This window comes from Bacteroides sp. HPS0048 (genome assembly GCF_964240755.1).
Taxonomy (GTDB): Bacteria; Bacteroidota; Bacteroidia; order Bacteroidales; family Bacteroidaceae; genus Bacteroides; species Bacteroides nordii.
Genome location: NZ_CAXSVC010000007.1, coordinates 57,672 through 115,342, shown reverse-complemented (window position 1 = coordinate 115,342; position 57,671 = coordinate 57,672). Strand labels below are relative to the sequence as shown.

Annotated in this window: 31 protein-coding genes (2 of these 31 cut by a window edge); 17 read left to right on the top strand and 14 right to left on the bottom strand. The window is 42.0% G+C overall.

Features of this window, described 5'->3' with window-relative positions; genetic code table 11:
• The 3 genes in view from ACESQI_RS07965 to ACESQI_RS07955 are tightly spaced (at most 16 nt apart) and all read left to right on the top strand, a layout consistent with a single transcriptional unit that may run on beyond the window.
• A protein-coding gene (locus ACESQI_RS07965) for a T9SS type A sorting domain-containing protein (RefSeq protein ID WP_320935287.1) crosses the window boundary here: on the top strand, positions 1–895 show its 3' portion. The gene continues 1,268 nt to the left of window position 1, outside the view; 895 of the gene's 2,163 nt are visible here — the last part of the coding sequence; its start codon lies beyond the left edge, outside the window; it ends in the stop codon at positions 893–895.
• A gap of 16 nt (positions 896–911) precedes the next feature.
• A complete protein-coding gene (locus tag ACESQI_RS07960) occupies positions 912–2,117 on the top strand; it encodes a glycoside hydrolase family 105 protein (protein ID WP_007487004.1) in 1,206 nt (401 codons plus the stop codon).
• Positions 2,118–2,122: 5 nt separating this feature from the next.
• The gene (locus tag ACESQI_RS07955; RefSeq protein WP_373125708.1) at positions 2,123–6,127 is read left to right on the top strand and encodes a hypothetical protein; all 4,005 of its coding nucleotides are present in this window, start codon (positions 2,123–2,125) and stop codon (positions 6,125–6,127) included.
• Positions 6,128–6,264: 137 nt separating this feature from the next.
• On the opposite strand, the gene ACESQI_RS07950 is transcribed toward ACESQI_RS07955, so the two are convergent.
• Entirely contained in the window at positions 6,265–8,514 is a 2,250-nt protein-coding gene (locus tag ACESQI_RS07950) for an inorganic phosphate transporter (RefSeq protein WP_234130281.1), read from the bottom strand.
• A gap of 63 nt (positions 8,515–8,577) precedes the next feature.
• Positions 8,578–10,656: an RNA degradosome polyphosphate kinase gene (locus ACESQI_RS07945; protein ID WP_373125706.1), complete on the bottom strand. Its 2,079-nt coding sequence runs from the start codon at positions 10,654–10,656 to the stop codon at positions 8,578–8,580.
• A gap of 54 nt (positions 10,657–10,710) precedes the next feature.
• Between ACESQI_RS07945 and ACESQI_RS07940 the strand changes: the two genes are divergently transcribed.
• Complete coding sequence (locus ACESQI_RS07940; RefSeq protein ID WP_002562483.1) at positions 10,711–11,202, top strand: metallophosphoesterase; 492 nt, start codon at positions 10,711–10,713, stop codon at positions 11,200–11,202.
• Between the two features lie 169 nt (positions 11,203–11,371).
• Here the strand turns inward: ACESQI_RS07940 and ACESQI_RS07935 are convergent, their stop codons facing one another.
• The 6 genes from ACESQI_RS07935 to ACESQI_RS07910 all read right to left on the bottom strand — a co-directional run bounded on the left by ACESQI_RS07935 (position 11,372) and on the right by ACESQI_RS07910 (position 28,965).
• Complete coding sequence (locus ACESQI_RS07935) at positions 11,372–13,711, bottom strand: GH92 family glycosyl hydrolase (RefSeq protein WP_373125704.1); 2,340 nt, start codon at positions 13,709–13,711, stop codon at positions 11,372–11,374.
• Positions 13,712–13,974: 263 nt separating this feature from the next.
• Entirely contained in the window at positions 13,975–19,311 is a 5,337-nt protein-coding gene (locus ACESQI_RS07930) for an FG-GAP-like repeat-containing protein (RefSeq protein WP_373125702.1), read from the bottom strand.
• 12 nt (positions 19,312–19,323) lie between these two features.
• Positions 19,324–21,315: an alpha-galactosidase gene (locus ACESQI_RS07925; RefSeq protein WP_373125700.1), complete on the bottom strand. Its 1,992-nt coding sequence runs from the start codon at positions 21,313–21,315 to the stop codon at positions 19,324–19,326.
• Between the two features lie 47 nt (positions 21,316–21,362).
• The gene (locus tag ACESQI_RS07920) at positions 21,363–21,860 is read right to left on the bottom strand and encodes a hypothetical protein (RefSeq protein WP_002562479.1); all 498 of its coding nucleotides are present in this window, start codon (positions 21,858–21,860) and stop codon (positions 21,363–21,365) included.
• Positions 21,861–21,961: 101 nt separating this feature from the next.
• Entirely contained in the window at positions 21,962–23,995 is a 2,034-nt protein-coding gene (locus ACESQI_RS07915; RefSeq protein ID WP_373125698.1) for an FG-GAP-like repeat-containing protein, read from the bottom strand.
• Between the two features lie 920 nt (positions 23,996–24,915).
• Entirely contained in the window at positions 24,916–28,965 is a 4,050-nt protein-coding gene (locus ACESQI_RS07910; RefSeq protein WP_195660246.1) for a hybrid sensor histidine kinase/response regulator transcription factor, read from the bottom strand.
• Between the two features lie 589 nt (positions 28,966–29,554).
• Here ACESQI_RS07910 and ACESQI_RS07905 point away from each other — a divergent pair.
• The 9 genes from ACESQI_RS07905 to rfbB all read left to right on the top strand — a co-directional run bounded on the left by ACESQI_RS07905 (position 29,555) and on the right by rfbB (position 47,657).
• Positions 29,555–32,104 carry a fasciclin domain-containing protein gene (locus ACESQI_RS07905; RefSeq protein WP_234130287.1) on the top strand — a complete coding sequence of 850 codons (2,550 nt, stop codon included), beginning with the start codon at positions 29,555–29,557 and terminating at the stop codon, positions 32,102–32,104.
• A gap of 24 nt (positions 32,105–32,128) precedes the next feature.
• Positions 32,129–35,443 (top strand): TonB-dependent receptor, encoded by a 3,315-nt coding sequence (locus ACESQI_RS07900; RefSeq protein WP_195349989.1) that lies wholly within the window; start codon positions 32,129–32,131, stop codon positions 35,441–35,443.
• 44 nt (positions 35,444–35,487) lie between these two features.
• The gene (locus ACESQI_RS07895) at positions 35,488–37,044 is read left to right on the top strand and encodes a RagB/SusD family nutrient uptake outer membrane protein (RefSeq protein WP_122201838.1); all 1,557 of its coding nucleotides are present in this window, start codon (positions 35,488–35,490) and stop codon (positions 37,042–37,044) included.
• Between the two features lie 12 nt (positions 37,045–37,056).
• Positions 37,057–38,874: a fasciclin domain-containing protein gene (locus tag ACESQI_RS07890; protein WP_002562471.1), complete on the top strand. Its 1,818-nt coding sequence runs from the start codon at positions 37,057–37,059 to the stop codon at positions 38,872–38,874.
• Positions 38,875–38,909: 35 nt separating this feature from the next.
• Complete coding sequence (locus ACESQI_RS07885; RefSeq protein WP_234130288.1) at positions 38,910–40,469, top strand: fasciclin domain-containing protein; 1,560 nt, start codon at positions 38,910–38,912, stop codon at positions 40,467–40,469.
• Between the two features lie 42 nt (positions 40,470–40,511).
• Positions 40,512–43,673: a SusC/RagA family TonB-linked outer membrane protein gene (locus ACESQI_RS07880; protein ID WP_195660250.1), complete on the top strand. Its 3,162-nt coding sequence runs from the start codon at positions 40,512–40,514 to the stop codon at positions 43,671–43,673.
• Positions 43,674–43,705: 32 nt separating this feature from the next.
• Positions 43,706–45,412, top strand: coding sequence for a RagB/SusD family nutrient uptake outer membrane protein (locus ACESQI_RS07875; RefSeq protein WP_373125694.1), 1,707 nt, complete (start codon positions 43,706–43,708; stop codon positions 45,410–45,412).
• A 223-nt stretch (positions 45,413–45,635) separates the two neighbouring features.
• Positions 45,636–46,502: a glucose-1-phosphate thymidylyltransferase RfbA gene (gene rfbA, locus ACESQI_RS07870; RefSeq protein WP_002562467.1), complete on the top strand. Its 867-nt coding sequence runs from the start codon at positions 45,636–45,638 to the stop codon at positions 46,500–46,502.
• A gap of 21 nt (positions 46,503–46,523) precedes the next feature.
• Entirely contained in the window at positions 46,524–47,657 is a 1,134-nt protein-coding gene (gene rfbB / locus ACESQI_RS07865; protein ID WP_002562466.1) for a dTDP-glucose 4,6-dehydratase, read from the top strand.
• Between the two features lie 61 nt (positions 47,658–47,718).
• Here rfbB and ACESQI_RS07860 read toward each other — a convergent pair whose 3' ends face one another.
• Positions 47,719–48,609 (bottom strand): 1,4-dihydroxy-2-naphthoate polyprenyltransferase, encoded by an 891-nt coding sequence (locus ACESQI_RS07860; RefSeq protein ID WP_234130290.1) that lies wholly within the window; start codon positions 48,607–48,609, stop codon positions 47,719–47,721.
• Between the two features lie 121 nt (positions 48,610–48,730).
• Between ACESQI_RS07860 and ACESQI_RS07855 the strand changes: the two genes are divergently transcribed.
• Complete coding sequence (locus ACESQI_RS07855; protein ID WP_373125692.1) at positions 48,731–49,777, top strand: metallophosphoesterase; 1,047 nt, start codon at positions 48,731–48,733, stop codon at positions 49,775–49,777.
• Between the two features lie 191 nt (positions 49,778–49,968).
• Here ACESQI_RS07855 and nadD read toward each other — a convergent pair whose 3' ends face one another.
• The 5 genes from nadD to ACESQI_RS07830 form a co-directional block, all read right to left on the bottom strand.
• On the bottom strand, positions 49,969–50,541 hold the full coding sequence (nadD, locus tag ACESQI_RS07850) for a nicotinate (nicotinamide) nucleotide adenylyltransferase (protein ID WP_025866733.1): 573 nt from the start codon (positions 50,539–50,541) through the stop codon (positions 49,969–49,971).
• Positions 50,538–51,104, bottom strand: coding sequence for a guanylate kinase (gmk, locus tag ACESQI_RS07845; protein ID WP_007487037.1), 567 nt, complete (start codon positions 51,102–51,104; stop codon positions 50,538–50,540). The genes nadD and gmk overlap by 4 nt, the downstream gene beginning before the upstream one ends.
• A gap of 54 nt (positions 51,105–51,158) precedes the next feature.
• Positions 51,159–52,037: a YicC/YloC family endoribonuclease gene (locus tag ACESQI_RS07840; protein ID WP_007487038.1), complete on the bottom strand. Its 879-nt coding sequence runs from the start codon at positions 52,035–52,037 to the stop codon at positions 51,159–51,161.
• Positions 52,038–52,159: 122 nt separating this feature from the next.
• Positions 52,160–53,758, bottom strand: coding sequence for a histidine kinase (locus tag ACESQI_RS07835; RefSeq protein ID WP_373125689.1), 1,599 nt, complete (start codon positions 53,756–53,758; stop codon positions 52,160–52,162).
• A complete protein-coding gene (locus ACESQI_RS07830; RefSeq protein ID WP_373125687.1) occupies positions 53,755–55,884 on the bottom strand; it encodes a sensor histidine kinase in 2,130 nt (709 codons plus the stop codon). Before ACESQI_RS07830 ends, ACESQI_RS07835 begins: the two co-directional genes overlap by 4 nt.
• 172 nt (positions 55,885–56,056) lie before the next feature.
• On the opposite strand from ACESQI_RS07830, the gene tsaB reads away from it, so the two are divergent.
• The 3 genes from tsaB to murA form a co-directional block, all read left to right on the top strand.
• On the top strand, positions 56,057–56,746 hold the full coding sequence (gene tsaB / locus ACESQI_RS07825; RefSeq protein WP_007487044.1) for a tRNA (adenosine(37)-N6)-threonylcarbamoyltransferase complex dimerization subunit type 1 TsaB: 690 nt from the start codon (positions 56,057–56,059) through the stop codon (positions 56,744–56,746).
• Positions 56,747–56,794: 48 nt separating this feature from the next.
• Complete coding sequence (locus ACESQI_RS07820; protein WP_002562456.1) at positions 56,795–57,409, top strand: DUF4290 domain-containing protein; 615 nt, start codon at positions 56,795–56,797, stop codon at positions 57,407–57,409.
• A gap of 150 nt (positions 57,410–57,559) precedes the next feature.
• Positions 57,560–57,671 carry the start of a UDP-N-acetylglucosamine 1-carboxyvinyltransferase gene (murA, locus tag ACESQI_RS07815; protein WP_373125685.1) on the top strand. 1,193 nt of this gene lie beyond the right edge of the window, so 112 of the gene's 1,305 nt are visible here — the first part of the coding sequence; it begins with the start codon at positions 57,560–57,562; its stop codon lies off the right edge, out of view.

Below are 57,671 nucleotides of genomic sequence, written 5' to 3'. Positions count from 1 at the left end.
TCACAGGGTGATGCAATATGAAAAAGCAGCGGTTGGGGTGTATAATGTACCGACTACTTATATTCAGGGAAAGCGTTACCGTATCTATGTTCCTTTCACCAAAAGAGGTATTAAAGAACGTATCGAAGCAGATGGCTGGATCTTTTGTCATACCGGAACGATGCTTTTCGCCTTTAAAACATTGGAACCTTATACGTGGACGAATACAGATTTTGTAGTCAGCAATCACGATGTTCTTACTTTGGAAGATACCTCTTGCCGAAAAGGAGCCTGGGTACTGGAAACCTCAGAAATAGAGCCGGAATATAAAGCGGCTACCCGTAGTGAGGAACTGGAGTTATTCAAGAATGCGGTTCTTACCAAGACAAAGATAGAAAAACAGGATTATACTACAAGTAAGCCGGCAGTGAAGTATACTTCTTTGAGTGGCGATGTTTTGCAGTTGCAATTCTTTCCGCCTACCGAAGCTTATCAGGATAATTACAAGGTAAACGGAGTACCGTTGACCCTTTCTGAGGAATACCTTTTCAATAGTCCCTATGTACAGCAGAAGAATGACGCAGATGAACTTTTCGTCTATAAAAATGGTGTGTTGGAAAAGACTATCAGTTGGAATGATTCGTCTGTTGGAATTGAGAATGCCAGAGAAGAAGCAGGTTATCGTCTTTTTCCCAACCCGGTAAGGGATGAGTTCCATCTTTCTTTTCCGCAGGAAGATAAACCGGAAGGCGTGTCGATAGTCAGCTTATCCGGACAGGTATTGAGGCATTGGAATATTCAGGAAGAATATGAGCAGACAGTTACTCTTTCGGCTGTGGGCTTGTATGAAGGACTTTATTTCCTTCGTGTTGACAATGGTAAAAAAGTATGTATGCTGAAGTTTTTAAAGATTTGATTATATAGTATTAGTTATGAAGAAGAATATTGTTTTCTTTGCATTGGTAATCCTGGGGCTGGCATCATGCTCAAGGCAAGAAGTGAGTTATTTTGATAATTTCCCGGAGGGGGCTGATCCCGTTGAGATTGGTACTAAAATAACTTACCGCTTCTTGGCTCAGGGGCATTCGCAGTATGGCAGTCCTTTACGTATAAACGAACCACGTACTCAGATTACTTATCCGGACGTTTGCACCTGGTTGGGAGGATTGTGGTTTGCTAAGGAATGTGGCAATGCAGAATTAACACAACGGTTGACCGAACGCTTCGAGCCTTTGTTTACTACAGAAGCATTTCTTCAACCGAAACCGAACCATGTTGATAACAATGTATTCGGAGCATTGCCTTTAGAATTCTATTTGCAAACCGGTGATGAACGGTATAAGAAAATGGGGATGATGTATGCCGATTCGCAATGGGAGTTGCCGGCAGACTGGACGCTCGATCATCAGGATACATGCAAGAGCAGTATGTATGGTGATTTTGTAGATGCAGATGTCTGTCTGCCCCAGCAAAAGGAGTGGGCAGATAAAGGATACTCCTGGCAGACACGCTTCTGGCTGGATGATATGTTTATGATTACTGCTATACAGGCACAGGCTTACAGGGTAACGAACGAACGGAAATACATCGATCGTGCCGCCCGTGAAATGGTGCTTTACCTGGATTCCATACAACAACCTTCAGGTTTGTTCTATCATGCTCCGACAGCTCGTTTCTGTTGGGGGAGAGGCAACGGATGGATGGCTGTAGGCATGGCAGAGTTACTGCGTATTCTTCCGGAAGATAACCCGGACAGGAAAGCTATCATGCAGGGTTATCTCAAAATGATGGTACGCCTGAGAGAGATGCAGGACCAAAAAGGTATGTGGAAACAAGTTGTAGATGATGCATCTATGTGGGAAGAAACATCCGGTACGGGTATGTTTGCATATGCGATGATCGTAGGTGTAAAAAAAGGATGGCTCGATAAAGACGAGTATGGTCCTGCTGCCCGCAAGGCATGGATTGCACTTACTTCTTATGTGAACCAGATGGGAGATGTGGAAGGTGTATGCGAGGGCACTATGCTGGGAAATACAAGTGAGCATTATCGTAACCGCAAGCCATTGACGGGCGATCTGCACGGACAAGCTCCGGCATTGTGGTGTGCTTATGCTTTGATAGCTGAAAAAATTTAAAATTGATGAGATATACTGTTATTAGTTTTATTGTGTTGTTGTGCTGGGTATTTGATACCCATGCACAACAATATCATATTTCTACGGACCATCCGGCTGTTACTTTTGAAAAAGAGAATCCGCTTTTCTTATCTATATACAGTTGGCCGGAGACTCTGATCAGCTATCCGGTTACTTTTTCTCCGGATAGCAATGTTGAGAACCGTTTGGAGTTGATAGATACCCGGACCGGAAATCCGGTTGCTTTTCAACTTTCGGATAAGAAGTACGATAACAATCGTATTTGCTCTGCACGTATCCATTTTTTCGCCTCCATGTCTGCCGGAGGAGGTTTTAAGTATGTTTTGCGGTTGGGCAGCCGGAAGATGAAGTCTGATCATCCGGTATACATAGAACGAAAAACGGACTGTTGGATACTTGGAAATACGGATTTTAGTGTTGCCATTCCTGTAACTGCTACCGTGAATGACAATATCGCTCCGGCTCCAATTCTTTCTGTTTCAAAGGGAGAAGGAGCTTCCGGTCGTAACAGGTTGTACTCCGGTCATAAGAAAATAGTGTCCGTAGAGACTTCCGTAAAAGAGAATGGAGAGCTGTTTGCCGAGTGTCTGGTACTTTACCGTTTGGAGGGAGGAGCCGAGTATCGGACCTCTGTTAAGGTGGTACAAGGCTATCCGTTTGTTATCTTCGATGAAGAGATGAGCGGAATAGAAAAACAAGACGGAGTTTTTGTAGATATGGAGTGGACCGGCTTCCATCCGACTCATAAATATGCTAACTGGGATCGTCAGAAAGATGTGACCGTTGCTGACGGAGTACCTGTTGAACAACCTCTTTATACCAGTTATTGCCAGGAAGATCCGCATTGGACAGGTGAAGGATGGATAGAACAGGTTGACAAAGAAATGGTATATCGTTTGTTGCCTTTCGGAGGAAACTCTACACGGGAGCAGGTTCCTGTGATGACTTTTTGGGAGAGTGGGAAGGATGCACGTGAGTTGGGTGTATTTGTTTATGACCACAATCGCTGGAATGACCGGCAATACGGTATTTGGCAGCCTACTCCCGATCTGTCTGTCTATTTCAGATATGCGGATCAGAAACTCTATTTTAAGTATCCGGTACAAAATGGTACGCGCTCTACAGCAATAGCATTTACCCGGATTGGTGAGACACACCCCAAAGTGGAGGCTTTCAATAAGAGTATTGATGATATTGCGGCTAATGGTGGAAAAGACCATTCGGCCGAAATGGTATTCCGGTATACGATGATGCTTCACCGGCAATATGCGTTACTGAATCTGGATAAGGTGAAGAACTGGGTACTGGAATATCCACGAGAAGCGAAACGCCCCGAAAATCCTTTTGCCAAAAGACCCAAAGAAACTTCTGCCGATCGGTTTTATAAGCAGATGGTCACTTCTCCGATGGCGTATTATATGACCGGGATGAACAGTTTTCCGGGCATTCATTCTATTTCTCACCGCCCGGTTTATTCACAGTGGGTACAGGATTATCTGACTTACTACAAAGATTTGTCCGACGAACAACGTAGGACTGTTGAGGCTCTTTTCTTATTGGCCGGTTATGTGAATATGCTTGAACCGATGAATGCCATTCGTACTTCATTGGCAGGCACTGCCAACATGGCTGCCGATGGATGGGCGGTGACCGGACAAACGGCTTTTCTTTTCCCGGAACATCCGATGGCAAAGGAGTGGGCTGATTTCTTTGAGAAGTCGATTGAAGTTTATGGTTTGTTTTATACCCGTCCGGAAGTCAGCTCCTATGAGTCTAAGGGAGGACGTTGGGTAGAAAGTCTGGGAGTGTACAATTGGGCTTATCTGCGTCCTACCGTACATTCGAATATAGCCTTGGAACTGTTTGACGGTAAAAATCGGTTTGCAGATTCTCATATGGCGGAAAGGGCCCGTTGGATGGTTGATATGGTAACGCCGGGACGAGCTTACCCACCTCATGGTGCACACGGTGGCGGCAGATTGGTGCCGCGTTATGCGCCTGTTTATGAATTAGGAAACTGGTTACAGTATTATGATCCGCTGGTAGCCGAAAATTTACGGTGGTTGGGAGCGATAGGAGAAGATGTGGAAGAGAAGGCGAATGATACGAAATGGGTAGAGGTACATAAGAATATGCATCAGACGAAAGATACAGGTACGAATCCGCATTTGAAAAGTTGCAAATATACCGGGCATGGGATTGTACTTCGTGCCGGAGTTGATTCGGATGAGGAACTTTCCATCCATCTGAATCAGATAGACAAGGGGCCCAATTACCGCTGGGGACATCAGGGGCAAGGTAATGCAGGCGGTATCTATTTCTATGCACAAGACAAGGTTTATACCGGCCATGAAAATGAGGCGGTAGGAGATCATACCCAGAATAATACGGATGGCGTAACCAATTTCGGAGTCATGAAAAACGGTACTTTCTGTAATATCGGAATGAATGAGCTGGTTGCCCCTTTATATGATCTGGAGATAGCTCAGATGGCTGAAGTACGTTCGGCAGAGGGGAAAGATTCTTTTGCATGGCCTGAATATGTATCCCGCAGTATTCTTCTGGTAGGGACCGATTATTTTCTGATTTACGATCAGACCGGAACTAATTGGAGAGCTTTCAACCGCTTCTCATGGTTCACCCGGAAAGAAGATGAATTTCCGAAGATTGTATTTATGGATAAAGTACGTCCGGAGTATTGGACAACGGCAGGAACTGCGAAGTCAAAAGGCTTTTACCGGGATGGTGTTGGTTCTTTGCTGACGCTGGTTACCCACAAGAAAGAATCGGTACGTGTTTTGGATGGTAAACTCACTGTTCCGGCATTATTAGCAGGAAATGATGTTTATGAATTCGTTCCGGATAAAAGCAGGACTCCGAAGGGGATAGTGCAGATTGCTACAGATAAGAGCCGGGATATTATTTTCAGGGACAGTGATCCCATTGCCTGGCATTCGGATTCTGTGACTTTCAAAGGAGAAGCAGGGATGGTTCGTCGGATGAAGAACGGAGATCTGCAACTGGCCCTGTTCAAAGGTTCTGAGATTGCTGCTGACGGTCTGGGTATTCGTCTTACGGGTGAGACAGAAACAGCCATCGCATTGACACGCTTTGTAAGTGGAGATTGTAAGGGGAGATTGAAGTCGGACGGTCAGGTGACGTTGACTTTGACAGGTGTGAAAGGGGGAAAACTCTATATCGACGGAGTGATGTACAAAGGGGATATAGCCGGAGTGAAACTACCTGCCGGAGAACATTCCATTGAATATACAGCCAAAGAACCTGTTCCTGTGCCCACAACGATTGAGGATGTTGTTTATGCAAAAGCCGGCAACATGGTTTATTTGTCAAAGCCCCAATCGGTGTCAAAGGTCCGTATGGAACTCTCGAAAGATGGAGGTAAAAGTTGGGAAGTATCAGGCACAACCACAAAAACTATATATATGTTGCCCAAACTGGCAGATGGTAAGTATCATGTACGTGCTGTCTCTGTCAACGGAAAGAAAGAGGCTGCTTCTGCCTGTGAATATCCGGTTTATATAAGTAAGTCTCCTTCTCATTACCCGGAAGGCTTGAAACTTCAACTTGATTCCGGTCGGATTGATCTCTCCTGGGGGCAAGTATTAGGTACTGAAGTTTACAGGGTTTACAGAAGGAAGCTGGGTGAGAAAGAGTTCCTGAAGGTTTATGAGGGAAAAGCTACTTCTTTTGCGGATGAACAGCTTCAGGGAGTTGTTCCTGCCTTTAGCCTGCCTGGTAGCCAGGATAATGCTGATGCCGATAGAAGTGGAATTATTGTATACGAGTATACTGTGACCGCTTTAAATGGAAATGGAGAGAGTGTAATGGCTCCGGTGGTGAACAGTGATCCTGCTTCATGGGCAAACTGGTATCCATCTACTGAACTGAAGTTCAAACGTCGTTCTGCATTCTGGATGGAACCGTATGTTCCGGCTAATGCAATTCCCGGGAAGTATTATCCGGATTGAGAATAGTGGGACACTTGGTTGCGTTGGTTAATGACTATTGAAACGCAGAATTCTAAGACCTGCACAAATATTTGCGCAGGTCTTAGAATTCTGTATTTCAACAATCGTTCCCCTTCTGTGTTTTTGATAATGCTCTATCAGGCGTCCGTTTCCATTTGGAATTTACGGCTTACCTTCATCAGATTGATTGTATAAGTTACCACATTTTGTGCTTCTTGCACCATTGTCAGGTATATCATACTTACTCTGACACTGCCTGTTTGGCTTTGGATGCGTTGTAACTCCTGACGTTTCAAGTGTGAAAGTTGGGCATTAAGGTCATTGGCACGACGTACTTCTTCCTCAAAATCATTATAATCGTTGGATTCAAGTTTCTTGCGGCACTGCTGTATCAGATAAGTGATATCTTCGGCTACGTCTCCGAATTCTCCCTTCTGAATGGCATCCAGCGGATTGAAGTTATTGTCTGTATGTTCCAGACAGGGTTCGCACAGGCGGGCAATACTGTATACCAGTTCGCTGGCAAAATCATTTCCCTGATAATAGTAAAGACCTTTTTCGAGTACGGTGTTATTATCCAGTTTGCACATCGCTACGGTTCCCGTTCGCTTCATTTGCTTGATAAGCTGCTTCTCAAACTTGGTGGAGCCCATTGAGCGGCGCAATCCTCGCAGGTTTTCGTGAAGGAAGGAGGTGACCGTCAATTCAAAGTTGGTTTCAGCATATTCAAGTACTTTGCCTAACTCTTCGCGGGTGTGCTGGCGCATCAATTGCAGGGCTTCGTCACTGTTGCTGGTTTGCATCAGTTGTTTCAGTGTTTCGTTGCCTTTTTCCTTCTCTTTTTTCTTTTTATAGATTACCTGGCTGCGAATAAGCGAGAGTACTGCCAGAGCGATAAGAGCGATGATAGCAATTGTACCTCCGAAGTAGATAATCATGGCTACGAAGAAGCAGATGGTGAAAGCCGCTCCGGCGGTAAGAAACCAACCGCCAATAACGCTTAGAACACCGGTGATGCGGTAAACGGCAGAGTCGCGTCCCCAGGCACGGTCGGCCAGTGAGGTACCCATGGCTACCATGAAAGTGACATAGGTGGTAGACAACGGAAGTTTCAAAGAAGTACCTAATGCGATAAGTAATCCTGCCAATACCAGATTGACCGATGCACGGACAAGATCGAAGGCAGCTCCGTCGGCAATGATGGCTTCGTCTTTACGGAAACGGGTGTTGATCCACTTTTTTGTACCTTCCGGCACTATTTCTGAGACGCCATTTGCCAATGTCATACTGATGCGTACCAGCGTACGGGCAATTGGGGTACTACCGAAAGTTTCTTCTCCTTCGTCCTGGCGGGAGAGGTCTACGGAAGTCTTGATAACGTTATGGGCTTTCTTCGATGTACAAAGCGCATATACCATGATCGCTCCTGCACCTATCAGGAAGTACCAGGGAGTTTTGGCGGGACCTAACAGTGAGGACATGAGAAAATCATTCGGACCTGCTGCCATGCCATTGGTTGTATAGTCAATAAAAGAAGAGTAGCCGGCCAGGGGGACACCTATAAAATTGACAAGGTCATTGCCTGCAAATGCCAGTGCTAATGCGAATGTACCTAACAATACCACTACCTTAAATATATTCACTTTCAGCCAGTGGAGTATTTGCATCAATAGGGTGAAGAAGACAAAGAAACATCCGATCAGCATTGCTGTGTTATCCTGTACCCACTGTTTGGCCTCTGATGTCATAAATGAGCTGTCTTTCAATCCTTTGATAAGCATGAAGTAGATGATGGCTGTAGTGGCGATACCACCGAACAGCGCAATGCTGTACTTCATCTTCTTTTTATAGTTGAAAGTAAAGATGATACGTGCCAACCATTGTACCAGCATACCGAAGAAGAAAGCGATGGCCACTGAAACGAAGATAGCCATAATGACGGACAATGCTTTATCCGTATTGATCAGGTCGCCCAGCCCCAGCATGTCATTGTTGTGGACTTTGATAAGTGCCAGTGCGAAGGTACCTCCCAATAGCTCGAACACCATCGAAACGGTGGTAGAGGTAGGCATCCCCATTGAGTTAAACACATCGAGCAGTACGACATCCGTCAGCATCACGGCAAGCAGTATGCACATGATTTCGGCGAAGTAAAAATGCTCGGGTTGATAAATGCCGTGTCGTGCGATGTCCATCATACCATTAGACAAAGCGGCACCGATAAATATACCGATGCCTGCTATGAATAATACTGTTTTAAAGGAAGCTGCTTTCGCTCCGATGGCGGAATTTAGAAAGTTAACGGCATCGTTGCTCACTCCGACCATGAGGTCGAATATTGCAAGCACAAATAAGAAGATGACGATGCAAAGATAGATTGTCTCCATAAATGTATTCTGTTTCTGACTGCAAAGGACGGATTTTCGTGTTGCAGAGAAGTGTCATACATATTACAAAGATGTTTCATTTTTCCTTTTCAGGTAATTATAGAAAGTATATTGCGCCCGGATACCCTCTCCTTTGGACTTACTTTTGAACACATTGCACAACCTCTCGTCTACGAAACAAGCTTTGCGATTGTCAGAAAGTTGTATGTCCAGCATGTCGATCATTTCCTGCCGTAGTTCGGGGGAGAGTACAGGGGTCACAGCTTCGATCCGGCGGTAGAGATTGCGGCGCATCCAGTCCGGTGAACCGAAATAGATTTTCGGATGTCCGGCATTGCCGAAATACCACACGCGGGCATGTTCAAGGAATGTATCCACAATACGGGTGACACGAATGTTGCGGCTGTATGGCTGTCCCGGTATCAGGCAACAGATACCTCTGACGATCAGGTCAATTTGTACCCCTCGTTGTGAGGCTTCATACAAACGGTCGATCATGGCAGGGTCCTGCAATCCGTTCATCTTTAATATGATTCTTCCGCCCTGTCCTTTTTCGGCCAGTTCTATTTCGTGGTCGATAAGGCGGTTCAGCTCTGGTATCAGGTTGAAACGTGCTACGAGCAGTGTGCTGAATTTGGGATTCTCCTTCCCCTGCAAGGTGCAAAAGAGCGTATAAAGGTCTTTGGTTATTTTAGGATTACAGGTGAATAGTCCGCAATCGGCATAAAGCATGGCTGTCTTTTCATTGAAATTGCCGGTACCTATATAAGCAAAGTCGCAGGTTTTGGGATCGTCACCTTTACTCTTCCGGCGGATAAGGGCTACTTTGGCATGCACTTTGAGCCCCGGAAGGCTGTAGATGATTTTTATTCCGGCGGATTTCATCATCTCCGCTGTAGCCAGGTTATTCTCTTCATCAAAGCGGGCTTTGAGTTCTACGAATACGGTTACTTTCTTTCCGTTTTGCGCAGCTGCTATCAGCGTATTGATGACTGCGGAGTTTTCGGCTACGCGATATTGCGTTACCATGATTTCTTTCGTTTGCGGATCGTGTACAGCTTCATACAGGAAGTGTATAAAGTGTTCAAACGAGTGGTAAGGATAATAAAGCAACAGGTCTTTCTGCTTCACATAGTTGAATATGGATTCTTTTTCATCCAGGCAATTCAGCTTCATAGGTTTGGGCTTTTCCAGTGACTTCAATGCCTTGTTCGGGTTGGGCAGATGACGCAGGTCTTCAAGATTGAGATGTTTGTCGCCCGGAACCAGTTCCTCTCTGTTTATTTGGAAGGCATCTACAAGGAAGTCCAGAAAGTCCGATGGCATGCCGCGGTCGTATACAAAACGGCATACAGCTCCTATTTTGCGTTTCTTCACTTTTTTCTTCACCTGCTCCACAAGGTCGGCGGTGCTGGTAGTATCGTCTATCAGTATATCGGCATCCCGGGAGATTTTAATGCAATAACTGGAGTCCACATCGTATCCCGGGAAGATGAGGCCGATATTGGCCTTTATGATATCCTCAATAAACATCAGGTAATAGTTGTCCCCCTGTTTGGGAAGTTCGATGAAACGGGGCACTTTGCTATACGGCATCTTCATTACGAAATATTGCACATGATCCGGGTCGGTCTTCTCCGTGCCGTGCATGAAGAGACGTACCGCGAGATAAAGCCGGTTGTCCCGCAAGAATGACACGACGCGATCTTTGCATACCGGCACCGGTTGGAGGAAGGGGAATATCTCTTCACGGAAGAAGTTCCGGATGAATTCCTGATGGAACGGTTCTACATTCCGGCTCTGATAAAAAATAATGTGGTTCTTGCGTAAGGTAGGCAATATCTTATGTTCGTAGATACGGATACGGTCTTCCAGTTGGCGGTTTACTTCCCGGTTGATATTTTCCAGCAATTCGGCAGCCGATTGTACCGACTCTTCATCACTTTGGGTGACACCCGATGCCACTGCTTTATGATCGGCTACACGTATTTTGTAAAACTCCTCCAGGTTGGAAGAGTAGATGGATATGAAGTTGATGCGCTCATACAGTGGAAGTCGGTCGTCATTAGCTTCCAGCAGTACGCGATAATTGAATGACAGCCAGCTTATGTCTCTTTTAAAATACTGATAATTGCTTTCCATTGCGTTAAGATTTTCCCAAATATAAGTACCTTTGTGCATATAAACAAAGAAACTATGATGAAAGTTGGATTATTATCGGATACGCATGCATGGTGGGATGAGAAATACCTGGAATATTTTGAGTCTTGTGATGAAATATGGCATGCAGGAGATATCGGTTCGGTGGAGGTAGCCGAAAAGTTAGCGGCTTTCCGCCCTTTGCGTGCTGTTTATGGAAATATTGACGGGCAGGAGATCCGTAAGATGTTTCCGCAGGTCAATCGGTTTACGGTAGAAGGTGCTGAGGTCTTGATAAAACATATCGGAGGTTATCCGGGGAAGTACGATCCCTCTATAATAGGTAGTCTGATGGCGCGTCCGCCTAAGTTATTTATCAGTGGGCATTCGCATATCCTGAAGGTGAAGTATGATAAAACATTGGATATGCTTCACATCAATCCCGGTGCGGCAGGGATGTCCGGTTTTCATAAAGTTCGTACCATGGTACGTTTTGTGATAGAGAACGGGGCGTTTAAGGATTTGGAAGTAATAGAGTTAGCGGGGTAAACCGGGAATATTCCCCGGCTCCGGGGAGGGAAATGCTCGGCTCCGGGGAGGGAAATGCTCGGCTCCGGGGAGGAAGGTGCTCGGCTCCGGGGAGGAAGGTGCTCGGCTCCGGGGAGGAAGGTGCTCGGCTCCGGGGAACACTCTCTTCCCCGGAGCCGGACATTTAGCTCTATTCAGCTCCCGTCCCCCATGACTTCATCGGTTCCGGTCCCATCTCAAGAGTGAGTGTCCCTCCTTTTGCAATGTCGGCATGATCAATGAAACATTGGTTGTACTCTTTGTCGTTGAGCCATGCGCGCTGGATGTAGATGTTCTTCTTTGAGTTGTTTTTTGCAACGATGCTGAATGTTTTGCCATCCTCCAGGCGGAAAGTTACTTTGCCGAATGCAGGGCTTGTCAGTTCGTATCGGGTCTCTCCCGGGCAAATGGGGTGGATGCCGGCTGCTGCAAGTATATACCAGGCAGACATCTGACCGACGTCTTCGTTTCCTGCCAGTCCTTCAATGTCGTTTCGATAGGCATTCTCACAGATACACCGGGTCCATTTCTGCGTCAGCCATGGGGCATTCAGTCGGTTGAACATAAAGGGAACCTGATGCACCGGTTCGTTGGAGTGGTTGTAATACTCATTCCACAGGAAGTGCTTGGGTGTCTTCTCAAAGAAGTCTTCCAGATCGTTCAACACCTTCTCTTCGCCACCCATGAGTGCTACCATACCGTCGATGTCATGGGGTACAAACCATCCCTGTTGGTAGGGGTTCGATTCGATGGAGCCGTGCCATTCCGTCAATCGGCCGTTGGCGGGCCACTCTTCCCAGGCACCGGATTCGCGTTTAGGGCGGAACCACATCTTGTCTTCCGAGTCGAAGATGTTCTTGTAGTACAATGACTTCCGGGTATACTTCTCGGCGTCGTCCGTTTTGCCCAATGCCTTGGCAAGCTGTGCCACACACCAGTCTGTGTATGCATATTCCAGTGTCTCCGAGATAGAATATCCCTTCTCTACGGGTGTGTATCCTAACTCTTCTTTGTTCCCGATCAACTCGGAGGTACGTACGGCTGCCCGGTAGGCTTTCTCAATGTCATACTTCCGGATGTTTTTGGCATAAGCATCTGCCAGAACTGAGATGGCCGGGTTGCCCACCATACATCCGCTGTAGGCATTGAAGAACTCCCATCTTTCCAAATATCCTTTTCCGCTCTCTTCGGCCAGCGTCACTAACGAATTTATCTCGTCATTCACCAACGTGGGATTGATGATGGTTTGCAGGGGGAACTGGCTTCTGAACACGTCCCAGCCACTGAAGATGGTCCGTTTCGTGAAGTCGGCCGTCTGATGAATCTGATGATCGCCGCCCGGATACCGTCCGTCTACGTCTGTCATGTTGCGCGGATCGATCATGGTGTGATACAGGGCAGTGTAGAATGCGACTTTCTCATCGTGGGTACCTCCTTCCATTAAGATTTTCGAAAGTTCCTTGTTCCACAACTCTTTGGCTTGTTTCTTCATCCCGTCGAACGTTTGCCCCTGCAACTCTGCTTTGAAGTTCTTTTCAGCACCCTCCAAGTCGGAGAAGGAGATACCTGCTTTCAGGCTAACTTCTTCCTGATCGGTGGTAGGGAATTCAGCAAAACCTACGTGTTTGCCTTCCAATGACTTCTTGCCTCTGATAATGCTCGATTGGGCGATGCGAGCCTGATAATTGTCGCTCAACACATTTTCGCGTTTGCGTTCCCAATCATCCGGAATGTCGACACTCCAGAAACCGTAATTGTCCAAAGGTTTGCTGAACTCTGCATAGAAAAACACCGTATAGTCGGGGTTACCATATCCGTCTCCCCAACCACCTCCTTCGGGTGTGCACTTCATCCAGCCGCGGATCGTGTTGTCATTGACCACTTCCACGTACTGCGTGGTAGAGGTTCCGCCAACGCGTCTTGCCAGATCGATCTGGATGCGCGACAAGTCGCTGGCAGGGTAGGTAAATCTCAGCGCACCTCCGTGCGGAGAGGCAGTTGCCTCCGTTAGGATGTCATACTTCGTTAAGCGTGCGGTGTAGTATCCGGCAGAAGCGGCTTCCGATGCTTTGTCGTACTCCGAGCGGTATCCCTTCTTCTCCGGATCGCTCTCTTTGCCGGCAACCACATGAAGTTCGCCGGTAGTGGGCATCACCAGGAAGTTTCCTAAGTCGCCATACCAGCCAATGCCGCTCATTTGGGTGAAAGCGAATCCCTCGATGGTCTTATGTTGATAACCATATCCCGATCCGTTGTCGCCTCCGGTGATGGTGTTGGGACTTACCTGGGTCATTCCAAACGGAGTCGCTGCTCCGGGAAAGGTTTTCCCCATGCTGTTGAAAGATTGTTCCGTATCGGCTTTGACGCTGGTACCGATGAAAGGATTGACATAGGATGACAGGTCTTCCACCCCGTCCGTATGGTTTTGGCAGGCGCTCATGCCTGTCAGTAATACCAGTAAAAAAGCTGAATGAATGAGTATTCTATTCATAAAAGATAATATTATTGAAAAAGAATAAGCAAAACTCACCACAGAGTAGCACAGAGTTCCACAGAGTACTATTTATCCGATAAAACGCGGATTAACACAGATAAACACAGATAGATTAAAAGACTGTATTTCTTCATTATCTATTTGTTTCCCTTTGCGAAAATCTGCGTTAATCCGCGTTTCATCAAAGATTTAAACCCTGTGGAACTCCGTGTTACTCTGTGGTGAAATGCCGATTCCGATATAAAAAAACGAACTCTTAATTAATGAATCGTTACTTTCACCGTAGATGCTTCGTTATTCCCATAGGATAGACGGACAATATAGACGCCTTGTTCCAAAACAGCAGAAGATTGTTGGGCAGCCGTAGCGCATACACCGGCTGACATCATCAAGCCATTGGCAGACAAGATGGTATACTCTACCGGTTCTTGCCTGTTGTTCTTAATGGTAATTTGTCGTTGAGCGTTGGCGTAGGTTTCTACCCCGTCAAATGCAATAGAGTGGATGCCTGTGATAATATCTTCGCTAATGCTGGCAAACTGACTTCCCAGGTCCGCCTGGTCTACTGCCTGCACGCCGAAAGTATACTTTCCGCTTGCCAGTCCGTTCAGTTCAAAACGGTTGGTCTGGATCAATGGAATCAGGTTCCGGACTTTCAATACTCCGGTTTGAACATCTGTCGGTGCATAGGCATATACAGTGTTGTCGGCATTGTTTTTTACGTACACATTGTAGCGAAGTGCCTCTTGCGGCGTATGGTCGTCTGTTGCTTTGCTCCATGTCAGGATCACTTTGCCGTCCATCGACTCCACTTTCAGATTGGTAGGAGTCGCAGGCGCTGCGTTTGCCTGAATATTACTCTTGCTCAGATCATTGAAAGCATACGCGTTTTTCCAGTCATTCTGCCAGCCGAAAGAAGCTACATCCAATGTACCGTCTCCGTTGATGTCCACCAGGTTGATGGCTCCGCATCTTTCTGTTATTTCCGACGGAACACCGCCCAAGGCAAATGTATTGTCTCCGTAATTATAGAAAACACGGGTTACAATGCCTTCTCCGGTCACAATCAAATCCATGAAACCATCGTTGTTGATGTCTCCTGCCGTAGCCTGAACACATTTACCGTTGATAAGGCCGGCACCCTTGACTTTGATAAAATTACCGCTTTTATCGTTCAGGTACAGAGTGGCGCTTGTCTCGTTCACTTCCACAATATCTGAATAACCGTCGCCGTTGACGTCTACCAACGCTGCATCAGAGAATGGCTTCGGAACAAACCCGTCCATGGCTACCTGCTTGAAAGTACCGTCTTGATTGTTGATGTAAAGGTAACCTACATCTTCGGCTGAAGGCAGAAACGCGCGTCCCTGGTTGTAAATGTCGAGATAGCCGTCGCCGTTGACGTCGCCTACGTGCACGGAACCCTGTGTGATGTGTCTGAACTCTCCTCCGTCAACCACCGTCGTCTGGCGTACAAATCCTTTTCCTTCCATGTTTTTGTAGAGGGTAGTGGCAGCAGTTCCGGTAGCTTTGTTATACGGCACATCGCTGGAAACAAGAAGGTCCGTCCAACCGTCATTGTCGTAATCAAAAGCAATCAGTCCGCGTCCGCTGTGTTCGTCTTTCAAGAAATAGTGTTTCAGGAATCCGGCAGCGAGTGTTGTGTTTTTTACATAGGCATACTGATTCTCCGCACCCGTATTTTCAAGAATGAGAGGCAGGCTGGTTCCGCTCGAACCTTTTCCCATCACCACGATGTCCAGGTCGTTGTCATTGTCATAGTCTATAAAGATAGCTTTCGACCGGGACATTGCTGCCAAGTCGGCATTGTCGCTTTGAACTCTTTTGAACTTCCCGTCTTGAGTCTGCTCATAGAGTGCCAGCGTGCCGGAGTCTCTACCTCCTGTGATGAGCATGTCTACTCGTCCGTCGTTGTTGAAGTCACCCCAGATGGCATCTCCCGACTCTAAATAGTGGGGGAACGTACCACCTACTGTCCAAACTACCTCTTCCACCTTCAACGCGGGGTATTTAACGGTAAGGAATTCGCTGGCAACGTCTGCCTGGTCAACAGACTGTACACCGAACGTGTATTTACCATCCGGCAGGTTCCATTCAAATGAGTTCTGATTGATCAGGGTTGTGATGGCTCCTCCTGTCTTCAGCTTGCCGGTAGTGAAATCTGCCGGAGAATAGAAATATATAATGCCGCTGTTCTCATCTTTGGCATAGACGTTATAACGAATGGCATTGCTCGGAGTGATGGCATCTGCCGCAGGTTCCCAAGCCAGCGTAAACTTTCCGTCGGCATAGGTTATGGTCAGGCCAGCCGGAACTCGGGGAGCAATGTTTGCCGGAAGGGTGTTTTGAGACAGGTCATTCAGCACATAAGCACTTGTAAAGCCGTCGCCATAACCAAAGTTAGAGAGATCTAAAGTCCGGTCGCCGTTGATGTCTACCAAGTTTAAGTTACCTGAGCGGGCAGTCACCTCTTTGGGCACATCCACACCTTTGAACGTGTTGTTGCCGTTGTTGTAGTAGATCTTGGTCATGATGTTGAAACCGGAAACCACCAGGTCTGTCCGTCCGTCATTGTTCACATCGCCGGCGGTAATGCTTGTGGCTCCGCTTTTCGTCAAACCGGTCACCGTTTCATCGTATTTGGTGAAAGTGTTGTCCTGGTTGTTGATAAACAGATTGGCAGCGTTGCTGTTTATTTCGACAAAGTCATCGTATCCGTCTCCGTTAATGTCAGCAAAGACCGTCTCTGCTGCCTGTGAAGCAGTAAAGAGTTGAGAAAGTGCTTCCGAACGGGAGAAAGTACCGTTCTTCTGATTCAGATACAGGTCTGCGTAGAAATCACCGTTCCATCCCTGAACGAAGACATCGGCATATCCGTCATGATTTGCATCGCCCACGTGGACCGATCCTCCGCTCACTGCCCGGAAGTCATTGCCGTCCACCACATTGGGCATCCGTTCAAATTTTCCCTGGTTGTTACGGAAAAGAGCGGTTACGCTGCTTCCGTCGGTTGTTACTCCTGTCAGGATCAGATCCTGCCAGCCGTCGTTATTGTAGTCGAACACTTGCAGGAAGCGTCCCGGACGATCATTATCACCAGCATTGCCGGAGGTGACACCCATCAGCTCTGCACTGCGTTCCGTATCTTCCGAGAAGGTGTATTCGGGTGCACCGTTGTTCCGGTATACATGCGTTACGATCTTCCGGTTACCGGAAACCTCGTTGGTTCTTCCGGAGATGATCAGATCGAGATTGCCGTCGTTGTCATAATCAATGGCAGCGGCAGAAGCCCAGTTCAAGGGGGGCAGGGTAGTGGCTTGCAGGGTAAAACCGGCACCACCGTCATTCATATACAGCCCGATGTTACCACCGCCTTGTCCGGCGATGTAGAAGGCATCTTTATAACCGTCGTTGTTGAAGTCTCCCCAGATGAATCGTCCGTCGATCACCCAATCGGCAGGAAAACTGCCACCTGACTTCCAGACAGCTTCTTTCAGAACCTGCGGAGTGGGGTTCTTGGGGAAGATCTTGAATAGCTTCACATCTCTTGTGGGTATACTTTCAGTCCAGTTACCGGTCTTTATCGATTCCTTATTACCCCACAATTCGCGAACGACGTATTCCGTACCCAGCTCTAAGCCCAGACGATCGAAATCCATCGTCCGGTTGATCATTGTGCCATAATTAAATGTAGCCACATACATGGTGTCTGCCACAGTGGCATAGAAGCTACGGGCAGCATCCTGATTTCCTCCGGCCGGAGCAGAATCCACCGGACGGAAAGCTTTGCACTGACTTGCAATTCTTATGATCTCGGGGTTAGTGAGGAGCTTCTTTGCACGTGCTTTGGCGGTGATTACAGCGGCATTGGAATTGTCGCTGAAGTCATCTCCCAATATAAAGATACCCGTAAGGATAGAGGAGGTGATGCGCGAACGGTTTTCGGCTTCCGAATAACCCTTGATCACTACATGGTCAGCATCGTTATACTGATAAACGTGGTCGAGCCACCAGCCGTAGCTCAAGCAGTTCAACACGTATTTAGTGTTGTTAATATCGCCCCATGCGTCACAACTGATGCGACGGCTCTGTGCATACTGGGCAGGGAAAATGGGTGCAATGGACAGATTGACGTAGATTCTTCCGGCGGCATATTTGTATATCTCCTGCATGCCTTTGTTGTAAGCCTGTATACCGGTGTGTACGCTCTTGTCGTAATAACTGTCTGCTTCTACCGCACCATGAGACATAAAGTCGATCTTTACATAGCTAAACCCTTTGGCTATATGGCTTTCAATGGCGTTCTTTATGCCGGAAAGTACTGAAGGGTGGGTTGGGTCGAGTGCATAAGCACCGTCGAAGCGGATGTATTCTCCATTGGCTTTCAGGCAAACATCATATGGATCGTCTCCCCAGGAAACGAACGTATTCATGTATCCTCCCACCTTTTGTCCTCTCGCTTTGCATTCGCTGATGAAGGCTTCCATCTTTCCTTCGTCGTCCAGCTTTCCGCCGCCGGCATCCAGTCCGATATATACATCATTCGCTCCGTTGGAGAATTCTTTCAGTTCATTCTTGATGAAAGCGGCCGTCTCAGATGCGTTTTGATAGTTTACATCTCCTTGCAGCACTCCCCAGCTGTTCCAGCCGAAAGGTTTGTTACCGTCCCAGACGGCTTTGGGAGCAACAATAGCGTTTACATCCCCAAAGGTTTCCATACCTTGGCGCCAATCGGCGAAGTAACCGATGAATACTTTAGGCGATTTGATGATCTTACCTCTCAGCTTTCCGTGAGGGGTAGGGGTATTGGTCTTGTTATTATTGAACCCTTTGTCCGTGTACTTGTCTCCGCTGTTTTTGTAATACGTGTCACGGGTAAATTCGGAGGTTATTCCGCCATATACTTCCAGATTGGTAACCTGGTTGCTGTTCCTTGTATATGCCACCACTCCTGTCTTCCAGTCGGTATGTTCTACCGAGCCGAGAATCAGTCCCTGCCGCGTGTCGTCATTGTAGAGTGCGCCCACTTCATAGCTCGTAGAAGACTCAGCTGTCTCTTCGGAGTTGAAGTTATAGGAGCCGAAGCGTACAAAACCATCGTTGTCAAAAGGAACAAACAAGGCTCTGTTTTTATTGGCAGGCAGGAAGCTGACTTCAGTCGTGCTTCGTACGGGTGCCATGTAATTGGATGCTAATTCCTGATCGGATGCGATGCTGAACTCCGTCAGTATATAGTCATTGTATAAGTAATAATCCTGAGTGACCGTAATACCATCGGTTGTGTTGGCCGTAACGGTTATTTTTTTCCCTGTGCCGAACGGGTCGGCTACCTCTGCCGTCTGAATCGCATATCCACTCAGTTGGTCCTGGAAATACTCTTTATCTCCATTTTTGAATGCACAACTACTCTCGTTGACTACGAGCGTGTTGTTGTGGTATACACTTACTTTGGCATTGTTCTCGTTGATGTCGATTCGCCACTTCCCTACCGTTACATCTGCGGCGCAAACCGGATGAGTCGGGAAACAGAGAAATGACAGACAGCAAACTGCTGTTAATAAGACTTTGGTTCTCATGCTATTGGGGTTTTATTGAATTCTGATTAGTTTCACATCTTTTCCCGGGATGGTAATGGCTTTACTCAGGTCAATCTCCGCTCCACTCCAAAGTTCTTTGGCGTTAAGAGTCTCTGCAGGATTGAGACCTATTCTTTCGAGCGGTACATTCACGCTCATTTCTTCTTCTCCGTAATTGAAAACTACGTAGTAAAGTGTGTTATTATCCTGTCTCATGAATTGATTCTCGGAATTAGTTCCGATACCCTCTATCGGACGGAAGGATACACCGTTGGCAATGAGATTGACGTCTTCATTCGTCAGATATTTGGTTGCACGTTCCTTACCTTCTTTTGAGCCGCCTTCACTAAAATCGTCACCTGCAATGTAGAGTCCGGTGATGACAGCTGAGGTGATTCTTGCACGGTTTTCTCCTTCGGTGGCATCCTTCAACACCACGTGGTCGGCATCATTATATTGGTAAACACGATCAATCCACCATCCGTACGAAACGGCATTCATGGTATATTCCGTATCTTTTATCTTGTTCCAGGCATCGCAGGCAATACGTCTTGACTGGGCATACTGAGCTGGGAATATCGGTGAGATGGAAAGGTTGATATACATATCACCAAAATACTTGTTCAGTAAAGCCATTCCGTAGTTATAGCCCTGTATACCTGTCTGTATTTCGGGGTTATACCAATGATCTGCTTCCATAGCTCCATGCGTCATGAAGTCCATCTTTACATATTCAAAACCACAACGGCGGAAGAGTTCGGATGTTTTCTTCATTTGTGCTTCTATTGCCGGATGGGTAGGGTCTACGGCATAAGCGCCGTCCAGTTCCTGTGGCTGGCCGTTTGCATACAAATATACATCTTTATATTTGTATTCAGGTGCATCATGCAGTACGTTTTCAGCTTGTCGGCCCCAGTCAGTGAAAGGAGTCCAGTATACACCGGCAATCTGTCCGTTTGCTTTGCAACGGTTAACAAAAGCGGTCAGTTCTTGCTCTGAAAAACTGTTCCAACCGGAATCCAGCCCGATATATACGGTATTGTCTGTATTACAGAAGTGGTTGTTTTGAAGATTGTTCTTGAAGAAGTCCGAAACTTCCAATGCTTTGGGGTAAGTAAGCCCGAACTGCAATACTCCCCAGCTGTTCCAACCGCAGGGTACTGCTTTGTCCCATGTTTTGGGAGGTGCTATCAGAGCATTGGCATCGGCATACTCTTCCAGTCCTGTGCGCCAATCGTCAAAAAGTCCGAATAAAACTAACGGTGATTTAATGCTTTTACCCTTTAGGGCACCGTGTGGCTTGGAGTCGCGTGTCAATTCGTCGGCAGCACCTCCGTAGCAGATCAATGATTTTAAATTGTTGGCGTCTCCGGATTGCATTTCGATGGCTGTTTTCCAGTTGTCGTGCTCTATAGAACCTACAACAAAACCTTTTCTACTCTCATTATTGAAAACAGCTGTGACTTCGTAACTGGTTAGTTTATCAAAGGTGAGTGGATGCGACTGGTAGCGTACCCATTTGTCGTTATCAAAAGGAATGAACAGAGCTCTATTGGTTCCCTTATCCAATAGCTGCGGCATCTCGTCTATGTTAATTGGGGCCATAAGGTTTGATTCCACTTCGGCTGATTCGCCGTTCAGCGTGAACTCCGTCAGGAAGTAGTTTTTACCGGGGATGGGGTAAAATTGTTGTTCCATTTGTGGCAGATCTTTTCCGGTGTAAGTGACCTTGACTACCGGTATTTGCCCGAAAGCATTTTCCACTTTCTCTGTGGTCATCCGGACTTTGGTGTAATCTTTAGACGTAATTGTATCGCCATCGTACAGGAAGGAGGCGTACAAGCCGTTCAGGGAATAGTTGTCGCCAGCTTTAATATCAATGGTATTACTTTGCTTGTTGTATTCAAAAGTCCACTGATCCAGATTGATTTTCGTGTTGCTGCAAGAAGACAGGCAACCAACCACGAGAAAGTTTAGAAACAGATATTTAATAAAGCTTTTCATGTTGTGAAGATTGTTTTATTTCGAGACTGTTGTAATCAGCCTCTTGTTTATACTAATTGAAAATTGACTATTGATAGCTCTTCCTTCTGAAAGGAATATTTGGCACATAAGGAGGTGAAGGTAGCATCTCCCAATAATAGTGTGCCACAAGGAAAAGGGCGTGGATAGGGCTTTTGGTAGTTCTCTGCTGTCAGTTTCAGATATTCCGAGAATTCGTTACTGTGATAAATAAAGGGTAAGCCGGTGAGAGTTGTTTGGGCCTTGGTGAAAATTTCGTCGAAAGTACCTATCTTCTCTTTGTTGTTTTCGGCAATGCGTATGTCCCAGACGTTATTATGACCGAAGTGCAGACAAATGGCATCGGGACGGGTTGTTACTACTACTCCCAAGGCACCGTTTCCTAACAAAGCTCCTTCAAAGAAACCGGGAACGGGTTTGTCTGCAATAATAGGATGCTTAGCAGCTATTTTCTGTGAGTCGATGGCATGTGTAGAGATGCTTATTAAAGATAAAATGCCGACTATCAGATAGTGTGTCTTTCTCATAATAATAGGTTTTAGAAACTGAAAAAAGGAACTGTCCCCAATATAGCTGAAATGAAACAGTTCCTTTTCTTATAATAATATCCTGAAAAATCTATTTTACCTTATTTACCTACTTTATAGGTGCGTCCTCCGGTTGTGATCAGATAGATACCGTTTGAAGAAACTGGAATCACCTTGTTTGCTTTATCTTTTGCTACTACTCTTCCAAGCATATCGGTTACTTCAACATCGAGGTTACTGTCTGCTCTTACGATAAAGCCTTCTTTAACTGTTTCGATGCGAACGTTGTTGGCTACTTCGCTCTGAGCAATACCGGTATCTTTACCAAGTAATTGAGTTGTGAAAGTACTTGCACCTTGTGCCTGATCGATGGCCTGTACACCAACGGTGTAGCTATAACCTTCGGAAGCATCTACTTTCACAGAATATGATTTCAATACACTGCGTACACCTGTCTGATAGTCAGTAATCACTTTCAAACGTCCTGTTTCCGGATTGGCTGGGATAATCATTGAAATCTTTCCGGTATTGTTGTTTTTTACATAAACATTGTAGAACAACGCCTCTGCAGGAGTTACATCATCGGTAGCGTCGTCCCAAGTTACAGTCAACATACCCTTTTCGATTTTGGCGACAACATTGGTAGGAGCAGTAGGAGCTTGGTTCACCATTTCAGATGTGTTTTTGAATAGAGCAACTTCATTTGAAACATTACCATCCACTCCGAATGCATCTAATTTACCGTCATTAGAGAAATCGGCAATAACAAGTCCACCCTGACGTTCGCCGGCGTTAAATACTTCTTTTACGCCTCCGAAGTCATATGTATTATTGTCACGTTGGTAGATGATGCCACTGAAATATCCTAAACTATTTGAATATCCCATAAGTGCGGCATCAAGTTTTCCGTCATGATTCATATCTGCAAAAGTACCAGTGGGTACTGCTCTTACCTGTACGAAACCTGAAGTTTCCATATCTACCGGAGTAAAGACAAAGTCACCCTCATTCATGTAGATTGTTCCTCCACCGGGAGTTGGTGCACCATCACCCAATATGATAAGATCCATTAGGCCGTCTCCATTCAAGTCTTCTACAAAAAGAGTGATATCATAACCTCCCTGAAAAGTATCATTATCAAACGGGGTCACATCCAAAAATGCAGTACCTTCTTCTATATTCTGATAGATTCGGATTTCTTTGCCGGACTCTCTAACGCTACCATCTTCATTGTCAGCATATCCGGTACAAAAGATATCCAGCCAACCGTCGTTGTCAATGTCTACAAAAGCAACGTCACCATGACTTATTGGTTTAAAATTACCATCCAAACCCTCTTCTCCGAAGGTTTCTGCTATTTTTTGTATAGTGAAAGTTCCGTCACCACCATTGTTCTTGTAAAGTTCAACGAAGCGTCTTTTAAGGCGTTCCGGATCGTAGTTCGGATTTTCCGGGTCGTTACTCTGATCTTTGTTTTCACATCCCATGAGCAAAACGTCAACAAAGCCGTCTTTGTCATAATCGCCTATAGAGATACCAGTAAGATAATCTTCATTATGTGCTTGGTTGAGTCCGTGATTTTCTACTAACTTAAATTTGTAGCCGTTTTCCGGTCCCTGATTTTCAAGAAGCATTAAATATTCGGATTCATTGGTTAGGAAGTTATGTTCTCCTTTTCCTCTTATAATGAGGTCCAGATTTCCGTCATTGTTGAAATCAAGGAAACGGAAAAATGATTTTGTACTTACCGGCAGATTGATAAGGTCTTCAACCGGAGCTCCCGGAGTATCAGGATTATCTTCTGTACCTACTTCGTGTTTACATTTGGTTGAAATCATAAAGGTACCATCTCCATTATTCTTTATTACAATAGCAGCAGAATACCAACCTCCAATATCAAATTTGGCACCTTCTACATAATCTATTCCAAAAGCTTGTCCACCCATGATGATATCCATAAAATCATCATTGTTAAAGTCGCCTACGGCAGGAACAGTACGGTGGGTAAAAGGTAACGTAGGATTATCTCCCTTACTGGACATTATTTTATCGAATGTTACTTGTGCTGATGCTCCGCAGGTCATTAATAGTGATAGAGCGATCGCACTTTTCTTTAAAGAGAAAATGTTCTTCATAATCTTTACTTTTAAATTGGTTAATAGTTTTAATAACTGAATGCACAAATGTAGCGCAATGGTTTATTAAGGCTGTTGTTAAATGTATCGATAACTATAATAAATGTAGAAATTTTCGGCATTTGAGTGGTTTGTAGTCCATTTTCTACATTTGTGCTATTAGGTGAGAGTTTTGTTGTATTCTGTCTTGTGCTTGAAATGCGAAGTTCTTATGTAGAATAGGAATAAAATGATTTTAGAGTAATGTTTCAATGGGTATGGAATATGAAATTAGCTAATATAGATATCTCTGTACGATCTATAGAGTCTGTATGTAGGGCGGCACGCTTTGGTAGTATACAGAGTACACTTTAGTTTCATGTCGTTTATATTGGTGATTTTCTTTGCAGTGCTGAATCATACCGTTAACAATAGCTATATGATAGGAGTTACATTCAGCATAATCTCATAATTGTAGCTATTTCAGAAAGTGAGATGACTCAAAAGGAGAGGTGAAGTAGAAATTGGTGTGTTGAAAATATTATACAGATTTATGTTTGCGTAATGTTTTGTAAATCAATGTGTTATGGTGTCTGCTTTTTCCTCTACGAGAAACGGGTCGATTCTCTACGACAATCGAGGCGTTTCTCGTAGAGGATCGAGGCGATCTCCGTAGAGAAATGAAATGAAAGTCTATAAGATTGACAACAGGTATAAAAGATAATTAAACTGGTTTAAGTTTGTTGTAGAGAAAAAAGAAAATAGGAATAAAGACATAAAGCAGCTTGTTCTATTATTAAAAATAAGCCTGATGTAGATATCCGTTAAATACAATTTACTTTGTTTTTAAAGGTTAATATAAAACGATAAATGAGCCACAACAGATAAGTTATATCCACTGTGGCTCATTCACTGTTTTATAACAAACTATACTTTTCTATTTAGCCTTTTCCTACTTTGTTACTTTTTGCAAACTCTTTGGGGGTCATACCAAATTGCTGAAAGAACATCTTACCGAAATAAGACGGAGAGTTAATTCCTACCATAAAGCAAACTTCTGCTATTTGATATTCACCTTCCTGTATCAGTTCTGCCGCCTTTTTCAGTCTGATTAGTTTGATAAACTCAATAGGGGAGAGTGAGGTTATCTGTTTTACTTTTCGATGAAGTCCTGAACGGCTCATATACAGGTTGTCAGCAAGATATTTCACATTTAGTTCCGGGTTAGCAAGATCATGATTTATTATCTCGATGATCTTGTTTAGGAATTTCTCATCGTTTTTACTCACTTTCATCTTCTGTACCGGGAAGAACGGTTTGTTCAGGAATGCCTTTTTCTCTTTTTCCCGGTTTTTAAGCAACATATTAATATGCTTATACAGATAGTTGAAAGCTGTAGGCTTTTCGATATATGCATCTGCACCTATCTCAAGACTTTTCATTTTACTATCCATATCCGTTTTGGCAGTAAGCAGAACAAAAGGTATCTGAGCAAGGTCTTCGTTTGATTTTACGTTCTGACACAGTTCCAGACCATCCATTTCGGGCATCATCAAATCACTCAGAATGATGTTAATGTATTTCTCGTTTAAGACTTTCAGTGCTTCAACTCCATTTGTTGCAATGTAGACATTGAAATATTTTTCCAAGCGTTCTGATAAATAGCTTCGAACCTCCGGTTCATCTTCAACTATCAGTATGCTGTTTTCTTTTATTTTCGGTTCATCTTCTCCCAATTCTTCGTATTCTTCAGTGTCGGAAATAACAGTTGGAGGAGTATTCTGTTCGATGAAAGTTGTAGATTCACTATCCTCTTCCTGTTCCTTTTCCTCTGTATGTTGTTCGTCTGCATTGATGCTGATTGGAATAGATAAAATAAACGTGGTCAGGGAGGCGGTAGTATCAAGTATTAATTCGGCATTATTGAGTTTTGCCAGATTACTGGCGAGAGACAATCCTATTCCACTTCCGGGAATATTGGATACCTTCGTTGTACGGTAAAATGGTTCAAATATCTTTTTACTCAGATTGTCCGGGATAGGAGCACCGTCATTGATAACGCGTATGTGAGCGATATTATCATCTGTAGCATACAAGTCTACTTGAATTGTTTTATTTGAATATTTTAATGCGTTGTTTATCAGATTACTGATTATCTTAATGACTGATTCCTGATCTATATTGGCTATCAATACATCGTCAGTAATGTGAAGTGTAAGTTGTTTCTCTTTTTGCTCAAACGTGAGTTGGAATCGATTTATGGTTTTGGTTACCAGATTGTTGAGATTGGTATTTGTGGGATTAAGTATAAATTTACGTTCATCTATTTTACGGAAATCGAGTAGCTGGTTGATCAGATCAAGCAGACGTTTTACATTCTGTTCCATAATGCGCATGTTCTTTCTGATGGCTGGCGGATCTATTTCATTCTCTTCCAAAATAGCCTCGAGTGGGCCGTTGATTAGAATAAGAGGAGTTCGTATTTCATGTGCGATATCAGTAAAGAATTCTATTTTAGCATTATATATATCTTTTTCGCGTTGGTTGTCTGCTAAAATCTGTTTCTGTGCATACCGTTTCTTTTGTGTGCGGTCATACAGATAAATAAAGGTAATAACCCCTATTAGAAAGAGGAGGATATAACAATAGGTGGCTATTGTGCTTTGCCACCAGGGGGCTTTAATAAATATTTTAATAGATGTTTCATTATCCCCCCATTCACCCAGACTATTGGTCGCTCTGACACGGAAAGAGTAATTGCCTGGGCTAAGATTGGTATAGGATACACTACGGTTATCATTTGTGATAGTCCAGTCTTTGTCAAAGTTCTCCAGTTTATAAGAATATTTATAATTACTTGATGAGGAATAACTGAGCGAAGCAAATTCAAAACCAATACTGTTCTGGTCGTGATTCAGATGGACCTCATTTGTGTAAATAATACTGTTGGTAAGTGGAGATCCTTTCTCGTTTACTTTTAATTCTTCGTTAAATATCAGTAACTTGGTAATATAAAGTGGAGCTGTGACATGAGGACGTTTAATGTTGTTTGGATCTACGGCCATTAGCCCGTTGATGGATCCGAAATATAACTTTCCAGACCGGGTTCTGATCCCTGACTTATAATTGAATTGATTGTTATTGATGCCATCTTTTTCGGTAAATACCTGGATTGCTTCCGTCTCGGTATTAAAACGTACCATGCCATGATTGGTACCAAACCATAGTAGCCCTTCATTATCTTCTATTATTTTGTAGGCAACGTCATCGGGTAATCCTTCGTTTTTGGAGTAAGACTTGAAACTATTTGTCTCTTTCATATATTTGCATATGCCTCCACGGTCTGTTGAAAACCAAAGATTTCCTTTTCTATCCTCAGTAACGCTACTCACAGAGTTAGAACTTATGGTATTAGGATCTTCCTGCCTGTAAATATAATGCTCAACTATTTTATCTGTTGCTCTTAACTTAAACACTCCATTTCCCATCGTACAAACCCATATATTGCCTTTTGAATCTTCGTATATGTCAAAAATGAAGTTGTATCCGAATTCATTGTGACGCTCAAATTTCAGGTTGTTTTTATCACTGGAGTAAACTCCCCATCCATTTCCTAACCAGATTGTTCCTTTTCTGTCCTGATATAATGCCCAAATACTTGATTCGTCAATACCCAATTGTTCGGGGCTGAGATGTTTTCGGGTTTTAGTTTTCAGGTTATAGATATCTATTCCGTTTTTGAATAGACCCACCCATATCTCGTCTTGATTTTCTATAATGGCCTGAGGAATAAACTGAGTACCTCCTGTTGGAGTAATTCTTTCAAAAGATTGCTTTTTAGGATCAAAGACTGATATGCCATTGTCTTCGGTACATACCCATATCTTTCCATTCTGGTCTTCTTTCAGATCACGTATGATTCTTCCATCGATAGAGTTTTTTTGTTGGCTGGGGAGATATCTATCTATAGTCAGTGTTTGAGAAGGAATGTAATTTACTCCTCCGAATACAGTACCAATCCATATTCCATTCTCATTATCCTGATACATAGCGTAAATTTTGTTGTCGGTCAGACTATTACCTATCATCGGATCACTGCGGATTAATTCAGTTTTGCCAGCATCTTCATCTATTATATAGATACCCTGTTCAGTACCGACCCATAATTCATTATTGAACACCTTGACATCTCTGATTATTTTGTGATGGACATCGGCGGCATTAACTACAAAAAATGTGTTATTGTTGTAATCGTATTTTTTTAATTCTCCCTCGTGTACGCCCAATATAATATAATCTCCGTATTCGCAGGTACTGTATATCATGTCATTTTTGATGGATATACCATTCCTGTCTACGATATGTTGCTCGAATTTATCGGTTTTAGTATTGTAATGATACAAGCCGTCTTTATTGGTTCCTATCCATATTTCACCGGATTTCAGAATCGTAATACATTGTGGGTGTTTAGAAGCCTGATTACTTGCAATAATAAAAGGATAGTGTGACAGGCTATTGGTATCAATGTCAAATCTGAACACCCCCTGGTTAGGTATTATTATCCATATCCTTTGTTCTTTATCTTCCGCTATCTGGGCTACCCAATCGGATATACCTACTCCGGTCTCTGTAGTGATGTTGAAGTGGCTGAATTTTTCCGAAAGAGGATTATAGATGTATATGCCACGGTCCGTACCTACCCATATATTTTTGTTCTTATCTTCAAATAGGGCAGAGATGTTATTGTTGCCGATCCCTCTTTTTTCATCGTAACAATTGTATATTCTCACTTTCTTTCCATCAAAACGGTTTAGTCCGTTTTTAGTTCCGAACCACATAAAACCTTTGCCATCCTGAATGATTGTTTTAACATTGTTCTGAGATAGGTTTTGAGCCGAAGTTACATAGTAATTTTTGGCCAGTGTCTGACAATATACGTTCAGAAAGAGAATGTTACAGATGAATAGTAATGGAATACGTATTTTATTCATTATATATGATTTAAGTTAACTTAATGCGTTAAGTTATGTTATATATTGACTATTAGTGTATTAGTTGAACGTATGCTGACACGAAGCCTCAGGTATTAGTGCTTTTGAAGATAGTGATTGGTAAACTTCCCTTGTAGAGGCTAATCCTAAAGGATGTTGCAAATATCGTGATTTATTTGACAGGTTGTATCTGTTTTCCGGCGAAAATTATGAATTTGCTTTGTTGGTAGTTATTTGCTTTTGTAAACCCAACAATGAAATGTATAAATGAATATTACAAATGTATACAATTTAGGTGTAAATGTCCATTTTACCTCTAAAAAGGTGGGTGAGTGTACATTTATTATAGTATATGGTGGCTTTTTGTCCTATTGGAGTTTTATTTCTTCCTACTTTTGTTCTGTGAAATTAATCTAATAATAATTTGTTTATATGAAAAATGCAACTTAGTAAGCCAACTTCTGTAAAGTCCATTTATGGATTCAGTATTTCGATATCCTTAGTTTATAATTGATAAACGTTTAATACTATAAAAGAAATGCATAACAAATTTAATCGAAAGCGATTTATAGTTTTATCGCTTTTTTGTGTGAGCTTATGTTATTTATGCCTCGTGTCGTGCAAAGACGACTATTATTATGATGAGAAAGAACCCGATTTCTTAAGAGGCAATATCTACGATTATTTAAATGAAAGTGGCGAATTCACTTATTTTATTCGTCTGATTAATGACCTTAATTATAAGGATGTATTACAAAAGACCGGAAGTAAAACTCTTTTCCCGGCAAAGGATGAAGCATTCAAGCGCTTTTTTGAAACAAACACGCAGGGCATTAGAAGTTACGAGATGCTTTCGATGCCGATGAAAAGAATGATCATGAACTCGAGCATGATCAATATGGCATATCTATCGGGTATGCTTTCCAACCTGACCGTGTCAGGTGAAGGTCCCGCGACAGGGCAGACTTTCCGAAAACTCAATGCAAGTACCTATCTTGACAGTATCGCATTTATTAAAGATCAGGGATTATTTGAGAACTCTTATTGGAATCGTTTCTCAGAGAAAGGAGGGATTTATCTGGTGGATGACGAAAGTTCGTCACCCTTAGTTTATTTTACACCAGAGCACATGATGGTACAGGGAGTGACCAAGGAAGATTTCTCTATATTGAATAATGGTAGAAACTATGAAGATGGAGATGTCTATGTAAATGGGGTAAAAATAATAGAGAAGGACATTATTTGTAAGAACGGGTATATACATGTTATGGAAGATGTGATACTTCCGGCAAAAAACATGTCGCAGTTGATTCGGGATAACGGTGAAACGAATCTGTTCAATCAATTACTAAACAAATTTAGTGCACCTTATTATGAAGAAAATGTTAATAAAGCGGTGCATAATTTTTATGACGGTTTTAGCAATGCCGTTCTTCCGAATGCAGATTCTATTTTTGTGAAACGTTATTTTACAGTAGAAAACCGACTGGATCCAGCAGAAAAGTGGATGGAAAGTTATGGTTTGTTGTACTATGATCCAAGTAATAATGTGTATAGTAGCGAAATGGATATGGGCGCTATGTTTGTACCCACGGACAAGGCTATGAATGAGTATATCAATAGTGATAAAGGGCGTTATTTGAAAGAGGCTTATGGAAGTTGGGAGGATATACCGACTCCGATTCTTGCCCTGTTTCTGAAGAATCATCAAAAGAAGTCATTTATGAGTTCGTTGCCTCACGCATGGCCGAAGTTAACCGATGAATCGAGCTTTAAAATGGATATCTCTATTGATAATGTGAAAAAAACTTATCTGGGTTGTAACGGGGTAATTTACATATCCGATAAGGTGTTTCCGCCGATTGATTATCAATGTGTATACGGACCTACTTTGACAAGTGACCACACGCAGATCATGAATTGGGCGATACAGGATGGAACTATGCGTTTCTTCTTATACCTGCGTTCCATCGAAAATATGTATAATCTGATTGTACCTACCGACGAGGCTTTACAAAACTACCGTGATCCGGTTGCTTGGGCAAAGGGAGTAAGCTATCGTGAAATATGGTCATTTAGATATGTACCTGCTGATAACATGGTGTTTGCCGATGTGTATAAAGCAGATGCAGCTGGAAATAAAACGGGAGCTATTTTGCGGACAGTGAAGAATCAAAATAGTATCATCAATCGTTTGAATGATATTCTTGATATGCACATCGTAGTGGGTAATAAGGATCAGAATGTAATGTCGGGTTATATTGATGACGGAAAGACGAATTATGCACTTACCAAAGGTGGTACTATGCTGAAGATCAGTGGAGAAGGGAAAAACTTACAGATACAGGGTGGTGGAGATATAGAAGTGAATGTAAAGCCTGCTTCGATTGTTATCAATGAAGTGACCGGAATGCCCAGCCGTTATGATTCTGATAACGGACGTACTTATTTTGTGGACCGTGTTTTACAAGATCCTGTTAAATCTGTATATAACGTATTGGGTGAGCACAATGAGTATAAAGCATTTTTTGACCTCTTGCAAGGGGATGACCGTGTATTTAATTATTTTAAGTCTGATAAAGACATTGTTCCGATTTTCGATATGAAGAAGACCTCCGGAAGTATAGGTTTGGGATATGTAGTGAATTCGTTCAATAATTTCCGTTATACTGTTTTTGTCCCAACCAAAGAAGCGTTGGAGAAAGCATTCAGAGAAGATCCTAACTTATTTGACTGGGATGAAATCTATGCTGAAGAAGATCATGACGAAAAGAAGAAAAAAACAATCTACCTATTGAATTTTCTCAAATATCACTTAATGGATAATCTGGCTTTTGTAGATGATAAGGCTCCTATGGTAAATATGAACTTTGAAACGGCTGCACGTAATCCGAGTGGTAAATTTCATAAGTTGACATTGAATACCCAAGGTGGTAGTTTAGAGATTAAGTGCCAGGCTACCACTTCAGACGGACAACCGTTGAAGGCTAAAGTGATAACAACTACTGAAGGAGTATACAATCTGATGGCTCGTGATTATATTGTCAATATTCCCAGTCTGTCTGGTGAGGAAACTTCAATCCTTGCTTCTTCACGTTCTGTTATTCATTTAATTGATACGGCATTAAGGTTTGAATAGTCAAAAAAACAATACTACTAAATTATGAATATTGATAATATAAAAAGCATATTGCTGGTTGTCTTTTCTTGCTTGTCAATGACTGTGGCATCACAATCTCAACAGCTGGTGATAACAGGAAATGTCTCTTCCGACCTGGAAGGGGAGATTATTGGTGCACACGTAACGGAGGTAGATGCCAACGGACGTATTGTAAATGCTACGATAACGGACTTTAGCGGAAACTTTTCACTTTCTATAAAGAGTGTGAACAACAAACTTAAGGTCAGTTTTGTGGGATACGATCCTGTCGAAGTTTCTATTAAGGATAAGCGCAGGTTTAATATAAAGATGAAGGAAAACGCAGTGCTTGATGAAGTTGTGGTAACAGCGAAAGCAATGCATTCGGACGGAACATTGGCAATACCTAAACGAGAGGTATCGGGTGCGATGCAACATATTAGCATGCGTGATCTTGAAGATATGTCAGTAGCTTCTATTGATGACGCATTGCAGGGGCGTATTGCGGGATTTGATATATTGGGAAACTCCGGTGACTTGGGCTCCGGTTCATCCATGCGTATTCGTGGTACTACTTCAATCAACTCAAAATCCGAACCATTAATCGTATTAAATGATATACCTTTCGAAAATAATGTGGATGACTCTTTTGACTATACATCGGCAGATCAGGAGCAATTTGCGAATTTGTTGAATATCAATCCGGATGACATCGAAGAGATTACTGTTTTGAAAGACGGTGCTTCTGCTGCTATCTGGGGGTCAAAGGGAGCTAATGGTGTAATTCTGATTAAAACGAAAAAAGGTGTTAAAGGTCCTACCCGGGTTCAGTATTCTTATCGTTTTTCCGGAGCCCAACAACCCCGGGGATTAAAAATGCTTAATGGAGACGACTATACAATGTTAATGAAACAGGCCTATTTTAATCCTTTTCAGGACGAGTATGCAGCAAATATTCCTGAATTCAATTACGATCCTACATTTGCCGAATATCAAAACTTTAATAATAATACGGATTGGGTGAAAGCTATTACTCAATATGGATTTACGCATGACCATTATGCAACCGTTTCCGGTGGTGGAGACAAAGCCACTTTCCGTGCATCTCTTGGATATTATTCCCAATCGGGAACTGTGATTAAGCAAAATTTGGAACGTTTCACGAATAGAATGTATCTGGAATATCAGGTTTCGGATCGTATTAAGTTTATTTCAGACTTTTCAATGACATACACTGATAATCATAAGAATTATGCTAATGATGTGGGTGATGGAGACAATAAGGAGAATTTGCTTAGTATGGCTTATCGTAAAATGCCTAACGTATCCATTTTCCAGCAAGATGCGAATGGAAATAATACAGATATCTATTATAATATACCACAATCGTCCTCTTTGGATAATTCTCAGAAGGATTTGATGAATCCGGTGGCGTTGGCAAATCTGGCATTCAACAATCAAAAGAATCTTTATATTGTACCTACTCTGCGTTTGCAGTATGACATTATCAATCCGGAAAAAGCTCAATTGCGTTATAACGGATATGTATCTTTCAATATTGAGAATACGAAAGAGTCAAAGTTCCTCCCCAAGGAAGTAACGTCCAAATCATGGAATGATGAGACCGTGAACCGTGCTTATATGAAGGAGTCTGAAGGATTGTCTATTCAGAGTGAGCAGAAAATAACATGGATTCCTCGTTGGGGAGATAATCACTCTTTGTTGGTATCGGCTGTGTGGCAGATGAATTCCGGAAACTCACAGTATCAGGAATTTGAGAAATACGGATTACCTTCTAACTCTATAACAGATGCAACTTCCGTAGGTTTTGACAAAGCTTTTAATAGTGGAGCCGGACAATGGCGTTCGTTAGCAATTATGGGTAGAGCACACTATACGTTTATGAACCGTTATACAATCGATGCAACATTCCGTCGGGATGGTAGCACAAAGTTTGGTTCTAATAATCGCTGGGGAGATTTTCCCGCCGTATCGTTGAAATGGAACATGGCCGACGAATTATTTATGAAACCTCTGAGAGCTGTTATTGACGAGTTAGGTATTCGTGGTGGTTGGGGTATTACCGGTAATCAGCCGGATAGAGAGTACCTGCACTTCAGTCGTTATAATAGTAGCTGGGGAGGTGGGAATAACAACTATATAAATATACCTACTGTGAAGCCGTCATCTATTGAATTGTCGGACCTTAAATGGGAAAAGGTAACCTCTTATAATCTGGGAATTGACTTGCACCTGTTTAATTCTAAGTTGGTATTCGATGGAAACATTTATAAGCGTAAGACGGAAGACCTGTTATTTAAGGATTTGGGTATACCAAGTTCTTCCGGATTCGGTTCACTGTCTTATGTCAATATCGGTGTGATGGACAACACGGGTTGGGAGTTGAGTATCTATACCAATAATCTGATTAAAACCAGAGATTGGAAGGTGGATTTTAATGTTAACTTCTCTAATAACAAAAATAAAATTGTAGAATTGTCACCGGCTGTGCTGAATGCATACAATAAAGATTTCAACTACGATAATGGTTCTTATTTGACACGTTTACAAGAAGGAAACTCGTTTGGTTCCATCTATGGATTCCGCTATAAAGGAGTTTATCAGTATGACAAGTATGAAGAGGGACGTGGCGGAACTGCTCCTGTGGTGAAAGATGTCAATGGAAATGTGGTAAAAGATGCGAATGGAAAACCACTTCCTATGTATTTTGACTATTTCAACTTAGGTAATAAGAGATACCAGTTCCGTGGCGGCGATGCTATTTATGAAGATATAAATCATGATGGAACCATTGATGAATTGGATATTGTTTATTTAGGAAACTCTAATCCGAAGTTAACCGGAGGTTTCGGTACGAATATCACCTTTAAGAATTTCTCTATCAGCGCGTTTTTCAATTTCCGTTACGGAAATAAAATCGTGAACTATGCGCGTATGGATGCGGAAAATATGCATTCTAATAATAACCAGTCCATTGCTGTAAACTGGCGCTGGCGTAAAGATGGTGATGTGACAGAAATGCCTCGTGCATTGTATAACTACGGTTATAACTACTTGGGAAGTGACCGTTTTGTAGAGGATGGTTCTTTCCTTCGATTTAAAACGTTGACCTTTAAGTATAATTTCAGTCCGAAATCATTAAGGCGCGTATTCCTCAACCAATTGTCTTTCTATCTGACTTTGAACAATTTGGTGACATTTACTAAATATACGGGTGTAGATCCGGAGGTAGGTATTGAGAGCTTTGGTCTTTGTGCGGACAGGAGCAAAACACCTCGTTCTCAATATTTTACTTTTGGCGTTACTGTCGGATTTTAATAACAGGAGTTCAATTTAATGATTTGACCAAATTATAGACAAAAATGAAAACAAAGAAATATATATTGCGTATAGTTATGATGGCTTTATTGGGAGGAACATTCGCATCCTGTGAAAGCTGGTTTGATATACGTCCCAAGTCGGAGACTGTTTTTGAAGATTTCTGGAAAGATGAAAACGATGTGCTTAGCATGGTGGGTTCATGTTATCGTGGAATGAATGAAACTGGATTTATAGAGCGTGCCATCGTTTGGGGTGAATTGCGTTCGGACAACGTAAAAGCCGGAACAGGTAAATCCGATCCGATCAGGGATATTCTGAATATTAATTTGAATTCTTCCAATTCATACACTTATTGGGGAGAATATTATAGTGTAATTAATTTTTGTAACACAGTGATTAAGTTTGCTCCGGAGGTACAGGCGAAAGATCCGAACTTTAAACGTGAGAATCTGGATGTTTATATTGCTGAAGCAAAAGGAGTGCGGGCATTATGCTACTTTATGCTGTTACGTACTTTCAGAGATATTCCGTTGATCACTGAACCGTATGCGGATGACAGTTTACCTTTTGAAGTGGAACAGGAGAATCCTGATAATTTATTGAATTTCCTGATCGATGATTTGAAGAGTGTAGAGAATCAGGCTGCGGACGAGAAGACGTGGAGTAATCTGCTTTATACAAAAGGACGTATAACAAAGAATGCCATACGTGCTCTTATAGCCGATATGTATCTTTGGAAGAACGATTACAATAACTGCATTATTTATTGTGATAAGGTGTTGGCCAATCTCGGACAGCTTCAGTTGGAAAGCTCACGGGTGTATAATGAATCTGTTTACTATTTGGGAAATTCAAAAGAGAGCATTTTTGAGTTACAGTTCAGTCTGAAGAATTATCCAAATTATGCGATGAATGAAATGTATGGAATGTTTGGAGGGCGTGCGGGACAGGATATGCATAAATTGTCGCCATACAACTTTGAATCAATGAGTCCTTCGCTTTTTGAACCCACTGACTTGAGAGGGAAAGATGCTTTTTTTAGTACCGCAGGCTCTTCTTTTATAGCCAAGTATATGGCTTTGAGGGTAGAAACTTCTTCGAGTACAGTCAGAGAAGGTGACTATGTCTTCAATGCGGAGGCTCCTAACTGGATATTTTATCGTTTGGCGGATATTTATTTGATGAAAGCGGAAGCTTTGGTAGAGATAGGAACCGATCTGCAGGGAGCTCTCGATTTGGTCTCTAAGACATTCGATCGTGCCAATCCGGATTTGGGAAGTGGTTCATTGTCGATTTCTAATTATAACACGCAGAGTGCCATGAGGAACTTAGTTTTTGATGAGCGTCAAAGAGAATTCTTGTTTGAAGGTAAACGTTATTTTGATTTATTGCGTAGAATCCGTAGGGAAGATGGGAAGCCTGCCAATGTGGTGAATGCTTATCTGCTTAAGAAATATAGTAAACTGGATAATACGACTACAAAGAGTAAACTGAGTGAATTAAATGCTTTGTATATGCCGATTAATGTGGATGAGCTGAGAGCAAACACTGCATTAAAACAAAATCCGTTTTATGTAACATCATCAAATATCGAATAAAAATCAAGCGTTATGAAGAAAATAAAATATTCAATATCGGTTCTTATTCTCTTGCTATTTGCAACTATATTGGTGCCCTCCTGTGTGGACGACAATGTAGAAGGGGATGCATTCTATACGTTTACGGGAGAAACAGTTGCTTCCTATTGTAGCAACCGAACTAATTTTACCGTTTTCAATCAGCTTATTAATGATTCCGGAACCTCTTCTTTATTGTCCAGTTACGGACATTTCACTTGTTTCATGCCTACGGATTCTGCTTTTCAGGAATATTTCAAGGCAAAAGAAATTACCTATAATGATTTGACGAAAGAAGATAAGTTGCAGATTGTTTATAATCATGTTATCAAAAGTGAGCTAACCAATTATGCGACAGAAACATTTCAGGAGGGTTCACTTCCGGAACCCAGTATGAGCGATCGTTTTATCAATATATCGTTTGCAGGATTTACGGAGGGGAATCAGACAATTCTGGTTAATCAGGAAGTGCCTATTTTGCGGAAAGATATCGAAGTGCACAACGGAATTATTCATGTGATAGGAAATATTGTAGACCCGTCTAATGCCTATTTGACTGGACTTATGCAGGATAAGGACTATTTCAGTCTGTTCTCTCAGGCTCTTGAAAAGACTGGGATGTGTGATTCGATCATGAAAGTATACGATCTCACTTATGAAAAGCCAACAGCGGATTTGGTACTTGGTGGAACTACATTTAAGTATCCGGAAATGAAAAAATATGGGTATACCATATTCGCTGAAACAAATGAGGCTTTCAAAAAGGCAGGCATAGAAACTGTAGAAGAAATGGCTGAGTATGCTACTCGTTATTATGGGAATGAGGATGCCAATGATTATACAAGTAGAAAAAATGCTTTGAATAAATTTGTATCCTATCATATGCTGGAAAGACAGATGTCTACAAATGATTTTCTGTATTCGGGGGCAGCAACGTCTCCGGGTGCTGAAAATGAGAGATTTGAATATTATGAGACGATGCTTCAATACCGGATGATTGAAATAAAATCGGGGAATAGGCTGAACACACAAAAGGATGGTACTCATGTTAGTATCAGTGATTTTCAGAGCAATCTGAATGGATTGAACGGATATGTTCATGCGTTGAATGAGATTCTGGTGTACGATAAAGACATTATGGAGAATGATGTGTTAAATAAACGTATTCGTTTTGACTGTTATTCCATTCCTCCTCAGTTGACAAATAATAACATACGTTGGAAGATGATAGATAATTCTCATACCTTCACGGCTGATTATTGCGGGGATTATTTTCATTTCACCAATGATACCAAACTAAAACTTTGGGCAAGTGAAGGATGGACCAATTATCAGGCGGACGAAATGGTTATGTCCGGGTGGTACGACTTCACGTTAAGGATGCATCCGGTTCCTCCCGGAACTTACGAAATCAGATTGGGATATCGTGCAGAGACATGGCGTGGAGTAGCACAATTATTTATTGATGATGAAATTGTGGGTATTCCGGTCGACCTGAGAATTGTTGGTACTGATCCTCGTGTAGGTTGGGTAGATGATGACAAAACAACGGATGAAGGAGTAGAAAATGATAAGATGATGCGAAATCGCGGCTATATGAAAGCGCCGAATTCTATTTATAGTTTGAATGGCCCCAAGACATTGCGTCAGGATAATATGAGTCTTCGTATTATTATCGGTACGTTTACTTTCCAAGATTATGCTCCGCACTATTTCAGAGCGAAGAATGTGGAAGCTGACAATCTTGAATTCCATTTCGATTATCTGGAATACGTACCGGTGAGCTACATTGATAAAGAAGGGAAAGATTGATACTAAAAGAGGAATAAATAAAAAAATATACTTTTATGAAGAATACCATAAAAACAGCGTTTCTATTTGCTGTGCTCTTTGTCTCTTTCATGATGTATTCGTGCAAGGATGAATGGAACGAACATTATGACCGGGATCAAACGCTGCCGGATCAAAACCTTTATGAATTAATAAAAGAAAGCAGTTCATTATCGAAGTTTGCCAAGCTCATCAAAGTGGCAGGATATGATACATTGCTTGTTTCAACTCAGACGTTTACTGTTTGGGCGCCCAGCGATGAGGCGATTGCAGCAGTGGATGAATCGGATCTGGAACAGGTACGTCTGTTGGTTAGTAATCATATTGCACGTTTCAATCACTCTACTTCGGAACCGGATTCTAAAGTGATACGTATGATAAACGGTAAGGTGTATTATTACTCTCATCAGGATGGTTTGACTTTTGGTGGAAGTAGCTTGATATCGAAAGACCGGCTTGCCAAAAATGGCATCTTGCATACAGTAGACAAGCAGATTGTATATGCTCATAATCTCTCTGAATACATTACGGCTCAAAGTAATACGACTAAAATAGCCTCGTTTATTTCGAGATATCTCAAGGAGATACAGGAAGAACAGGGGTATGATACGATCACGACTTGGTATAATCCTTTGCTGGAGGATAAACTGTATGGTTTAGGTAATATTTCTGCCGAAGATTCTGTCTTTACGATGATTATTCCAACGGATGCTGCCTGGGATGCTGCTTATGAACGGATCTCTCCTTATTTTAATGTTTATAACGCAGATGCTGATTTGGCAGATTCGATTAAGAGAATACAGACTTCACTTGCCATTATCAATGATCTGATTTATAGAGAAAGAATCAATGATCCGGCGGAGTATACGACATTGACATCAACATCGGGAAGTATCATTACAGATGTTAACAATCTTTTCAAAGGAACCAGCCGGGTGAATGCTTCTAACGGTGTGATTTATTTGGCAGATGAAATCAGGTATGATAATACTGAAACGTGGAATAAGCCCATATCAGTGGAATGTGAAGAACAGGAAGGACGTGTAACTGGAAGTTATACCAGCATTTATACTCGTACGGTAGGGACGAATAGTGGGATAGGAGAAATTAGTGGTAACCGTTATATTGAGGTACAGCCAACTAATACTTCTGCACAGCCTTATGTTATATTTGATATTCCGGACGTACTTTCCGGTAAGTATGATATCTATGCCGATTTTATACCGGCTGTTATTGACGGAGAGTCTTTTGCCAATGACAGTACCAAGCTTTCTTTCCGCATTACGTATATGAATGCCCAGGGTAAACTGACACCCAAAACGATTAAATCTGATGAATTTGTGACCAGTGGAACCAAAAAAACAAGAATTAAGGTAGCCAGTGAATTTGAATTCCCAGTCTCGAATTATTATGATCGTTTGTGGATGCTTGATGAGGAAAATAGTTTGCTTCCGAAAGATGTGACGACGAATTTCAGAATAGATACAAATGTGTCAAAAACTGAACTCAGTGCTAATGTTTTCACTCGAAAATTCCGTGTTGACAGGATTGTTTTTGAACCCATTCGTAATAAATAGGAGCAGTGATCAATGAAAAAGATATATTTAAATATGAGATTTATGCTTAAACCGATAGGTCTATGCTTGCTTATGACAATAGGTGGCGGTGCTGTGATGGCTCAGAAAGCTGACTCCACAGCGGTTGCCCAGGTAAAGGTTGAACAATATAAACATATTGTGAGAGGACAGGTGGTAAGTTCATCTACGAAACAGAATTTTGCCGGAGCCAGAATCAGTGTGGTAGATACGAGAATCACGACAATGACCTCCGATGACGGAATGTTTGAACTCAAAGTGCCTCATACGAATGTGACATTGGCTGTTGATGCTCCCGGCTATCTGCCTCAGATCATTTCAGTGAAAGGACGTAGTAACGTTAATATACAGTTGTTGGAAGACACAGAGGCAAGCAGTTTTTATGATAAAACGGTTTTATCGGCCAATAAGGCGAGCGTGGTAACAAAGGTTACACCGTCGATTGCAAGTATTGACCAGGATTTTTCAACTCGTCTGAGTGGAGAACTGCGTTCTGTATCACATTCCGGAGCAACGGGAAATGGGGCGGCTGTTTTTATTCGTGGATTGAATTCTCTGAATATGAAGGCTCAGCCTTTGTATATCGTTGATGGGGCGATATGGCAGATGCAGGAAGGAATGGCTTCCATTCATGCCGGATTCTTTAATAATCCGCTTGCATTGATTGATCCCAACGATGTGGAAGATATTACAGTGTTGAAAGATGGAACGTCTATCTATGGCAGTAAAGGTGGTAACGGTGTAGTGATTATTAATACAAAGCGTAGTAAGAGTATGGCTACTGATATCTCCGCCTTTATGTCTTTGGGGTATCAGTCTCCTTACAAGACGATTCCCGTGATGGGAGCGGCAGATTACCGGTTGTATGCATCCGATGTATTAAGCGATGTGTATGATAACAGTTCGCTGGTTAATAATTTGCATTTTCTGGATGATGATCAAACGAAGTCTTACTATAAAGCGAGCCATAATAACACGGATTGGCTGAAGCTGATAAATAAGGGAGCAATGAGCCAGAACTATGGTATCAGTGTGAAAGGTGGAGATGCAATTGCATTGTATGCTTTCTCTGTAGGATATAATAAGAGTGAAGGGAATATTGAAAATACAGATTTTAACCGTTTGAACGTACGTTTTAATTCGGATATTCATCTGACTGATAAATTGAAGTTTCTTTTCGACATTGCTTTCGCGCAGTCTGAAAATAATATGCGTAACGATGGTATTGATGAGATTGCTTCACCGTCTTACCTGTCACTGATCAAGTCGCCGGTGTATAGTCCTTATCAATTTAACCGTGATGGCTCACAAAGCACAAAATTGAGTAGTGTAGATGAGTTGGGTGTTGGTAACCCGATCTCTTTGGTCGATTTAAGTGTAGGGCTTTCTAAGAAGTATCGTTTTAATATCAATGCTCTTCCGTCTTATTCTTTTACGGATAAACTGAAGGTAGGATTGATGTTCAGTTATACGTGGGATAAACTGAACGAAGAGTATTTCAAGCCGTCGGAAGGTTTGGCTGAACAGCCATTGGTGAATGAGAACGGAGAAATATATGCCTACTCGCGCAATATGGTTAAAAACTCCATGGCAAAGCAGACTTCGATTCATTGGAACGCCTTTGTTGATTGGTCTCCGATACGTAACAGTGTTCATAATTTGGATTTGACCGGTGGGTATCGCTTCTTTTCTGATAATTTGGAGTCAAACTACGGTGAAGGGCATAATACCAGTTCAGATCGTATGAACAGCTTGTCGAATACAACTTCCAGCTTGCGTAGTACTTCTGGTACTACAGAGAATTGGCGATCTATGTCTTGGTACTTTAATGCGGATTATAAATATCAGAACCGTTATTTGCTAAATGTAGTTGCTGCTATGGATGCTTCTTCACGTTTTGGTAAAGAAGCTGAAGGTGCCCTCAAAATGGGTGGGCTTGCATGGGGGATTTTCCCTTCTGTGTCTGCCGGATGGATTGTTTCGTCCGAAGAGTTTATGAAAGACATCCGTTTTCTGGATTTCTTGAAGCTGGATGTTAGCTATGGACTTTCCGGAAATGATGACCTGCAGAATTATGCTACTCGTTCGTACTTCAACTCTATAAACTTTATGGGAAGTGCCAACGGCCTTATTCTTGCTAATTACAAGAATGACAAACTGAAATGGGAAACCACGGGAAAAGCAAAATTCGGTGTGGATCTCAGCATGTTCAATAACCGTTGGTCAGTTAGAGCAGACTTTTTCACTTCTACTACCAAAGACTTGCTGATACGTAAGCAGCTTCCTGAAACATCGAGCCTTGAGTATTCATTGACTAACGATGGTAAATTGAAGAATAAGGGATTTGAGATTGCAACGAACATACGTATACTTAATCTGAGAAGTTGGCAACTTGACTTCGGTGCGATGTTGGGACATTATAAGAATAAAATAGTTTCACTGGCAGGTGGTTCATACACCACAGATTTTCAGGGAGCTCGGATTCTTACTGCCGAGAATAGTCCTGCGGGAGTATTCTACGGATACAAGACTAAAGGTGTTTTCAGTACCAGTGAAGAAGCGGCTGCAGCGGGATTAAGTCTTCGTTCCGAATCGGGAGAGCTTATTCCATTTAGTGCCGGTGATATGCGTTTTGAGGAGGTAGTGGAAGATCATATCATCAATGAGAAAGATCTGCAGGTGATTGGTGATCCTAATCCGGACTTATACGGAAACTTCAATTTCAATCTGCGGTATAAGAATCTGACTCTTGAAACGCTGTTTACCTACTCTTATGGCAATGACGCTTATAACGGACTTCGGGCTAATTTGGAGTCTGGTAGTAATATCTATAATCAGGCAACAAGTATGCAAAACCGTTGGGTAGCCAATGGTCAGAAGACCGATATTCCTCGTGCTGTATACAAGGACCCTATGGGTAACTCACGTTTCTCGGATCGTTGGATTGAGGATGCCTCTTTCTTGAAATTCAAGACCTTATCTGTTTCTTACAAAGTACCACTGAATTTGTCTTATCTTCAGGAAATTACAGTGTGGGGAACCGTCAATAACCTGTTTACTCTCACAAAATATAAAGGTGCGGATCCTGAATTCTCTTATGGTAATTCGGTATTGTATCAAGGTATAGATGCAGGTCTTACACCCCAATCCCGCTCTTTCCTGATAGGAGTTAGAGTTAATTTATAATAACCTTTAGTCTGTAAAAAAACATAAGAGATATGAAAACTAAAATCAAACATAAAGGAGTATTGCTCACTTTGATCACAGTATTATTCTTTTTGGGGAGTTGTGAGGATATGTTGAATACGGATTCTTCAAGGGTTGCCTTTGAAGATGATAATCAGCTCAAGTCGCCCAACGATTCAATTTATTCTGTGATAGGTATACTCTCACAGCTTCAAAAGGTGGGAGAACCCTATGTGTTACTTGGTGAGTTGCGTGGTGATTTGATGACTGTGTCTGATAATGCGTCTTTTTCTTTGAAAGAGATTAATAACTTCGATATTACTTCGGAGAATACCTATTTGAATAAGCGGAATTATTATACGATCATCAATAATTGTAATTATGCGATTGCCCGGATGGATACTGCAATCACCATTCGTAATGAGAAAGTGATGTTGCCTGAGTTTGCGGCGATAAAAGCGATACGGGCATGGACCTATTTTCAGTTGGCTCAGATTTATGGAAAGGTAAGTTACATTACTGAGCCTATTTTAGATTATGATACGGCTTTAAAAGAATATCCGGTGATCGGGATGGACGATCTGGTATCAAAGTTGATTACCGATTTGCTTCCTTATATCGATGTACGTAGTCTGAATTATGGCTCTATTGACGGTTTGTACTCACCATTATTCTTTATTCCTATTCCGATGTTACTGGGAGATTTATATCTCTATCAGAATCAGTATAATGAAGCTGCTGGTATGTATTATAAATTGATGGTTAATAGAAACTATTCTATCTCATCAAGCTATATTAGTTATTGGAATTCTCAGGCTCGTGACGGTGCTACCGGTGAACATATCAATTCTTATATTGATGAAGTGATTACTGAAATAGCGTATAGTTCTGTACCGAAAGACTATCACACTGATTTGGTTAACATGTCTTTCAATAATGTAACAAGTCTGCTGCCCACACAAAACTTTATTGACGAAATGTCATTGAAAACACACTTCTTTGCCACCCGTTTGGACGGAACGATTACGGCTTACTTTACAGGCGATTTGCGTGGAAACATAAAACTTCCATCTACCAATGAAGAGTTGGGAGATGCGTTTGAATCGGTGAATGTTGCGGGTGTGGGTCCGAAGATGCTTATTAAGAAGTTTGTGAATGGTGCGCAAGAGGAATTTACAATACCTGTTGAGGATAACAATGGATTGCTGGAGAATGCATATATTCTGAGATCGATTCCTCTTTATCGTCATCCTCACCTTTATTTACGCTTTGCTGAAGCTGTAAACCGTGCCGGAAAACCTACATTTGCCTTTGCGGTGTTGAAATATGGATTGACGGAAGAAACAATTGCTAATCCGGAAAGGGTAAATCCTGCTGAATTGGCTGGTGGAGAATCGTATCTTGATTTCTCGTTTACGTCTTATAATGTAGGTACGGCTTGCCGTGGACGTGGGATGGGTATTTCGAAAGATATGTCTGACTTCGTGATTCCTGATTTCTCACAGAATCCTCCTGCTGTAGCGTTACAGGATTCTATCGATTGGGTTGAGCAAAAAATACTTGAAGAGATGGCTGCGGAAACGGCCTATGAAGGTAACCGTTTCTTTGACTTACTACGTATATCGCATCATAGAACAGATCATCCGGCATTTATGGCTGAAAAGGTTGCTGTAAAATATGGGAATCCGGAAGCTATGAAAAGTAAACTGATGGATATAAATGCATGGTTTTTGAAATAGAAAACGAAGGAAGATGAGATGACCGCTGGATTTTATTATCTATAAATAAAATTCAGCGGTCATTTTTTCATAAGTGTTTATTTCTTGAAGGTGATTACAATTAGGATTCGATCTATTCTATAAATGTAATAAAAAGCAGAATACTGCTTATACTATTGTCTTTTTATTTTGTCATTTCAAAATTCTTTCCGTTCTTTGTCCCCGTAATTACAAAGAACTACTTATGAAAGGGATTATTCTTGCCGGTGGAAGTGCTACGCGCCTCTATCCATTGTCTAAAGCCATATCGAAACAAATCATGCCGGTATATGACAAGCCGATGATTTATTATCCACTCTCTACATTGATGCTGGCGGGTATTCGTGAAGTATTGATAATTTCTACTCCCCGTGATCTGCCAATGTTTCGTGATCTTTTGGGAACGGGTGAAGAACTAGGTATGTCTTTTCAGTATAAGATACAAGAGCAGCCTAATGGGTTGGCACAGGCATTTGTACTGGGTGCTGATTTTCTGAATGGAGAACCGGGATGTTTGATACTTGGAGATAACATGTTTTATGGACAAGGATTCTCGGCTATGCTTCGTCGGGCGGCTATGATAGAGAAGGGGGCTTGTGTTTTTGGTTATTATGTGAAAGATCCCCGTGCGTATGGAGTAGTCGAGTTTGATGAATCCGGAAAGGTCATTTCTCTTGAAGAGAAGCCGGTTGTTCCAAAAAGTAATTATGCTGTTCCCGGTCTATATTTTTATGATGCTACTGTTACTGAAAAGGCTGCATCGCTTCAACCTTCTGCCCGGGGGGAATATGAAATTACTGATTTGAATAAGCTTTATCTCGAGGAAGGTACGTTGCAGGTTGAGCTTTTTGGCCGTGGTTTTGCCTGGTTGGATACAGGAAATTGTGATAGTTTGCTTGAAGCCTCTAATTTTGTAGCTACTATTCAGAACCGACAGGGATTTTATGTCAGTTGTATTGAAGAGATAGCTTGGCGTAACGGTTGGATCACAACAGCGCAACTTCGTGTACTGGGTGAAGGACTGCAAAAGACAGAGTATGGTAAATATCTTTTGGAACTGGCTGAACAATAAAATCAACATAACAGAAATAATATGAAAACTTATCTTGTAACCGGTGCTGCCGGATTTATTGGCGCTAATTATCTGAAGTACATTCTGGCCAAGCATGATGACATTCGTGTAGTGGTGCTTGATGCACTGACTTATGCCGGAAACCTTGGTACCATTGCAAAAGACATCGACAATGAACGTTGCTTTTTTGTGAAAGGAGATATCTGTGATCGTGATTTGGCTGATCGGCTTTTTGCTGAATATAAGTTCGACTATGTTGTGAACTTCGCTGCTGAAAGTCACGTTGACCGTAGTATTGAGAACCCTCAGTTATTCCTTATTACTAATATTTTGGGTACGCAGAACTTGCTTGATGCTGCCCGTCGTGCCTGGGTGACAGGAAAAGATGAGAACGGATATCCAACCTGGCGTAAAGGGGTACGTTATCACCAGGTATCTACTGACGAGGTGTATGGCTCGTTAGGGGCTGAAGGATATTTTCATGAAACAACTCCGCTTTGCCCGCATAGTCCGTACAGTGCTTCAAAAACAAGTGCGGATATGGTGGTAATGGCTTACCATGATACGTATAAAATGCCGGTTACTATCACTCGTTGTTCTAATAACTATGGTCCGTATCATTTCCCGGAAAAACTGATTCCGTTGATTATCAAGAATATTCTTGAAGGAAAGAAACTTCCTGTATATGGTGACGGTAGTAATGTACGCGATTGGCTGTACGTAGAAGACCATTGTAAAGCTATTGATCTGGTAGTGCGTCAGGGAGTAGAAGGCGAAGTGTACAATGTGGGTGGACATAACGAAAAGACCAACCTCGAAATTGTTAAATTGACCATTGCTACTATACATCGTCTGATGACTGAGCATCCGGAATATCGTAAGGTACTGAAAAAGCAGGAAAAGAATGCTAATGGTGAAATAACTATCGATTGGATGAACGAGAGTCTGATTACTTTCGTGAAAGATCGTTTGGGACATGACCAACGTTATGCTATTGATCCTACAAAGATTACCGATGCGTTAGGCTGGTATCCTGAAACAAAGTTTGAAGTGGGTATTGTGAAAACTATTGAGTGGTATCTGAACAATCAGGAATGGGTGGAAGAAGTAACCAGTGGCGATTATCAGAAATACTACGAAAGGATGTATAAATAGTGATTAATGATTAGTGATAAGTGATTAGTGGCTGCGCTATTATGCCGCATGGTACTTATCACTATATCACTAGTGACAGTGATAGAAGTATCCCCATAAGCAGCATATTGCGCGAAGTTTCGCCCAGTATGCTGTTTAGCTTTTTACCACTATGTATCTTTACCATTTTGCGCCAGGTGACGATGTGCAGTGTAAGATAAATAACTGCTGTTATGATGGCTGGAATGAGTGTCTCCGACAATAGCCACAGGCTCAATATTGCAGCAATAATTCCCAATATCAGATACAGATATCTGCCGAAGGGTTCTCCGAAACGGACTACTACCGTTCTCTTTCCGCTTTGTGCATCTGCTTCCCTGTCACGGTAGTTATTTACTACCAATAGAGTATCTACGATCAATCCGCAAATGAATGAAGCTATTGTTACATTCGGAGTCCATGTGAGTGCCTGTACGTAATAGGTGCCTCCTACCGGAACAAATCCGAAAAACAGGAGTACTAATGCATCTCCCCAACCGTTGTACGAAAGGGGATAAGGCCCTGTGGTATAGAAGAAAGCGAACATTACACATAGTATCCCCACGAGTATCAACTGCCAGCCTGCATAAAACAGTAGTATACATCCGATAAGACATGCTATGACTACGGTAAATAATATTCCCCATTTCATGGCACCGGGAGAAATCCAGCCTTGTGCACAAGCTCGTTCCGGTCCCAGGCGGTCTTCCCGGTCTGTACCTTTCAGGAAGTCGAATAAGTCATTGATAAAATTGGCTGCAATCTGCATCAACCCGGCGAAAAGAAAACAGACCAGTGCAGGCAGCCAGTGAAATTGTCCGTCGGCATAAGCTAAAGCAGTACCTACCAGAACAGGTGTAGCTGCTCCTGCCAGTGTTTTGGGGCGTGCAGCAAGTATCCATGCACGCAAAGAATTTTGTTTTATCTCTTCCATGCTGCAAAGATACTTCAAAAATCTGTATCTTTGCTTCTCGAAAAATAATTTGCTGTTGGTCTTCATGATATCTCTCTGGCAACAAATTAGCATATTGCTTGTTTACTTATTATTTTGACATATGAAGAAGCTAATATACCTCCTGTTTCTCTTTTCTTTTCTCTTTTCTTCCTGTAAATCGAAGAAAAATCTGGTAGTATCTCCGTCCTATCCTATACTGAATGCAGATTCTCTATATTCTGATACTTCCACTCTGTCCTCTACACTCTTTGCTCCGGATTATTCGACACTAAAGAATCCGGAACGTAGCAAGAAGCGTCAGAAACAGTCTAAACCTGTTGTGGCTCGTCCTTCTGTTCCGGCAGGAACGGCTCCCGGTACATTAATTACGTATTCTGAAGTAAGTGTTTCCTCCACTTATAAAGGAGTAGACCGAGTGGTAAAGTATGACTTTACCCATCGGGATGTGCCCGAAGCTTTTGATGGTTTCCGCATTGCTTTTATCTCCGATTTTCATTATAAGAGCCTTTTTAAAGAAAAGGAACTGGCTGGTCTCGTTCGCTTGTTGATAGCCGAACAGGCCGATGTACTGTTGATGGGAGGGGACTATCAGGAAGGCTGTGAATATGTACCCGAATTGTTTGCTGCTTTGTCTCAGGTGAAAACTCCGATGGGAACGTATGGCGTGATGGGCAACAATGATTACGAGCGTTGCCATGACGACATTGTTCGTGAAATGCAACGCCATGGTATGCGTGTTCTTGAACACCGGGTGGACACTTTAAAGCGCGATGGGCAACAGATACTTATTGCCGGTGTGCGCAACCCTTTTGATTTGAAGCAGAATGGTAAATCGCCTACGCTTGATCTTTCTCCTGAAGACTTTGTTATTTTGCTTGTTCATACTCCTGATTACGTCGAAGATGTTTCCGTTGCAAATACTGATCTTGCTCTTGCCGGACATACTCATGGTGGACAAGTGCGTATCTTTGGTTATGCTCCTATTATCCCTTCTCACTATGGAAGCCGTTTTCTTACGGGATTGAAGTATAATACGGCTAATATACCAATGATTGTTACCAATGGGCTGGGTACTTCTAACAGGAATATACGTATTGGCGCTCCGACAGAAGTGGTGGTTATTACGTTGCATCAACAGAAAGAGTAGTAACATGGATCACACTTCCTTTCGTATCGTATGTTGTAATAGGATGTAGAGGAAGTCGTAACCCAACGATGTACGAGATGCACATGTCGTGCTGTACGAGATGTGCATCTCGTACTGTTCGACATGCACATCTGGGGATGTACGACATGCACATGTCGTACAACGTTCCTTACTGAGATGCAGGGGTGTCCTTATAATTCGGCACGTAGCAGGCGATAGACAGCCGGATGGAGGAAGTAACGTACATCTTTTCCTTCGGTCAGAGCACGACGGATAAATGTGGAGCTTATTTCGAAAGTAGGAGAGTCGACGATACGGACTGTTCCGGGTAATTCGTCTTTGTTTACGGGATATCCGGGACGTGGATAAATGAGTATTTGGTTTTCTGCAATAATTCGTTCTGGTTCGCGCCAACGGTCGAAGGTCAGCCAGTTATCCGAACCAATAATAAGATGAAATTCCCGTTCCGGATAGCTGCTTTTCAGACAGTCCAGCGTGTGGACTGTATACGAGGGGCGGGGAAGATGAAATTCAAAATCAGAAGCACGGAAATGTGGATAGTCTCCAATGGCAAGCTGTACCAGTCGGAGACGCAATTCGTCGGGCCATAAATCAGCTTGCTCTTTCAATGGATTGTGTGGGCTTACTACAAACCAGACCTCATCTAACCCGCAGAATTCACAAAGATAATTAGCCAGTGCAAGATGTCCAATGTGTATCGGATTGAAAGAGCCACTGAATATTCCGGTTTTCAATTTACTCATAATGTCAGAAACTCTCTGATTACTTTCAGCGCTTCCGCTTTAGCTGTTTCCAGATCATCGTTGATAATCACTTTATCAAATCTGGGGGCAAAGCTCAATTCATATTCGGCTTTAGCTATACGATGTTCTATGACTTCGGGAGCATCTGTGCCCCGGCCCGTTAGACGACGACGAAGCTCGTCTACACTGGGTGGTTGGATAAACAAGGATAAGGCCCGTTCTCCGTAGAATTTCTTTATATTACATCCACCTACCACATCTACATCGAACACTACATTTTGCCCGGCTTCCAATTGCTGTTCCACCTGTGCTTTCAAGGTACCGTAGTAACGATCTTTGTATACTTCTTCATATTCCAGAAATTCATTGTTCGCAATACGCTGGCGGAATTCATCCGGAGAGAGGAAGAAGTACTCTACTCCATGCTTCTCTTCACCACGTGGCGGACGGCTTGTAGCCGAAATAGAGAATGCAAGGTTTAAATCTTGCGTTAGCAGATAGTTTATAATTGTAGATTTACCCGAACCCGAAGGAGCGGAAAAAATAATAAGTTTCCCTTTCATACACAATTTGTGTTAGTAAAACAACGCTTGCCGCACTTCTCCGTGCGGGAAGCACTACATAATGTTGAGTACCTGTTCCTTTATCTGTTCCAGTTCATCTTTCATCTGGACTACAATCTTTTGCATCTCTGCATGATTGGATTTACTACCCAATGTGTTGATTTCACGTCCCATCTCCTGAGCAATAAATCCGAGTTTCTTGCCTTGACCGTTACCACTTTCCATGGTGCTGATAAAGTATTTCAGATGATTGCTGAGGCGTTGTTTTTCTTCATTGACATCGAGTTTTTCTATGTAATAGATAAGCTCCTGTTCCAGACGGTTTTTATCATAATCCACGCTTAGAGTTTTTTCGAGGGCGTCTGTAATACGTTCCTTAATTTTCTCGACACGTTCTTTTTCATATGGAGTAATAGATTCCAGCAGGTGAGAGATGTTTGCTATCTTTTCGCGAAACTTCTTTTCCAGTGCTGCACCTTCCTGTTTGCGGAAATCAACCAAATGTTTTATAGCTTCTTCAATAGCGACGTGCACAGTTTCCCATTCTTCTTCAGTCAGTTCTTGTATTTCTGTTTTTGTCATTACGTCCGGCATACGAAGTAGTGTTTGAAACCAGTCTACAGGAACCGGAATGTTTAGATTGTCTGCAATATCTTTTATTTGTTTATAATATCCTTCTATCAATGCTTGATTGATAGGCGTAGCACTTTCAGCACTCTCCTTTTTCTCTACCCAAAGGCTGAAATCTACCTTACCACGTTCCAGCGTCCGTGAGATTTCATTACGGATTTCCATCTCTTTTTCACGGTATGCCGGAGCAATACGAGCAGATAAATCCATTGCTTTACTGTTGAGCGATTTAATCTCTACATTTATTTTCTTTTCGGTCAGCTCAGCAGTCGCTTTGCCATATCCCGTCATAGATTGTATCATATAATCAATTGTTTTTTGCAAAAGTACAGGAATATTTTAAGATTATTGCTTCAAAACCGAAAAAATATGCCGGTATATCCCTCTGCTATGCCTTTTATTAAGGGGGGATTTTGTTATATGTGTTATTGAGAAGAACTTTCTTTATAAGCAGTTTCCAGCATATTGTCCAATGAGGAGGTTAGTTCTTTGCAATTGTCAGTGATAATATCAGAGTACTGAGCCCGTTTTTCGGAACTTAACGAATCATCTGTTATTTGCTTGGTGAAGGTGTTGATATTATCTAATGGTGTACGTACTTCCCGGCAAATGGATTTAACGAAGACTGATTTCATACGTTCACTTTCCTGTGCTTTTCGGGTATGTCGGATTAATTCTTGCTGAAGCTTTTTAGTACGTTGCAGATTAATATAAAAGTAGATACTGAAGAGGATAGAAATGGTTACTAATCCCGTAGTACAATAAAACGCAATACTGTGGATATTACTGCTGATTGCTGCTTTTTCCAGTTTAAGTTCGGATGCTTCGTCGGTCACTTGCATCTCGCCGATCTGTTGCAATAACTCTTTTCGTACCAATGAATCTGTTACGTGGATAGCTCGTTCGTACACCAGGCAGGCTTCTTCCTGTCGTTTTAGCTCTCTCAGTAATCTTGCCTTTTTCTGATAATGGGTAGTATAATTCACGTTGATTGCTTTTCCACTTTCGATAAGATTTATGACTGAATCACAGAAAGCCAACGCTTGTCCCTTGTTTTCCAAGCTCTCATAATATTGCTGACTGGCCAAGTAGAAATAGAGTTTGTTACGTAAAAGAGCGTCTCCTTTTCCGTCTCTTACAAATTTACAATATTTAGTATAGTATTCATTTGCTTTTACTTTACCTATAAGCTTATGACTAAGCATTAATTGCTGATAGCATATCAGATAAACATTGTCTTTGTAGATATAAGGACGGCGGTTGATAACTTCTTTCTGGGCGAAGTATTCATCCATTCTTTTCAGATATTCTTCTGAGATTCTGATTAATTTATCACTGTCTCCGGTGTTTTTATACGAAAAGCTTAGCATGACGTAAATATTGACTGTGAAGTTCTTACGGGCAGGGAGTGGAAATTCATCTACCAGCCTCCAGGCTTCTTCCCAATATGGTAATGATTCGCTAAAGTCAGAACTCTCTGTCAACGAAATAAATAAGTAGCGTATTACTCCTGTGAGAAAGAGTCGGGAAGCTTTCTGATATCTGTTCTCAGAAGTTTTTTGTGCATTAATCTCTTCCTGGATGCGATCACAAATTTCTGCTCGTTCATCCCGTGAAGTCATTTGCAGGATTCGTGCTTTATGTGTCATTTTATAATATTCCGGTATACCATCTTCGGCAGAATTTTTCATAAGACTTTCTGCTTGGTTGAGAACCATCAACAGAGAATCTCGTTTTTCCGGATTGTTTATCATACCGATTGTGATTGGGCCCAATGATGCAGATAGAGCAAATCTATCATTGACCTGCTGCGCTTCTTTATATAATTCGCGTGCAATAGATATTTCATCAGGATCAGAGTCGGACAAGTCTAATATATTAATTAATAGTGTGACCCGTTGAGGGACATCAATGGTATGTTTCAGTACGTTCTGTAAACTATCTTTCAACGTGTTTTCTGCAGATAAAGCGAACGGTGTACAGAAAAGAAAAAGTAATAATATGTAATACTTCGTAGTGTTCATTCTGTTTGGTTGTTTCCCATAGGGATTGTGAAGATGAATTTACTTCCTTTAGACCAGTTCGGATCTATTTTTATGTTTCCATTCATATGCCGTGCAATAAGACGACATAAGTATAGTCCCAATCCGTTACCAAGAGTAAATGTATTCAGCTTGGTGAAACGCTGGAATACATATTCGTGTTTGTCTGCCGAAATGCCACAGCCGGTATCTGTTACATTAATAATTATTTTTTTATTTTCTTTGTTACAACTACAAGATAAACAAATGCTACCTTCTTGGGTGAACTTATTTGCGTTGTTCAGTAAGGAACGTAATAACAATGAGAGGTATTGTGCGTGGGTGTGGGCTATGCACTCTTTCACAGGAAGATCAAGTAAGTATTGTATGCCTTCTTTCCCTTCTGTCTCTTGCAGGTATTCCATTTCCGTACGGCAAATAGAGGTAACTTCTATATCCTCCAGAGGAAGTGCTTCGGTAAGGCTGTCCAGATTGGCTACTTCTATCAGGCTGTCGAGTAGTGAGGTTAGTATTCGTGTATTCTCTTGTATGATGTTTTGATATTCTTTTTTATCTTCTGTAGGGGTCGATTCGTCAATCAGTATCTCAGAGAAACCGTTTATAGAATTTAAAGGAGTACGTATCTCATGGCAGATAGAGTTAATGAAAGCAGACTTCATCTGTTCGCTTTCTTGTGCCTTGATACTTTGCCGGAAAATTTCCTTTTGAAGTTTACGCGTCTTTTTAAGGCTTTTATAGTAATACATACTGATAGAAACCACTACGATCAAAATACAGATAGTGAAGATAAATTCTACCAGTCGGTTTTGAGCTGTCAGTACCGTTTTTTCCAGTTTGAGTTTATCAATATCATTTTTAAGACGTAATGCTTCAACGCGTTCAACGTATTCTTTCTTGATTAAAGAATCAGAAACCTGCATCGCACGTTCATAAGCGATACAGGCGTCTTCCGGGCGATTGGCACGACGGAAAAGGTAGGCTTTATTTTTGTAGGTTTCCAATATCCGGGTGAATCCGGGGGCATGGTTGGTTTCAATCATGTGGATGAGTGAGTCACAATTAGCAAGGGCTTCATCCACCCGATGCATATTTCCCAGAAAGAGATAAGCAGTCTCAAAAAGATATATTTTGTTCCGGTCCAAAAACTCTTCTTGGGCAGACAGCATATGTTGGCGGAAAAGGTTATAAATCTTGTAAGCTTCTTCGTCACTGATATACATAGCACCGCGTATCAGCTGTGTGTAATATCTCACGTAGGTATTGTCTTTATAGAGAAAAGGACGTGGATACACTTCCTCTGAAAGTTTATAGTAAGCTTTACATTCATCAATTACTTGCCAGGTGATTCTTTTTTGGTTTTCGTAATCTTGTTGCTGATTGTAAGCGCCACTCAGAAGAGAATGGATAGAGCCCCAATAATATCTGCGGACATATTCTCCCGGAAAATCCTGTGCTGTATTCCAAGCTTCTTCCCAAAGTGGAATTTCAGGTACATAGATTTTAGATTTACCCTGGTCGTTGAGTTCCCACAACTGCATCAATCCTTCAAGAAACAAACGTTTCACTTTCTGATATTTGTCTTCAGTAGCTTGCCGGGCTTTGAACTCTTTACGTATCTGCCGGAAGAATTCTGTACGTTCCTGCTTGTCGGTTGTAACACCAATTAATCTATGGTAGATATTCATTTTGAAGAAGGTGGCTGCTCCTTCGGCAGGAGTTCCTTTTTCTATTTCTTCCAGCGTTTTGATGTAATAGTTGTGTAAAGAATCTGATTTTTCTTGCTGATTGGCGTACTTAGTGACCATGTGAGTTACTGCCACAAAGATTGCATAAGGATCTTTCGTCTTTTTACCTTCTTCAAACAATTGCCTTGTGTATTGTGTTTCAATCCCGTTTCCTTCACTTATATCTTTTAGGTTGAGAAGTAAATCGATACGTTTGTGAGGGTTTGTAGTTTGGTTGAGCAATGATTTCAGACTGTCTTCACGGATTACTTGGGCAGACATTAGAGGGATACCGGGTTTGTTTTCTTGGAAAGATTGTGCCAGAGAAACATTAGTCCTCAAGCAGCAGAGAAGGATACATATGATGCAGCGAAGATAGCTCATGTAATGTTTGTTGTTTATTTACGCCTTTTACTTGTATAAAACGGCCTGCTAAAGTAAGCAAAAAAAACATTTTAACAATGAATTTTAACTGAAATCTGCTTTAATTCATGCTACTGTGTGGTAATCTGAAAATAATCAGTTAAATTTGCGTCAGTTTAATAATCTGAAAATTATGTCGTGTATCTTACATATTGAAACCTCTACCGCAGTGTGTTCGGTAGCGGTGAGTGAAGACGGGCAAACGATTTTTGTGCAGGAAGATATGAAAGGTCCTTCACACGCCGTGTCGTTGGGAGTTTTTGTTGATGAGGCTTTGTCGTTTATCGATAGTCATGCAATCCCTTTGGATGCGGTGGCTGTGAGTTGTGGACCAGGGTCATATACCGGACTTCGTATCGGGGTTTCAATGGCTAAAGGGATTTGCTATGGGCGTAATATACCGTTGATTGGCATTCCTACACTTGAAGTATTGTGTGTACCGGTATTGTTGTATCATGAGTTGCCGGAAAATGCTCTTCTCTGTCCAATGATTGATGCACGCCGTATGGAGGTATATGCAGCTGTTTATGATCGTAGCCTGAATGTGATACGTCCTATTTCTGCGGATATTATCGACGAGGATTCCTATCTTGATATTTTAGATGAACATCCGGTTTATTTCTTTGGTAATGGTGCAGCCAAATGCAGCGAGAAGATAACACATTCGAATGCGCATTTTATTGACGATATACATCCTTTGGCTAAAATGATGTTTCCGCTTGCCGAGAAAGCTGTAGCAAAGGAGGATTATAAGGATGTGGCCTATTTTGAGCCTTTTTATTTGAAAGAGTTTGTTGCTTCCCTTCCTAAAAAGGTGTTGTAACAGGTGCTCTGCTCTTATTTTTAACTTTTAATTTTTAATTATTATTTTATGCAGTATAACACCCAACAGAAGAGAATGCCCCTTCCCGAATATGGGCGAAGTATCCAGAATATGGTAGATCATGCACTTACTATCCAAGATCCGGCCGAGCGCCAACGTTGTGCAAATACTATCATCAATATTATGGGAAATATGTTTCCTCATCTAAGAGATGTACCCGATTTCAAACATAAACTGTGGGATCATTTGGCTATTATGGCTAACTTCAAGTTGGATATTAAATATCCATACGAGATCATCCACGAGGAGAATTTAGGAACAAAACCGGAACCGATCCCTTATCCAAGTACTAAAATCCGCTATCGTCATTACGGACGTACGCTTGAGATACTTATCAATAAAGCATGTGAATTTCCGGAAGGAGATGAAAAGAAAAATCTGGTTGCTCTTATTTGTAACCATATGAAGAAAGATTATATGGCTTGGAATAAAGATACGGTAGACGATCGTAAGATTGCTGAGGATTTGGCAGAACTTTCCGGTGGAAAACTACAGATGGATGATGACATTGTTCGTTTGATGGCAGAACGTTTGGCACAGAACTATCGTCCGAAAACGAATTATACCAATAACCGGAATAATAATCAGAGAAGAAAATATTGATTAAGTAGTAAGTAGCTAGTAGTAAGTAGCTAGTAGTAAGTAGATAGAATCCATGTGGCGTGTTGTCTGAACTACCAACTACTAAATTGACTATTAGTTACTTACTACTGAATTCCAGCTACTAGCTACTAAATTCTAACTACTAATCATATGGCTTCATTTGTAATCGAAGGAGGGCACAAACTGTGTGGGGAGATTCATCCGCAGGGTGCTAAAAACGAAGTGTTGCAGATTATCTGCGCTACATTGCTTACTGCTGAGG

What these genes read in the sequence shown, in the direction of transcription:
- ACESQI_RS07900 (WP_195349989.1), top strand. Translation starts at nt 32,129, where the DNA reads ATGAATATTGATAATATAAAAAGCATATTGCTGGTTGTCTTTTCTTGC.
- ACESQI_RS07935 (WP_373125704.1), bottom strand. Translation starts at nt 13,711, where the DNA reads ATGAATAGAATACTCATTCATTCAGCTTTTTTACTGGTATTACTGACA.
- ACESQI_RS07925 (WP_373125700.1), bottom strand. Translation starts at nt 21,315, where the DNA reads ATGAAAAGCTTTATTAAATATCTGTTTCTAAACTTTCTCGTGGTTGGT.
- ACESQI_RS07890 (WP_002562471.1), top strand. Translation starts at nt 37,057, where the DNA reads ATGAAGAAAATAAAATATTCAATATCGGTTCTTATTCTCTTGCTATTT.
- ACESQI_RS07930 (WP_373125702.1), bottom strand. Translation starts at nt 19,311, where the DNA reads ATGAGAACCAAAGTCTTATTAACAGCAGTTTGCTGTCTGTCATTTCTC.
- ACESQI_RS07880 (WP_195660250.1), top strand. Translation starts at nt 40,512, where the DNA reads ATGCTTAAACCGATAGGTCTATGCTTGCTTATGACAATAGGTGGCGGT.
- rfbA (WP_002562467.1), top strand. Translation starts at nt 45,636, where the DNA reads ATGAAAGGGATTATTCTTGCCGGTGGAAGTGCTACGCGCCTCTATCCA.
- ACESQI_RS07855 (WP_373125692.1), top strand. Translation starts at nt 48,731, where the DNA reads ATGAAGAAGCTAATATACCTCCTGTTTCTCTTTTCTTTTCTCTTTTCT.
- ACESQI_RS07945 (WP_373125706.1), bottom strand. Translation starts at nt 10,656, where the DNA reads ATGGAAAGCAATTATCAGTATTTTAAAAGAGACATAAGCTGGCTGTCA.
- ACESQI_RS07955 (WP_373125708.1), top strand. Translation starts at nt 2,123, where the DNA reads ATGAGATATACTGTTATTAGTTTTATTGTGTTGTTGTGCTGGGTATTT.
- gmk (WP_007487037.1), bottom strand. Translation starts at nt 51,104, where the DNA reads ATGAAAGGGAAACTTATTATTTTTTCCGCTCCTTCGGGTTCGGGTAAA.
- ACESQI_RS07960 (WP_007487004.1), top strand. Translation starts at nt 912, where the DNA reads ATGAAGAAGAATATTGTTTTCTTTGCATTGGTAATCCTGGGGCTGGCA.
- ACESQI_RS07885 (WP_234130288.1), top strand. Translation starts at nt 38,910, where the DNA reads ATGAAGAATACCATAAAAACAGCGTTTCTATTTGCTGTGCTCTTTGTC.
- ACESQI_RS07940 (WP_002562483.1), top strand. Translation starts at nt 10,711, where the DNA reads ATGATGAAAGTTGGATTATTATCGGATACGCATGCATGGTGGGATGAG.
- rfbB (WP_002562466.1), top strand. Translation starts at nt 46,524, where the DNA reads ATGAAAACTTATCTTGTAACCGGTGCTGCCGGATTTATTGGCGCTAAT.
- nadD (WP_025866733.1), bottom strand. Translation starts at nt 50,541, where the DNA reads ATGAGTAAATTGAAAACCGGAATATTCAGTGGCTCTTTCAATCCGATA.
- ACESQI_RS07820 (WP_002562456.1), top strand. Translation starts at nt 56,795, where the DNA reads ATGCAGTATAACACCCAACAGAAGAGAATGCCCCTTCCCGAATATGGG.
- ACESQI_RS07910 (WP_195660246.1), bottom strand. Translation starts at nt 28,965, where the DNA reads ATGAATAAAATACGTATTCCATTACTATTCATCTGTAACATTCTCTTT.
- ACESQI_RS07860 (WP_234130290.1), bottom strand. Translation starts at nt 48,609, where the DNA reads ATGGAAGAGATAAAACAAAATTCTTTGCGTGCATGGATACTTGCTGCA.
- ACESQI_RS07915 (WP_373125698.1), bottom strand. Translation starts at nt 23,995, where the DNA reads ATGAAGAACATTTTCTCTTTAAAGAAAAGTGCGATCGCTCTATCACTA.
- ACESQI_RS07840 (WP_007487038.1), bottom strand. Translation starts at nt 52,037, where the DNA reads ATGATACAATCTATGACGGGATATGGCAAAGCGACTGCTGAGCTGACC.
- ACESQI_RS07830 (WP_373125687.1), bottom strand. Translation starts at nt 55,884, where the DNA reads ATGAGCTATCTTCGCTGCATCATATGTATCCTTCTCTGCTGCTTGAGG.
- ACESQI_RS07835 (WP_373125689.1), bottom strand. Translation starts at nt 53,758, where the DNA reads ATGAACACTACGAAGTATTACATATTATTACTTTTTCTTTTCTGTACA.
- ACESQI_RS07920 (WP_002562479.1), bottom strand. Translation starts at nt 21,860, where the DNA reads ATGAGAAAGACACACTATCTGATAGTCGGCATTTTATCTTTAATAAGC.
- ACESQI_RS07895 (WP_122201838.1), top strand. Translation starts at nt 35,488, where the DNA reads ATGAAAACAAAGAAATATATATTGCGTATAGTTATGATGGCTTTATTG.
- ACESQI_RS07875 (WP_373125694.1), top strand. Translation starts at nt 43,706, where the DNA reads ATGAAAACTAAAATCAAACATAAAGGAGTATTGCTCACTTTGATCACA.
- tsaB (WP_007487044.1), top strand. Translation starts at nt 56,057, where the DNA reads ATGTCGTGTATCTTACATATTGAAACCTCTACCGCAGTGTGTTCGGTA.
- ACESQI_RS07950 (WP_234130281.1), bottom strand. Translation starts at nt 8,514, where the DNA reads ATGGAGACAATCTATCTTTGCATCGTCATCTTCTTATTTGTGCTTGCA.